We start from the raw sequence: 57,671 nt of genomic DNA, 5'->3' as shown, positions 1-57,671 counted from the left end.
ACTTGAACAGACGAACCAGGATGAAGGTCAGGGCCAGGTAGATAAGGCCGGCAGTGATGAACGCCTCGAACGGCAGGTAGAACCGCGAACTGACTGTTCGCGCGGCCCCGGTGATATCCACCAGCGTGACGATCGACGCCAGGCTGGTGGTTTGCAGCATCATCAGCACTTCGTTGCTGTACTGCGGCAGCGCCCGGCGCAAGGCCGACGGCAGCAGAATGCGGCGGTACAACGTCACGCGTGACATGCCCATGGCTTTGGCCGCTTCGATCTCGCCGTGAGCCGTGGCCTTTAAACTGCCGGCCAGCAACTCCGCGCTGTAGGCACTGGTGTTGATCGCGAAGGCCAGGCACGCGCAAAAGGTGGCACTGGACAGGTAGGGCCAGAGCGCGCTTTGGCGTACCGATTCGAACTGCGCCAGGCCGTAATAGATCAGGAACAACTGCACCAGCATGGGCGTGCCGCGGATCACGTAGGTGTAAAGCCAGGCCGGAAAGTTGATCAGCGGCGATCGAGACACGCGCATCAACGCCAGCGGAACGGCCAGGACCAGGCCAAAGGCCAGGGAAATCAGCAGCACTTTCAGCGTCACCAGGATGCCGTTGAAATACAGCGGCAGGTTTTCCCAGATCAGGTTGTAGTCGAGCATCATTGGTTGCTCCCCCTCACAGTTCGGCGGCTTTGATGCCGACCGAGTAGTGTTTTTCCAGATAGCGCAGCACCAGCAATGACAGGCTGGTCAGCATCAGATAGAGCGCCGCCACCGCGAGGAAAAAGGTAAACGGCTGGTGGGTGGCGTCCGCAGCGTTCTTGGCTTTGAACATCATGTCCTGCAAGCCGATGACCGAGATCAGCGCGGTGGATTTGGTCAGCACCAGCCAGTTGTTGGTGAAGCCGGGAAGGGCGAAACGAATCATCTGCGGCACCAGAATTCGCCAGAACACCTGCGCGCCCCTCATGCCATAAGCGGCACCAGCCTCGGCCTGGCCTTTTGGGATCGCCATAAAGGCGCCGCGAAAGGTTTCCGACAGGTAGGCACCAAAAATGAAACCCATGGTGCAGACACCGGCGATAAAGGGATTGATATCGATATAGCGGGTGTAACCGAGCGCAAGAGCGACGCGGTTCACCAGATCCTGGCCGCCGTAGAAAATCAGCAGGATCAACACCAGGTCGGGAATGCCCCGAATCAAGGTGGTATAACTTTCGCCCAGCATCGCCAGCCATTTCAGTGGCGACAAACGAAAGGCCGCTCCCAGCAGACCCAATGCTATCGCCATGGCCATGGAAGTCAGGGCCAGGTTAACGGTCAGCCAGGCGCCATCGAGAATGCTCGATCCGTAGCCGTGAAGCATGATGAAGTTCCTCAAGCGAGCGCGGTGAGGCGCGCAAACAAGCCCAAAGCGACGCCTGCCCGGGGGCCGGCGCCAGAGTGGCGGGTGAAGGCTTATTCGCCGTAGATATCGAACGCGAAGTACTTGCTCATCACTTGCTGGTACTTGCCATTTTCGCGGATGGCGTCAATGGCGGCACTCAGGCGGGCAACGTTGGCACTGTCACCTTTACGCACCGCGATCCCGGCGCCCCGACCGAAGTATTTCGGGTCGTTGATGTCCGGCCCTACCAGGGCGAAATCCTTGCCCGCCGCGGTTTTGATAAAGCTTTCGTTGGTGTTGACGATGTCGGCCAGCGTCGCGTCCAGACGGCCCGACGCCAGGTCCAGGAACGCCTCATTCTGCGAGGAATAGCGCACCACCTCTATCCCGCGTTCCGCCAGTTGTTCGGTGGCGAAACGGTCGTAAGTCGAGGCGCGTTGCACGCCGACTTTTTTGCCTTTGAGATCAATCAGCGGGTCGTTGATCACGTTGCCGGCCTTCATCGCGAACTTGCCCGGCGTGTGGTAGTACTTTTTGCTGAAGTCGACCGACTTCATCCGGTCTTCGGTAATCGACATCGACGACAGCACGGCGTCGATCTTGCGCACTTTGAGTGACGGGATCATGCCGTCGAACTCCTGGATGACCCACTCGCATTTGATCTTCATTTCTTCGCACAGGGCATTGCCGATGTCGTAGTCGAAACCGCTGACGTTGCCCTCCGGTGTCTTGAAGGAGAAGGGAGGGTAAGCGGCTTCGATACCGATACGCAGGCTGTCTTCGTCGGCATGCGCCAGGAAGCTTGTTGCGCACAGTGCCATGGCGCCTAGAAGTGCTCTTTTGTTCATTTTGTTGACTCCTTGAAGGGGCGTTTGGGTGGTTCGGGTAGAAGCCGTCCGATCTGGCGATGTCGCAGTCCCTGAAATGTGTGCAGCTATAATTGACACGTTTTATTTCATATTGCAACTGTGTGAAAATAAACATATCAGTGCGGGGCGCACAAATTCTCGGCGTGCATGACTCCGAAACCGCTGTGTAGTGAGGGCCGTCAGTCACCCGTCGGAGGAGGGGGAGCGGGGGTGATCTACACTCTTGATGGCTGAGAAAAATGCCAGGAGGTTTTCATGAACAGGTTGTCTTGCATTGGCCTGTGTCTCGCGCTGTCGGTTGTCGCTACTCAGAGTCGGGCCGAAACGGTTGTGCCGATGAAAGGGCAGAACTCCCAACAGACACAGCTGGACATCAATGAGTGCCATAACGTGGCCGCCAGTCAGAGTTCATCGACGCAGCCAACATCCGGTGGCCGCCTGAAAGGCGCGGCGGTCGGTGCCGCTGCAGGAGCCGCTGGAGCTCAGGTTCGCGGGCGCCAGCACGACGAGTTTTATGACCGCGTCGATGACGATGTAAAGCAGGATTATCGGCAGAATCGCGCCAAAGAGACGGCGGCGGCGGGCGCGGTGGTCGGTGGCTCGCGTCAACGCCAGGAGCGCCGGGCGCAGCAGAAAACCGCCGCTTCGACCAGCTCGACGGCCTATACCAGTTGCCTGCAAGGAAAGGGGTATCAGGTCAATCCCTGAGCGTGTTTTGGCGGCCGCTGATCCAGCAGATACACCATCAGGCAGGCATACAGCGTCACCAGAATGAACAGTCCCATGCGCACGGCGAACGCGGTGTAGACGTCCTTGCCTGCGATGCTGTCCTGCACCGACTGGCCCAGCAGAATGATCATCGTGATCAGGCTGTTGAGCCAGAACCCAGGGCTCAAGCGGGTAGGGCTCAACGCGTAGAGCTTGCGCGCAATGATCAAACCGAACAGCAGCATCCACAGAAAAAACATCCAGAGGTGCACAAACAGGCTGAGTGCACTCCAGAACAGCACCGCCAGCACACCGGCGAGCAGGGTCGAACCGACCAGTTCGCGACCGGCGTTGCGGGCTGTGGTGGAACTCTGCTGACCCAGGCCGACCGCCTTCAGGATGATCGGCAGATAGCTTGCCGGATCGATCAATGCCAGTAAAAACGCCGGCAGCACAATCAGGGTTGCACGCAGCGCCACGCGACTGACTTCTTCGGCCGGCATCGACGGCGCTCCTGGCGGCGACGGTGCGTTGGCAGGCTCAGGAAACAGCCAATGACTCAGCCCGACCACCATCACGGCCAGCAGTAATCCTTTGACCAGCGCCCCGATAACCGTCGCCGCGAGGTCGAACTCGGCGACGCCGGCCGAGGAAATCATGGTCAGGCCGATCACCAGGAAAGTGACGATCAAATTGTTGCCGCCGCGCAGCCCAAAACGAAACACCATAAACAGGCACACGCCGATCAACAGTACGCCGCTGACCGGGTAATAACGCAGGATCGGAATCAGCAACAGGCCGACACCAGTGGTCAACATTGCGATCAGCGCGAGCGCCAGTCCAGCCTTAAACGGCAGCGCACGATTGACGCTGGCGAGCAACAACAACGCCAGCACCGGCGCGATGAACGGAATCGGCAATCCCAAACCGAAACTGGCCGCCAGACACATCGCGGTGCCGCTGGCCAGGCGCAATGCGCGCTGCTCCCGGGGCGTGCGCTCAGTAGGCATACGACAGCCAGCTCATCAGGCCCACAAACAAACGGCCGAGTGGATTCAACGGATTGCCCTCGGTGGGGAACGCCATGACTTCAGCCTGACCGCCGGTACGAATGGCTTGACTGTCTTGCAGTTTGGCCATCGAGTCTTTGGAAAATTCGATGATGACTGGAAAGCGTTGGGCCGGGCGCAGCCAGTCACGGCTGTTCTGCACAGTGGGCAACGTACCGGGTGGCGGCGTCTGACCGACACTGACGCCGTAACCGACACTGCGCACGCGCCCCTTGAACACCTCGCCCGGCAGCGCATCCAGAACGATTGCCACCGGCGTATCGACCCTGACCCGACCGAGGTTGTTTTCGGTCATGTCCGCGCTGATCCAGACATCGTGGATCGCGATCAGCGTCATCACCGGACTGCCTACAGCTGCAAACTGCCCGGCGTCAGTGCGCAGGTCGGTGATCAAACCGGCCGAACGCGCACGAATCTGCGTATTGGCCAGATCCAGTTCGGCTTTCGACAACGCGGTGGCGGCGCTGCGCAGCAAGGCGTTATCTTCCTCGCTGCCACCTTCTTGCTCACGCGCGCGCTGGACTTCGGCACGGGCAGCGGCGACCTGGCTGACCGCTTGTTCGCGGTTCGCGCGCGACACTTCCAGCAGGCGCACGGAAATGGTCCCGGGGTCGTCGCGGTACAAACCTTCAAGGCGCTGATTGTCCTGGCGAGCCTTGAGTTCGTTGGCTTGCGCGGCGCGCAAATTGGCCTGGGCCGAGGCAATGCCGGCGGTACTGGCGCCAATCTGGCGACGCGTCGACTCAAGGTCTGCGCGCGCACGGTCGACGGCGATCTGATAAGGCTGAGGATCGACCTCGAACAGCACGTCTCCCGCCTTCACGTCCTGATTGTTGCGCACGTTGACGCGAATGACCCGACCGGCCACTTCAGCGGCCACCGGAATGACAAAGGCACCGACCCGAGCCTGTTGCGTATAAGGCGTGTATCGGTCGGCCAACAGATACCAGGCCAGGCTCAGGAGGATCAACAGCAGCACCCACTTGAGCCCTTTTTTCGCCGGGTCGGCAGGCGGTTCCGGCGCCTTGGAGGAGGGCGCCTCAGGGGAGGGTTGCGCGACATCACTCATGGTCCATTACCTTTTTGGGCGGCTGCGGGCTCATCCAGTAAATCGCCCCAGTCCGTGCGTGTTTTCATGTCCTGGCGGGTGGCCGGATCAACGATCGGCTGGTCGCTGTACCAACCGCCGCCCAGCGCCTTATACAGCGCGATCACATTGCTGACGGCATTGCTGCGACTGACCAGGTAATTGTCCTGTTGCTCCAGCAATGCGCGTTGCGCGTCCAGCACCCGCTGAAAGTCGGAATAGCCTTCGCGATACTGGGCGCTCGCCAGCACCAACGAACGTTTGGCGGCGACTTCAGCCTCACGCAGGATGCTTTCGCGCTCCAGGGATTTGATCAGCCCATAGGCGGCGTCATCTGCCTCGCGAGCCGCCTGGCGAACCTTGTCGCGGTAAGCCTCGATCAACTGCTGCAACCGCGCATCCTGCACGCGCACGTTGTTGCTGATCTGGCCATGGTCGAACAGGTTCCAGCGCAGGCTGGGGCCACCGATCAGGTCCAGACTTCTCGAGGTGCCATTGAGCGTGTCGGCCGACCAGACGATGCTGCCCAACAAGGTCAGCGACGGGTAGAAATCGCTTTCGGCCACACCGATCAAGGCAGACTGGGCCGCGACATTCAGTTCTGCGGCGCGCACATCGGGGCGTCGCAGCAGCAGATTGGCCGGGACGTCCTGCAGCACGGCGCGGTCGACCAGCGGGATCAGTCCTTCATTGTCGATCAGTTGCGGTAGCGCACCGGGCGGCTGGCCAATCAACACCGCCAACGCATTGCGCGTGCGCAGCAACTGATCCTCGAAGCTGGGGATGGTGCTCAGGGTGCCCAGGTATTGGGTTCTGGCTTGCTGCAAGTCGAGTTCGGCTTGTTGGCCGCTGTTGAACAGCTTTTCGGTGATCTCGAAATTACGCTTTTGCTGTTTGGCGTTTTCCCTTGCAACCCGCAAGCGTGCCTCGGTGGTGCGCAACGAAAAGTACGTATCCGCCAGCTGCGCGCGCAGCAGCACGAGCACGTCTTCATAGTTGGCCTGGGCGGCGAAGTAACTGGCATCGGCCGACTCGATCGCTCGGCTGAAACGCCCCCAGAAGTCCAGCTCCCAGCCAATGTCGAACCCGGCACTGTGCTGCCAGAAATGACTGTCCTGAGGATTGTTCCCGCCGGATTGTCGGCGGTTGAAGTACAGACTGTCGGCGCTGGCTTGCTGCAGTTGCGGATAGCGTCCGCTCTGGGCAATCCCCAATTGCGCACGAGCTTCCATGACTCGCAGACCGGCGATTTTCAGATCCGAATTGTTCGTATCCGCTTCGGCAATCAGACGATCGAGGACGGGATCGCCGAAGACTTGCCACCATTGACGCAAATCCGGGTTCAGGCTGCGTTGACTGGATTGCTCAAGGGCAGGGGAGCTCCAGTGCTCGATCCACGTGGGCTTCGGCGACTGAAAATCCGGCCCCAGACGTACGCAGCCACTCAAGCCGAGCACACCCAGCAGCAACAGTTGTCCCGATCGCGTCAGATGCATGCATGTTTTCCAGCCAAGGAAGTTCACAGGAGCATAGACGTCCAAATGATCAACTGACTGCTAAGCTGTCCAAACATCTGACCCTTTTAACAGGTACGACAGCCATGAATGCACCCCATAACGCTGGATGGCGATTCAAACTGGGCATCGCGATCATTTGTCTGATGCTCGGCTCCTGGCTGTTGGTGCCGATCATGGCGGCAACCGACATGCCGGGTTCCAAGATCGCCGCGCTGACCGGCGTCCTGTTTATCAGTAACAAAGTACTGTTGATTATCGTCATTGCTGTCATGGGCAAGGCGGGGTTTCAGCAGCTTAAAAGCACTGTATTTGGCTACGTGTCTAAACTGGCACCGGCAACCGACACCGAAGTTGGGCCGTGGCGTCATCGGATTGGTGTCGTGATGTTTTGTCTGCCGCTGATTTCGGCATTTCTAGAGCCCTACGTAGACAGCATCTGGCCTGGACTCAGGCCAAACATCTGGCAGCTCCAGGCGTTGGGCGACTTGATGTTGATCGGCAGCTTTTTCGTACTGGGGGGAAATTTCTGGGAAAAAGTGCGTGCATTGTTCATTCGAACCGCGCGAGTGGTGAACACCGGTGCAGTGTGATTATTGATTAACTTAACTAAAGGGCTATTTAGTATAGCTATTTGCCATCATGGCATTCGGAGCAGCCATTGCAGCTAAACAGTGAAGCACTCGTGACCGCGCTTAACCTTGAACCGCATGTCGAAGGTGGCTACTACCGAAGAACCTATCAGGCTGATCAACAGCCTTTGGTTGAGACGATTGGTGGTCCACGTTACACGATGAGCTCGATCTATTACCTGTTGACCACAGATTCGCCCGTCGGCCAGTTTCACCTGAACCGATCCGACATCATGCATTACTACCACCTGGGCGACGCCATTGAGTACAGCCTGATTTTCCCGGACGGCACATTAAAAACTGTCGTGATGGGCAGCGACGTTTTGGCCGGAGAATGTTTGCAGCTGCACGTACCAGGCGGCATCTGGAAAGCTTCGCGGTTGATGAAGGGATCGACGGGATTCGGTTTGATCAGTGAAGCGGTAACACCAGAGTTTCATTTTGCAGACATGGAAATGGGCGACAGGAAAAAGCTCAGTGAAGAATTTCCAGAGCATGGAGGGTTGATTGAGCAACTGACGAGAGATTGAGGATCGAGGGGGAATCAGTGCTTCAAAATCTGCGTGCAACCGGGCTGATCTCGAAACACATTGTTACGTGTAATGTATATTATGTTAAATGATGTGTCTGAGTGGAACTTCTTCCGACGGCCTCTCAGCGAACTTCACCTACGGGCATCGAAGGACTCTATAGATCTCAGAAACTACCTGCATCGTTGCGTCTTCGATCGTTCCTTCATTACGGCATAAAACCCAGCCGTGATCTGCAATCGCTCGCTCGAACGCATTGGTACAAGCGACATGTTCTTCCAGCTTATGGATCACAGTACTGCTCAGTCCACGCCGTCGTGCCGCTGCTCTCGCCCATGAAATATCAGGCGCGGTGACAACCCCGACATGCAGGTCTGGCACTCGCACGTTTCGATCAATGTTCAACTGTAGAATTTCTGCAAACGGGACTGTCCGGCGAAACGCGGCATCTGACGGGTACCAGCGATCGATCAGGATGATGCTGTCTGGTGGCTGTTTAGCCAGCACGTGCCGGGAAATCCAGGTACGGCTATCAGCAAAGCGCTCACAAACCGCCAACTCCAAATCCCTGCTGGAATTTCTGACGAGTTTGTTAACGAGGGTCATTGTTTCACCCCTGAAGGGATCGCTTTTTTTCTCGCAAAGTCGGATCACCTTCTTGTTGTCTGCCCTCAGTACTTTCGTAACGGCCTCCAACAGTGTGGTTTTGCCGGTTCCCTTGGGCCCATCTAGAGAAACAAATAGCGAACGATTCATTCTTCACATAACGATTGATATACGGTTTTTTGGCCCGGTTCGTTCGCTGGAACCGCTTGGCGCGACTACGCAAATCGAGTGGAGGGTCCTTATGAACAGACATTAGATGAACACTCTAACCCGTTTTCTGGCTAACGCCTCCCCAAAAGCAACGCCACCCCGTCAGCTACACTCATTCGATACATTTGCGCACAGAGACTTCGACCATGGTCACCAAAACCGCAATCGTATTCGCTGGCGGCGGCAGTTTGGGTGCGGTGCAGGTGGGAATGTTGCGGGCCTTGGTCGAGGCCAATGTTCGATTCGACATGGTCGTCGGCGCGTCGGTAGGCGCTATCAACGGTGCCTACTTTGCCGCAAGGCCCGATTCCGAGGGCGTCGAGGCGCTCGCCGGATTTTGGCGTGGGCTGAGTAAAACTGACATCTTTCCCCTCTCCTGGATCGACACCTGCAAAGGACTGATCAAACGGCGTGGCTTTTTATTGCAGCCGTCGGCGTTACACCGATTGCTGGGGCAGGCACTTCCCATTCATCGCATCGAAGAAGCGACGCTGCCTCTGCACATCGTCACCACCGATCTGCTCAGTGGTGCCGAGACGGTTCTGTCCAGTGGCAACCTTGAGCAGGCGTTGCTGGCCAGCGCGGCCATCCCGCTGGTGTTTCCCTGCGTGCAAATTGCCGATCAGTTTCTGGTTGATGGCGGTGTGGCAAGCAATACACCTATTTCGACGGCCGTAGCCTTGGGAGCCACCAACGTCGTGGTCATCCCCACCGGCGTGAGTTGCGCCCTGACACAACCGCCCCGGGGCCTGGTCGCCTTGGCCCTGCACACCGTCAACCTGATGAGCATGCGTCAACTGGTGAGCGACATCGAACACTTTCGCGCTGTCACCAGCTTGCACATCGTCCCGCCGTTGTGTCCTGTGGATGTCTCGGTGTTCAACTTTGACCAGACCGAGTCTTTGCTGCAGCGTGCCTATGTGCAGACTCTTCGGTGGCTGGAACGTGGGGGGCTCGAGCGCACCAAGGTACCGGGTGCCCTGACCCTCCATTCACATGCCCATGAGCATTGAGTGATGTGAATGACCTGTCGCCCTGTCTAACCGCCCTGCTCCCTCGGCATCAAATTTTGAACTGTCCGAGCAAGCTTTGCAGACGATTACCGATCATATACAGCTCATCGACGGTCTTGACCCCGCTCTTGGTCTGGTTGGCAACGGAATCAATGGCCCGCGCGATCTGATGTACCCCGCGGTTGATTTCTTCAGCCACCGAGGTCTGTTCCTCCGCTGCGCTCGCGATTTGTGCGTTCATCGCGTTGATGGTCGCGATCAGTTCGACAGTGTTGCCCAGGAACTCACCCGCCTGATCGGCCTGAGCGTTAGCGCCTTGAGCCGCTTTGGTGGATTGATGCATCGCACTGACCACACCATCAGTCGTGCCCTTGAGACGCTCAACCATCGCCTGGATTTCCTGGGTGCTGCGCTGAGTACGACTGGCCAACGCGCGCACTTCATCGGCAACCACCGCAAACCCTCGCCCGGCAGCGCCGGCACGAGCGGCTTCGATAGCCGCATTGAGTGCCAGGAGATTGGTCTGCTCGGCAATCGAGCGGATCACATCCAGCACGGTGACGATAGAAGTCACATCGTTTTGAAGGCTCTTCATGGAGAGACCACTCTCATCAAGCTCCACGGTGAGTGCCTGAATTCGAGTCATGCTGCCATTGACGATTTGCCTCGCGTGCCGGGACTGCTTGTCAGTTTCGACGGCTGCGTCGGCAGCGTTTTGTGCGCTGGCCGATACTTCTTGCGCCGCCGATGACATCTCATTTATCGCCGCGGCCACCTGGTCGGTTTCCTGGCGCTGCTTATCCATGGCACGGTCAATATGCCTGCTCTGCTCGGCCACATGGCTTACAGATCCATTCAACTGCTCGCTCATGGCGACGATCTGGCTGACGAGGCTGTGAATCTGATCGATAAACGCATTGAACGAACCGGCAAGTTGCCCAAGCTCATCTCGACTGACCACCGGCAGACGCCGCGTCAGATCGCCCTCGCCCGCAGCGATTTCATCAAGGTGGGCCCGGATCAGGGTCAAGGGACGCAAACTGCGCTTGACCAGCAGTAAAGCCAACACGCCGATAATGCCAACCAGCACACAAGCAATGATGGCGATGCTGAACATCAAACTGTGCACCCGCGCATCAACATCAGCCCGCACCTTGGCGACCTGAACGTCGATACTGTCCAGATTGATCGCCGTGACCACGACCATGTCCCACTTGGGCAAATAAAAGCTATACGCCAGCTTCGCCACCACCTTATCGGTGTTGACCAGCCCACCTGAATAGGTGACGAAGTGAGTCTCATTTTTTGCCGCAGCGACCATTTCGCGGTTCAAGTATTTCCCGTTGACGTCTTTGCGATCACTCATGTTAGTGCCGACGCCTTCGCTGCTGTCACCGCGAAACAGGCGTACAACCTGGCTGTCATAACCGATGAAATAGCCGTCATCGCCATACTTCATTTTCGACAAGCGGCTGATCGCCAAGGCTCGGCTGGACGGATCCCCGGCAGCAGCCCGATCATAAAGTTCGGCTATGGAAGTGCGAGCAATGCTCGCGTAATCCTTGAGCCGAGTGCGGCTCTCCTCAAGCAGTCGCTCGCGGGTTTGAGCGACTTCTTGCTCGGCCTGGGACTGCAAAGTGCCGCGGGTGCTCAACCCTGAAACCAGGGCAAACAGCATTACCGGAAACAAGGTCAGCAACAGTATTTTGGTTTTAAACGACATCGTTGAAATCCTTCACCCAATCCTGTGAGGCCGTGGCTTAAAAGGCGGCCTGCGAACATCGCGAGGCCGCGATCAGGGAATCACCAGAGCGCGATGTCGTAGGTAAAGTAGATCCGGTTGCTGTCTCGGCCACGGGAATAATCAGAGCGATAAACATAGTTACGTAACCGCACACCCAAGCCTTTGAAGGTGCCTTGTTGCACGACATAAGCCAGTTCGGCGTCACGTTCCCACTCTTTTACCGTGGTGTTGGACTTACCGTCGTTGCCGCTCAGATAGCGAGTAGAGAACGTCAGGCCCGGCACGCCGAGGGCGGCAAAGTTATAGCCGTAATTAAGCATCCAGGTTTTTTCATCCTCCTCGATGAACTTGCCTATCCCGGCGTTGCTGAACGAGTACACCGTTGCGCCACTGATAAAGGGCAATCCAGCGTCACCACTGAGGGTCTGATAGCCGCCGCCGAATGTATGGCCGGAAATGGCGTAGGACAGTTGCCCGCTCAGCATGTTGTTGTCGATCTTGCCACCGTAGGCCGAGCCGGTATCGACACTGTTGAAGTAGCGCAAGTCACTGGTCAGCACGCCGCCGCCCAAGGGTAGATCGTGCTGGATACCTGCAAAATTCTGACGGTAAAAGTTTTCCAGCTCACCGTAGAAGTAACTCAAACGAACGCTCTTCCCCAGCTTGTATTCGGCCCCGGCATAGCTGAAGTCCCCTGATTTATCTCCGCCGTAACCGTCGGGCACAATCGGCATGCTGTCGGTGGAATCGCGCAGTTTGAATCGATCCAGGTAGCCCCCGGTGAGGGTGAGGTTTTCGATGTCGACGCTACTGATCTGCGTGCCTTGGTACGTTTGCGGCAACAGACGCGCATCGTTGTAGATCAGCACCGGAGTCTTGGGTAACAAGGTGCCGTATTTGACCGTGGTCTTGGCCAGTTGGGCCTTGGCAGTCATTCCCAGGCTTGCAAATTCGTCAGCCGCGCGACCGTCATCATGGACGGGCAGCAAGCCCGTGCCGCTGCGGCCACGGCCGGAGTCGAGCTTGACCCCGACCAGGCCAAGGGCATCAACACCAAACCCGAGGGTGCCAGGGGTAAATCCCGACTGGTAATCCAACAGAAATCCCTGGGCCCATTCGGTTCGTTCGCTCTTCGCCGTCCTTGCCGACTTGGCACTCAAGCCATGCTCGTCGCGGAAGTTTTCATTGAAATAGACGTTGCGTAATTGCAGCTTGAGCTTGCTGTCATCGATAAATCCTTCTGCGCTGGCACTGGCCAGCGGCAACAAACCAAGAAGTGAAAACAGCGCCCGTTGGGTATGCAAAGTGGTCATGGAAAACTACTCATTGTTGTTATTTGGGGTGCAGAACAGCGCGCGCCTCGCTGGCGAGGCGCCTTGGGAGAAAACAGGTGGCTTGGGTGAATCAGGTGAAGAGACTGATCGCCCCGGTCAGCAGTGCTAACGCAGTGATTACCAGTGAAGTGAGCACCGCCCATTTAACGGTGGCTTTCTGGAAGTCGCCGATATCGCGATCGACCATCCCCACCAGCAACAGGGTTGAGGCGACCAGCGGGCTCATCAGGTGTACTGGCTGCCCGAGAATCGACGCACGGGCGATTTCCACCGGGTCAATGCCATACGCCGCAGCGGCATTCGCCAGAATGGGCACCACGCCGAAGTAATAAGCATCGTTGGACAGGACGAATGTCAGCGGCATGCTGGTAATCGCCACCACCAGCGGGAACAGATGCCCCCAGGACGGCGGAATCCAGTCAACCAGGGTTTGCGCCAGGGAGTCGACCATCTTGGTGCCGGAGAAAATCCCGGCAAAGATGCCGGCAGCAAACACCAACAGTACGACGGTCATGGCGTTGCCCGAATGGGCGAGGATGCGTTCCTTCTGAATATCCAGTTGCGGGTAGTTGATCATCAGCGCCAATACGAAGCCGATCAGGAACAGGATCGCGGAATGCATGATCCCCATCACCAGTGCGACCATCACCGCGATCACCAACAGCAGATTGACGTAGGCCAGTTTCGGTCGCTTGTGTGGCGTGTCTTCAAGAATCGCCTTGATGTAGCAATCTCCCCCGCCGCTTTCCAACTGGATATTGCCGATCCGTTTGCGCTCGGCACGGCCCAGCAGAAACGCGGTGAACACCACCCACATGGCGCCGCCAATCATGGTCGGCAGCAACGGCACGAAGTATTCACCGGCATCCAGGCCCAGCGCCGCGATCGCTCGGGTCGCCGGCCCTCCCCAAGGCGTCATGCCACTCATGATGCTCAGAGAAAGCATGGCAATGGTCGCCAGAATCATCGGGTTCATCCCGATACGTTTGTACAGGGGAAGCATTGCCGCACAGGTGATCATGTAGGTGGTGGTGCCATCACCGTCCAGGGCCACCAGCAGCGACAGCAACGCTGTGCCGACAGCGATTTTCATCGGGTCGCCGTTGACGCGTTTGAGGATCTTGCGAATCAGCGGATCAAACAGACCGGCGTCGATCATCAAGCCGAAAAACAAGATCGCAAACAGCAGGAGCGCGGCCGAAGGCGCGACCATTTTCAAGCCGTCGAGCATCATCTTGCCGGTGGTACCACCGAAACCGCCAATGACGGCAAACACAATCGGTACCACCGTCAGCGCGACAATCGGCGATAACCGTTTGGTCATTATCAGGACGGTGAAGACCACCACCATGGCCAATCCATGCAATGCGAGCATAGGTCAGTTCTCTTGTTCTTATGAGTAGCGTGGCCGACGCACAGGCGCGCGACCCCGTCCCCGCCAGACGGCACGATCAACGGTGCCTGGCGGGAGTTATTCATTGAGGTATTTAAGGGGGCTGGATTCAGCCGCGAACGGTCAAGCGTGTTCGGTGACCTTCAAGCCATCCCAGTCGGGGTTCTGGACTTGGGCTGCAGCTGGCGAAGGTTTGCCGTCCAGAGTCCGCATCAGTGTTTCGCGATCACAGGCGTTCTCCGAGATGGACATCACCACGGTAGCCACGGCGTTGCTTGCCAGACTGGTCAAAGCCCGGGCTTCCGACATGAAACGGTCGATACCGATCAGCAAGGCAAGGCCGGCCAAGGGAATGTCATGGATCACTGTCAGCGTAGAAGCCAGCGCGACAAAACCGGCACCGGTGACGCCCGCGGCACCCTTGGAGGACAACAGCATGATTGCCAGCATGGTCACGGTCTGTGTCAGGCTCAGTTCGATATTGCAGGCCTGAGCAATGAACACTGCTGCCAGCGAGAGGTAGATGGCCGTACCGTCGAGGTTGAACGAGTACCCCGTTGGCAACACCAATCCCACCACGCCTTTCTTGCAACCCAGGGCTTGCAGCTTTTCCAGCATCCGCGGCATCACCGGCTCGGTGGAGGAAGTCCCGAGCACCACCAGGAATTCTTCGCGGAAGTAGCGCAGCAACTTCCACAGACTGAAGCCATTCGCCCGGCAGATGCTCCCCAGCACCACAAAGACGAAGAAGGCGCAGGCGACGTACAGCGTCATGATCAGCTTGGCCAACGAGCCCAGCGATGTAATACCGTACTGGCCCACGGTGAACGCCAAAGCGCCAAAGGCACCGATCGGAGCGAAACGCATCAGGTAGGAGAAGATCTTGAACACCATGTGCGAGGCGGATTCCAGTACATCAAGTACCGGCTTGCCACGCTCGCCTATGGCCGACAGCGCGAAACCGCAAAGCACCGCGATGAACAACACCGGCAGTACTTCGCCTTTATTGAAGGCACCGATGAACGTGTCGGGGATGATGTGCATGAAAAACTCGACCACTCCCAGCTTCGCGGCCGAATCGGTGTACTGCGACAAGCCCTTGGTGCTCAACTGGGTGGGGTCGATGTTCATGCCCACACCGGGTTTGAACAGGTAGACCGACACCAGGCCAATAATCAGGCTGATCACGGTCAACGCCAGGAACAGCAGCATGGTCTTGCTCAACAGGCGTCCAAGGGAGCGTTTATCGCTCATACCGGCGATACCGGTGACGATGGTGCAGAACACCACCGGAGCGATCATCATCTTGATCAGTTTGATGAAGGCATCACCCAGCGGCTTCAAGGCGATGGCCTGTTGCGACCAAAAATGTCCGACCAGTACGCCCAACAGCACGGCGCAGAGAATCTGAAAGTAGAGCGATTTTACAACTTTCATGGCATCACCCATTTTTAGAATTGTGCTGATGCAAAAACGGCAATGACTAGGGGACGTTATCCGGCGAGTCGTTGGGAAGCCGCGGCGTAGACAAAACCGGAGAACAGCCTGCGCGATGTACGCACTACCGAAGCACGAATGGTCTCACCCTGAGCGCCGGTGTAGGACAATACGACATCTATTCCACCACTTGGGTGTTCAATGCGTACTTGCTGCAAGCGCGGCTCGCTAACCCCGCCGAGCAATTGCGCAACCACACTGCCTTCAGTGACACAAGCAGTGGCCAGGCCGATGGAGCCGGTGATCGCCAAGGCCCGGTGGCAATTGTGTGGCATGAAGTAGCGCACCTGGATTGTGCCGCCAGCCTTGGCCGGTGAAACCAGTACAGGCTTGGGGATCACTTTGTCGCTGACATCACCCAGGCCCATTGCCAGGCCAGCTTGCAGTCGCAAGGCCTCCAGGCGACGCAGAAATTCTTTGTCCGCATCCAGTTCGGCAGGACTTTCATCACCGCGCTTACCCAACTGGCCGGCTTCGACGATCATCATCGGCATCGCCATGTCGATGCAGGTCACTGCAATACCGTCGATCAGATCCTGCGTTTGCCCAGTCGGGAAAAGCTTGCCCGTCTTGCTGCCCGCCGCGTCCAGGAAGGTCAATTGCACAGGAGCGGCGGTACCCGGCACACCATCGATGGCGGTGTCGCCTTCATAGCTGACCTTGCCACCCGGGGTCTGTACCTCGGCGTTCACAAAAGTCCCCGTGTTGAGGTTGCGAATACGCACACGGGTCAGGTCTTTGGTGCCTTTTACCAACCCCTGCTCGATGGCGAACGGGCCAACGGCGCAAAGCATGTTGCCGCAATTGGGCGCCGTGTCGACTCGACGCTGGGAAACCATGACTTGAACGAACAGGTAGTCGACATCCGCGTCAGGATGCAGCGACGGGCTGACGATCGCCACCTTGCTGGTTTGTGGACTACCGCCACCGATGCCGTCAATTTCCAGCTCATGGCCAGACCCCATAAGGTTGAGCAGCAGCTCATCACGGTCTTCGATCGCAACAGGTAGATCCCAGGCGAGAAATACCGGGCCCTTGGAAGTACCACCGCGCATTAGCACACAGGGAATTCGTTGCATGAATACTGACTCTTGTTGATCAATGGGGGTTATTGATGTCTTGTGAGCAAGAGTCGCAGGCTTTAAAAATTGTTTCCAATGCAAATATCAGCCTGATTATTGCGTTTGACGCATGACGAATCTAGGATGACCGGGCTGAACAACGCACCTCTGCTGAGATAAAAAAAGTGAATTATGAGCTCAATGACATCCGATCTTTCGTGAAGATCGCAGAACTTGGAAGCTTCCACGAGGCTGCCGATGCATTGCATCTCTCTCAACCTGCGTTGAGTCGGAGAATGAAAAAGCTTGAAGAGGGATTGGGAACAGCGCTTCTTGATCGCACGACAAGAAGGGTAAGCCTCACCAGCGTTGGGCGAGACTTCCTGCCCAAGGCACGACGCTTACTGGATGACTTCGACGACTCGATACTAAACATCCGCGAGCTGGCGGAGCGGCAGAGCGGCCGTGTCACCCTCGCCTGCATCCCCACCGCAGCCTTCTACTTCCTCCCTTCGGTCATCCGCCTCTACAACGAACGCTATCCACAAATCCGCATTCGTTTGCTTGATCTCAGTGCGAACGAAGGACTGGAGGCTGTTCTGCGTGGCGAAGCCGACTTTGGCATCAACATGATGAGCGGCCAGCACCCGGACATTGAGTTTGTGCCGTTGGTCAACGAGCCTTTTGTTTTGGCGTGTCGACGCGATCATGAGCTGGCTGGACGCAGTTCGGTCACCTGGTCTGAACTGAGCAATTACCGCCTTATCGGGGTCGGTCGCCTGAGCGGCAACCGCATGTTGTTGGACCACGCCTTGTCGGGCTTGAGCTGGCGTCCACAGTGGTTCTATGAGGTGCAACACCTGTCTACGTCGCTGGGCCTGGTAGAAGCTGGATTAGGCGTTTCGGCAATGCCGAGCCTCGCAATGCCGGCGGTGGATCATCCAACCTTGGTGAGCGTCCCCTTGATAGAGCCTATCGTGAACCGATCGCTGGGACTGGTTTACCGAAGAGGCGCCTCACTCTCTCCGGCAGCGGAAAAATTCGTCTCGATACTGCTGGAACAGTGGGAACAATGACCCTCCCGTCCTGCCAGCTTTAATAAGTGCATAGGGCAACTCGTCCCGCGCGCGTTCACTGAATGCAGGCGTATATTGGTATTGGCGATCCAGGAAGTTGAGGCCGTAGAGGTCGCCAATGGTGTAGCGGACGAGAGTGCTGGCAAAAACCAACGGATAACCCGGAATGCTGGAGGTGCGACATGAGCCAATATCAACGCCTCTTTCTGATTGTCGGTCCAACCATGCGTCACACGCCGGCGATGGAGCGGGCAGTCGCACTTGCCAAAGCCACTGACGCAGTGCTGCATATCGCGGTGTTCATTGAAGACGTCGACATCTTGGGGTTGATGAGCGGGAATGAGCAATTTCGCGAGATCTGTCAGCAAGAGAACCAGAAGTGGCTGCAAGATGAAGCCCAACTGATACGTGGCAATGGCATTGCGGTGACCACCGAAGTTGTATTGGCTCGGGACGTACTTCAAGAAATCCTTCAGCATGTGAAAGACTTGCAACCGGACCTGGTTATCAAGGACGTACACCACGAATCAGCACTCAAACGCGTATTCGTCACGCCTCTGGATTGGCATCTGCTGCGCGATTGCCCGGTTGCTGTTCATCTGGTCAGCGAAGTCAGGTGCCCACTTCCGCGGGTGATTGTGGCGGCAGTGGATTTGTCGCATCCAGAGCACCAGATTAACGACCTCAATGACCGGATCATCGTGGCTGCGCAGCGGATGGCCATGCAGTGCGATGCAGAGCTGCACCTGCTGCACGCCTTCGATCCATCGCTGACACATATCTCTGACGCCGGTGCCGGCGCCGTGACGATGCCGGGCTTCAGCACCGATGTACGTCGGTCACTGAACAAGTCCTTCATTGCGTTGGCTGAAAACTACCGCGTGCCCTCTGAACGACAACACTTCATTGAAGGGCCGCCCACCAAAGTGATGTCCGACTTCGCGGCCCACACCCGGGCCGATGTGATCATCATGGGCGATACGCACCGTAAAGGGCTGCACAAGCTGATTGGCAGTACTACAGAGCACGTGTTGTATAAGGTGCCCTGCAATGTTTTGGCAATTAAGGCGCAAGTAGACCAATAACGGATCGGCTTTTAGAGCACGACGGCAGCGTTGGCGGCCGAACAGGCCGCGACGCTCGGCCCACTGAATGGGTTGTTGTGAATTTCAGTCTATTCTTCCGCCTTCGAGAGCAGTTTTTCGATTAACGGCCTGGTGTCTGTCAATATCTTTATGTTATTGATAAATAACGTATTTTTATAGTTTTCAGGTCCGAATATCGCGCTACAAACATTTGCTTACAAAGCAGCAGCTCGCTAAAGACCGAGTCTGCTACTACAAGTGATAGGTTGAGCTGCCTGAATCGGCCATGAGATGCACAGCCTCGATTATGCGCATCCACCTACCCTCCCTCCCTGCCTTCTTGGCTTATGTTGCTCTTTCCTGCCTGTTTGCGGCCGCATGGTTCACCCACCCTGCCCCTGTGCATTCTTCCTTTGCCCTGATGAACCCGGCGAGGGCTGTGGCTGAGCAAGTAGCCAAACCCATTTATACCAGTCGTTTTGCCTCGTCCGGGCTGGTGGACTTCGTGCATTCCTCGGCGGTAACCGCCTTGCCTGACGGCAGCCTGATGACCGTCTGGTTCGCCGGCACTCGCGAAGGCGCAGCCGATGTGCAGGTGCGCTCTGCCCGCTTCGACGCGCAAACCGGCGAATGGGGTGCGGAACAGGTATTGGCGACTCGGCAGTCGACCCAACTGGGCACTGGTAAATACATTCGAAAACTGGGTAACCCGGTCGTTGCGCTCGCACCGGACAACCGGCTCTGGTTGTTCTACGTGTCCGTGTCCATGGGGGGCTGGGCCGGTAGTGCGGTCAATGTAATGGTCTCTGAAGACTTTGGACGCCAATGGTCAGCGCCGCGCCAGTTGATCACCTCGCCCTTCTTGAATATCAGCACCCTGGTACGGTCGGCCCCGGTGTTTCACGCCGACGGCTCTATCGGTTTACCGGTCTACCACGAATTTCTGGGCAAGTTTTCCGAGTACCTGTACTTGAGCGCAGACGGTGAGGTGATCGATAAATTCCGCATCAGCCATGGCAATAACTCATTGCAACCCACAGTCGTTCCGCTGGATGGACAGCGCGGTATTGCCTTGCTGCGCTATGCCGGCAACACCCACCATCGAGTACTGGCGACCCGCACTGAAGACGCCGGGCAAACCTGGAGCGAGCCTTATCCGCTCGACCCCTCGAATCCCAATTCCTCGTTGGCGGCCATAGCGACGCCCGAGCATGGGTTGCTGGTGGCACTCAATGACTTGCAAGAGGGGCGCTTCAAACTGAGTCTTTATGGCACCGACGCAAAAATGGACGATTGGCGCTCACTGCGGGACCTCGACAAATCGCCTGATCCAGAGGGCGATACGTTTTCTCCCGAGGCCTACAAGGAAATCATCGGCAGAGAGTTTCGCGGATCCAGTGGCGCACTTCGCCAACCGCTGGAAGCGCAGTTCCTGGACAACCTGGACAGCCGGGTCTGCAAGGAACAAGCCTGCAGTTTCGAATATGAATACCCGTACTTCATCCGCAGTCCCGACGGGATGTATCACCTGGTTTATTCCTGGAACAACACCTTCATCAAGCACGTCACCTTCAACGATGCATGGCTGTCGGAGCGTGCCAAATGATCAACCTTTGGCAAGCGCATCTCAGTTTCACAATGATCATTTTTCTGTTGCTGCCTTCTTTCGGCTTAAAGAGGGCCGCGCAGATCGTGCTGCTGGTTGCATTGCTGGCCGCCAGCTTCATACCGCTGGACGGCTTGTCCTTGGCGGCTTACCTGCGCAGCCACATTGATGACCTTGCGATGACGACCTTGGTGTTCATGGCGTGGGGCTGTTTGCGTCGACTGGGTTTCCTGCCGGCTGCGCACCAGGATAAAACCCGCGTGTTGATTATCTTCGCTGTGATGGCGCTGGCGTTATATCCGGCAACGCTGGGGTTGAGTCATCTGGACCCTTACCGGTTTGGCTTCAGCCCGCGCCCGATGCTGATCGTCTTCGCTCTGCTCACGGCAGGTCTGTTTTACCTGCGCAGCTACCTGGCCGTCGTGATGCTGGCCAGCGCGACCCTGGCCTTCATCGCCGGGTTAAAACCTTCGCACAACTATTGGGATTACCTGGTTGATCCGCTGCTGGGGCTGTATTGCTGCGCGGCACTGCTGATGCTTGTGGTGCGCTGGACGTACGGTTGGCTGAACACGCGGCGTGGCTCAGTGAAAGACTCCGGATCCATTTGAGATTCAACGACATTTTTAACAGGGGTACAGGGATGGGTTGGCTGCAATCGAGACGTTTGCATTATTGGCTAGGCGCAACAGCGATTGTGTTTGTGCTGTTTGCATTGCTGCGGGTGGTGTTCTTTTTCGGCTTCTCCGGTTTCGACGCCCGAGCATTGAGCGACGACCCTGCCGTCCTGGAAACCCTGGGCATCGGCTTTCGTTTCGATCTGCGCCTGGCCATCCTGGTGATGTTGCCACTGGCGTTGCTGGCCTGGATTCCTCGTTGGAATCTTGTCAGCAGCCGCCTGCTTCGCCGATTGGCACGCGTGTATCTGTCAGTCGCCCTGGGCGCCCTGCTGCTGATCTATATCGTCGATTTTGGCCATTACGCCTATCTGGGCGTACGGATCAATGCCACCGTGCTGCGCTTCATCGAAGACGCGCAAATATCCCGTGACATGGTTTGGCAAACCTATCCGGTTATCTGGATTTCACTGGGGTGGCTGGCAACAGTCGCCCTGGTGACGTTGGCCCTGGTGCGCCTGGAGCGCGTGACGCTGGACCGCCCCCGTAAAGCCATTCACCCGCTCTCCGTTACATGGGGTAGCGCGTTGATGGTCGTGTTGGTGCTGTTGGGTATTTTGGGCCGTGTCGAGAACATGAACCTGGAAAACCCTGTCCCGTTGCGTTGGAGCGATGCGTTTTTCTCCGGCAATAACCAGGTCGCTGCGCTGGGCTTGAACCCGCTGATTTTCCTCTACGACACGGTCAAGGTCGGCCAGTCGCGCTACGACGAAGCGCAGGTGCGTGAACACTACGCCGTGATTGCCAAGTACCTGGGCGTGGATCAGCCCGATCCGCAAACCCTGAATTTCGTCCGTCACCAGGCGCCACAACCCTACAAGGTATCGAGCACTCGGACGCCGAACGTGATGTTTGTCATGCTCGAGTCGCTGGGTACCAGTGCCGTCGGCGCCTACGGCAACCCGATCAATCCGACACCCAATATCGATCGCCTGGCCACGCAGAGCTGGTTCTTCGAGCACTTCTATGTTCCGGTCACCGGGACCGCAAAAACCGTTTGGGCCAGCATTAGCGGGGTTCCAGACGTCACTCGACAGGAAACCGCGACGCGTAACCCACTGATCACCAAACAGCACACTTTGATCAATGCCTTCACCGGTTACGAGAAGATCTACACCATTGGCGGCAACTCCGGCTGGGCCAACATGAATGCCTTGATCCGGCAAAGTATCGACGGGGTTCGTCTGTTCGAAGAGCGGGACTGGAAATCCCCGGTCGTGGATGTCTGGGGGATTTCAGATCTGGATCTGTTCAAGGAAACCGACAAGATCCTGCAAGCGCTGCCCAAGGACAAACCGTTCTTTGCCTATGTGCAGACGGCCGGTAACCATCGTCCCTTCACGATTCCCAAGAGCAATGACGGATTCGAGGTCAAGCACCCTACCCTCGCTGAAGTTCAGGCTGCGGGATCGCGCAGTGTCGAGCAGTACAACGCCGTGCGCCTGCTGGACTTCAACATCGGACGCTTGATGGAAATTGCCAAAGCAGGCGGTTACTACGACAACACCATTTTCGTGCTGTTTGGCGACCACAACACCCGTATCGCCCAGATCCCTTTCCTGGCACCGGCTTATGAGCAACTGGGTCTGGAAAGTAACGCGGTGCCCATGATCATCCATGCACCGGGTCTGCTCGGCACGCGGACCGTCAAGGAAGCTGTCGGCCTGGTGGACTTGCTGCCAACCGTGGCGGGCATGGCCGGCCTTGAGTTTCGCAACAGCGGCCTGGGGCGTGACATCCAGCAGCCTGCGCCCGAGGGTGAACGCGTAGTGCCATTGGTGTTGCGTGAAGGTACGTTCCCGTTGATTGCGGGCGTCACTCAACACTACATGGTGCAGATGGAGCACGACGGCAGCTCGCCAACGCTGCACGACCTGGCCTCCGCGACGCCGCTGGACAACGTAGCCGGGCAAAACCCTGAAGAGTTCAAGCGCCTGGTGCAACTGACCCGCGGCATGCATGAAACGTCCAGGTTGATGTTGTACCAGAACGTGCGCAAGTAACCGGGATCGGGGTCGGCTACCGCGCCGACCCCGATAGCGAGCCCGCACTATTGTCTAATCGCGATCCTCATCCTGCCCTTCCCTCCATTCCTCGGGATGGACCTTGAGATAGCTGCTGACAGCGACGCCTAAAGTTGGAAAAAACGCAGCTTCGCCAAACCGCTCGAATAGTCCGAAGCGCTTCAACTTGTCTTTGACAGGGTCCTTCATCTCGGCCACGCACAACGTGATACCAGCCTCGTTCAAGGTTTCGTCCAGTTCGGCCAGCATGTCGGCGGAAGTCACGTCCACGCTGGTGACCGGTTCGGCTGCTACCACCAGCCAACGGACCGGTGTGGGTGATGTCGCCACGGCGTCCAGCACTCGGTCATGGAACAGTTCTGCGTTGGCAAAAAACAACGGCGCATCCCAGCGAAACAGCACCAGGCCGGGAATAAGGCGCGCATCCGGATACCGCGTGATGTCGTGATAGCCCTGGACGCCTTTGGCGCGACCCAAAACCGCAGAGTACGGCCGCCAGCCATCCCATAGAAACTCGATCACCGCGACAACGATGGCCAGGCCAATGCCCTCGATGGCGCCGAAGACGGCCACACCGAGCGTACAAACGATCGATAACCAGAATTCCCAGCGCTGAATACGATAAATCCGTCGCAGGTCGGCGACCTCGATCAGGCCGATAGCCGAAGCGATGACCACCGCCGCCAGTGCGCTGGTGGGCAGGTTTTTCAGCAAATCCGGGGCATACACCAGCAATAAGGCAACAGCCAGCGCTCCAACCACGCCGGCAAGTTGGGTTTGGGCCCCCGCCGCCTCGGCCACAGGCGTGCGTGACGAACTGCTGCTGATTGGAAACCCCTGGAACAAACCGCCGGCAAGGTTGGCGACGCCGAGCCCTACCATCTCCTGGTTTGGGTCGACATAGGTCTTGGTCCGCGCCGCATAAACGCGAGAGAGCACACTGGTGTCGGCGAACGAGACAAGCGCAACGGCGCAACCTCCGATCACTACAGGAACGATATCGGCCCGACTGATCCAAGGGATGGCAAACGCCGGCAAGCCTTGGGGCAGCAAACCGAGAACCGCGACATTGTGGGTTGTAAGGTCAAGCACGCCAACGGCGACGGTGGCGCCTGCCACGGCGATCAGAATCCCCGGCACGCGTTTTTTGTCCTTGAGCAACAAGATGACCGCCACGGTGGCTGCACCGATCATGAAGGTGGTCCAGTTGGTTTTTCCATCCATCACCGAGGTGGCAATGGCCCACAGGTTGCGCAGCGGTCCGTCGGATTCAATCGAAAAGCCGAAAAACTTGGGTAGCTGACTGATCAATACCGTCAGCGCGATGCCGTTCATGTAGCCATAGCGGATCGGTTTGGATAGCAGCTCGGTGACGAAACCCAGCCGCGCGACACCCGCCAGGATGCACACCACCCCCGAGACGATCGCCATCATGCCGGCAAGGGCAATCGCGCGATGCGGGTCACCGCCGGACAGCGGCAAGACTACGGCGAGAATGATGGCTGCCAATGAGGAATCCGGCCCCAGCACCAGGATTCGGCTGGGGCCGAACAACGCATAAGCGAGCAATGGAACGATGGTCGCGTAAAGGCCATAAATGCCGGGCACCCCCGACGCCACCGCGTAGGCGATGCCGACGGGCACCAGCATGGTGGTGAGCACGAGTCCGGCCACAATGTCGCGCCGCAACCATGCCATCTTGTAGCGGCTCAACGTCCGCAGCCCCGGCAGCCGACGGCTCAAGCCGGTTTGATCGCCAGTATGCCTGTGCGTAATCCGGCCCGGTTCGGGAACGGGTGGCGGAGCATCTGAATCGCTCATGGGACTTTAGCCCTCAAGGAAAACAAACGGCGTGCGGTAGATTCATTCTGGGTCAAGTCTGCGATCTTGCTCAGTACTGAGTGAAAAATTCAACGATGGACCAGGCAACCTGCACACTCATCGTCGACCGCACCGACGCCAATAGCGTGTCTCCCAGTGTCGCAAATTCATAAATTCTCGCCGATCACACGATGTTTTTTCTCCTGGGTCTCAGCCAATGATGCCAATGTGCCTTTATTGCACCTTACGCTGACCTCTTGATCGCCATCTATTAGCTGACTCAGGAATTACGGACTATGGGAAGCTGGAAAATCAGGACTCACCTGCTTGTGCTTACCAGCACTTTGCTCCTGGGTTTGTTGTGTGTCGGCGGGCTTGGACTCTTGGGAATGCAATCTGCGGTACGCAGTCTGGAGACCGTGTACCTCGATCGGGTCGTGCCGCTGCGGGACTTGAAAAAAATCGCCGACCTGTACGCCGTGGACATCGTCGATGCCACCCACAAGGCACGCAATGGCAACTTCACCAACGCTGAATCGTTGACCCGGATAGAGCAAGCGCAGAGGGAAATCGATCAGACGTGGCGCGCGTACAAATCAACAGAACTGATCCCTGCAGAAACCCGTTTGATCGCGCAAATCGACCCGCTGATGGAAGCGACCCACGGTCCATTGCAAAACTTGCAGGGCCTGCTGCGCCAGAACGACGCCGCCGGTCTCGCGCGTTTCGCGACAGATCAGCTGTATCCACTGATCGATCCCTTGTCAGCCAAGTTTTCCGAGTTGATCGAAGTTCAACTGGTGGAGGCCAAGAACCAGTTCGAGCAAAACCAGAGCGCCTATACCTCCAGTCTTCAGCTCAGCCTGTTGATTCTGGCATTGGCCCTGATCGCGGGCGTGGCCTACACGGTCTTGTTCTCCCGCCTGTTGAGCCGCCAGCTCGGTGCCGAACCGGCAGAACTGGCGGCCATCAGTTCGAACATCGCCCAGGGGAAACTCGCCGCTACACAGTTTGATCAGCAACAGTCGACGGGGGTGCTGCACTCCGTCCAGGCGATGCGCCACAGCCTGAGCGAGATGATCGGCAAGATCAGCCAGGCCTCCGGGCAGATCGAAGGTGCCACACTGCAATTGTCTGCGTCCTCCGAACAAGGATTGAGCAGCGCCGCACTGCAAAGCGAAACAGCCTCCTCCATGGCGGCCACGGTAGAAGAGCTTTCCGTCAGCATCACTCACATCGCCGACAATGCTCGACAGGCTCAGAGCACCGCACAGAAAGCAGGCGAAATCACCAGCGAAGGCATGGAGGTCATGCAGGCCTCCATCCAGGAAATGGGCCAGATTGCCGATCTGGTGACACAAAGCTCATCGGATATCGATCAACTGGCGATTCAGTCCAACGACATCAGCCTGATTGTCGGCGTGATTCGCGGCATCGCCGAACAGACCAATCTCCTGGCCCTCAATGCCGCCATTGAAGCGGCACGCGCGGGCGAACAAGGTCGCGGCTTCGCCGTGGTCGCCGATGAAGTGCGCAGCCTTGCCGCCCGCACGGCCCAATCCACCACGGAAATCGTTGCCTTGGTCAATGCCATACAAAGCGGAATGGTCAAAGCAAAAGACAGCATGGCCGCCGGCTGTGAGCGCGTGACTCATGGTCAGAAACTGGTCGAAAGCGCGGGCCTTTCCATGGGCAGGATCAAGGGTGTACTGGACGAATCCCTTGCGGCCGTCAGTTTCATTTCGGTGTCGCTCCAGGAACAACGCGCCGCCAGTGAACAGGTCGCCTGCAACGTCGAGAAAGTAGCGCAAAGTGTGGAAGAGAACGCCACCGCCCAAAGCGGGATCGTGCGCACGACCCAGGAACTCAAGGCAATGTCCGACGGACTGGGCGTCATGCTGCAGCGGTTCAGCTTCTAAAGGCCTGGCCCCCGTCACACCAGCCAACGGCAGACGGGGGCGCACCCGGTTACCGAAGATAGTCTAGGATTTAAATGGCGAGCTTTCGTCACTCACACCCTGCCGCTGTTTGTCTGGCCCACTCAAAGGGAGACGCCAACGTGAGTACCTTGAAACTTCATCCTGCCCTGGACAATGGTATCCAACCCGCCGACGCGAATTTCACCGGTGGCACCCTGCAATGCCTGTGTGCGACCGACAAAGTCGAGGTCCGGATCGACGCGCAAACCCTGCATAACCACGCGTGCGGCTGCAGCAAATGCTGGAAACCGCAAAACGCGATATTCGCCGTCATTGCCGTGGTCCCTCGGGACAAGGTCAGCGTCACTGCCCACGGCGAAAAACTGGCCATTGTCGACGAAAAAGCCACCATCCAGCGCCATGCCTGCAAGCAGTGCCACGCCCATCTCTTTGGGCGCATCGAGAACAAGGACCATCCGTTTTATGGCCTGGACTTCGTCCACACCGAGCTCTCTCCCCAACGAGGCTGGGCTGCACCAGGCTTCGCGGCGTTCGTGTCCTCCATCATCGAAACCGGCACACCGCCAGCGCAAATGAAAGCCATCCGTGAGCGCCTGCGCTCTATCGGCCTGGAGCCCTATGACTGCCTGTCACCGGATTTGATGGACGCAATGGCGACTCATGTCGCCAAACAGAAAGGCCTGCTGCCTGCCGCCTGATTGATCGGCCGCCGCGGTTTGTTTGCCGGACCGCGGCCCCGGTTGGCAATGTCAGTCCCCGCGCAGAATCAGCGCATGCGCACCGTCCCACTCGGCGAAGATTTTTTGCCCGCAGTGCCCCCCAAGCCGCTTGTACTCGGCATGCAGCTTCTGCACCTGCAACTCAAGCCCGCCGCTGGCTTCGAGGTAAATGTTGACCATCGAACCGATGAACTCTTCACCGACGACGGTGCAGTTCAACCGGTTGCGTCGCACAGGTTGCTCGGTCAGGTCGATATGCTCGGCGCTTATGCAGAACGTCACCCGTTCGGCAGGCGCAACCGTTTTGCCCTCCGGCAGCCGCGCCAGGAATCCGCCGTGCTCCGAATCGAGGCGAACCAGTCCGCCGTTTTCGACACCGACGACCGTGCCGCACAGGATGTTCTTGCCGCCCACGAACTCGGCGACAAAACGGTTGTGAGGCTCAAGGAAAACCTCTTGTGGCGAGCCGATCTGTTCGACCCGGCCCCGACTCATGATCACCACGCGGTCGGCCATGGCAAAGGCTTCGGATTGACTGTGGGTGACGTAGACAAAGGTGATCCCCAGGTCTTTTTGCAGCCCGGTCAGCACGCCTTGCATACGCACGCTCAGATGAGCATCGAGCGCGCTCAGTGGCTCGTCGAGCAGCAGGATCGGCGGTTCGGTGACCAACGAACGCGCCAGCGCCACCCGTTGCCGCTGGCCGCCGGAAAGCAGGCTGATATCGCGGGTGGCGAACTCCTCCAAACCAAGCCGCTCAAGCCACACCAACGCCTTTTTGCGTCGTTCGGCCTTGGCCATCCCTTTCATGCGCAGGCCGAACTCGACGTTCTCAAGCACGTTGAGAAACGGGAACAGAGCGAGGTTTTGCCAGACCAGCGGCGTTTCCCGCTCCCAGGAGTAGAGATCATTGATGCGCTCACCGTTAAGACGGATTTCACCTTCACTGGGTTTATCCAGTCCCGCGAGCATGCGCAGCGTGGTGGTCTTGCCGCAGCCGCTCGACCCCATGATCGCGACAAACTCGCCTTTGTAGATTTCGAGGTTCATACGCTCGACAGCCTGGTAGCTGCCGAAATGCTTGACCACGTTGTCGAATACCACCAGCGGTTGAGTCATGGCTGAATCCTTCGTGTCCGGATGATTGTCAGGGGTGGTATCAGGCATTCGCGGGTTTACGCCGCCGCATCAGCAGCAGTTGCGCGAGGATTACCAGGGTCATGGTCGTGATAAAGACGATCGTGCCGATTGCGTTGATGGTCGGGCTCACCTGGCCTTGCAAGGTGTTGAGGATGCGCACAGGGACGGTCTCGTTGAGCCCCGAGACGAACCAGGCGACCGCAAACTCATCGAAGGAAACGGCCATGGTCACGAACAGCGCGGCGACAATGCTCGGCGCCGTGAAGGGCAGGATCACGTAACGCATGGCTTTCCACTGATGGGCGCCCAGGTTCCAGGCCGCAGCCTCGATGTTGGGGTCCATCTGCGCCAGGCGCATCCGAATGACCGCCATGGCAAACGGTGCGCACATCACGATATGGCTGATCATCACCGCGTAAATCTCGCCGGAGAGCCCGACCCGCGACAGAAAAGCCAACATCGCCAGCCCGAGGATCACCACCGGGATGGTCGGCGGCAACAGCGCGAGCGCCATGTAGATCGACTTGCCGAAAAACTGGTAGCGAAAGTCGGTGTAAGCCGCGGTAAACCCGAGCAGGGTTGAGACCAGCGACACGACCACGCCTACCGTGAGGCTGTTGCGGAAGGCCTGCCAAACCGCCGGGTCGGCCGCAATCGTCTCGTACCAGTGCAGGCTGAAGCCGCCCAGTGGCAAGGAAGGAAAGCGGTCGATGTTGAACGAGAACACAAAGCTGCCGGCAATGGGCATGAAGATGAAGAGGAACACCAACACGACAAAGCTGCGCAGCAGGAAATTGATCAGCCGATGCTCGTTCATGGGCGTCTCCGGTAAGCAAAGCGAACCGCGCCAAACGCCGTGATCAGCAACGTGACAATCATCATCGTTGCAATCACCGCAGCGCGTGGCCATTGCTGGCCGGACTTGGTGGTGTCAGTGATGAGCGTGCTCAAGGTTGGCGGCTGGCCACCGCCCAGATACAGCGGGCTGACAAAGTCGCCGAACGTCAGGATGAAGCAGAACAGCGCGGCGACGATGATGCCGATCCGCGCCGACGGCACCACCACCAGAAGCATCGTGCGCCATCGTCCACAGCCAAGGTTGTGTGCGGCCTCGATCAACGAGCGATCGATGTACATCAGGCTGAACAGTTGCAGCAACACCACCAATGGCAGGCACAACGTGAAGTAGCCGACGTAGGTGCCGAACGTCGTGTTCAGCATCGCAAACGGTTCCATCCCGACCAGGCCCAGCGCGGCATTGAAGATGCCGTTATCGCTGAGGAACACTTGCCAGGAATAGGTGCGCACCAGGTAGCTGGTGAAAAACGGCGTCACCAGCAACAACACCAACAACTGCTTGGCCGACTCGCGGAACTTGAAGGCGATGGTGTAAGCACAGGGAAAGGCCACCAGACTGACCAGTACCGTGGCGCCAGCCGCCATTGCGAGGGTATGGACGTAGGCATCCCAGAAAAAGCCGCGGCTGAGCATGTAGCTCCAGTTTTGCCACTCGAACGTCGGCACCATCCGGAAGTTGCGTACCAGCCAAAAACTGATGGCCACCAGAAACGCCAGCGGCAATACGAAAAAAACCAATTGCCAGATCAGGATCGGCATCGAGAAACAGAGGCCGAACCAGGGCAGGCGCCCTCTCCTCCTGATGCCGCGCTGCGCTCCGGCCCTGGCGTTTTCAGCGAGCACCGACGGCGAAGTATTCAATTTGTCAGAAATCATAGCGACCCTCTCCGCGCGTCTCGTCAGGCACCTTTGTATTGCGACCAGAAGTCGTTCCACTCATCCAGGCTCTGCCGGACAGGGAGTTCGCGGTACTTGATGCGACCATCGCGGATGTCATCCATGACGTTGCGCTGACCGAGCACCATGCCCTGGCGCTTCGCTTCGGCGGGATCGGTCCGGTTCAGCAGTTCCCAACCCTTCTTGCTCGGGATGAGCGCCGGATACGCGGCCATCTTCGCCGACTTGACCTGGCCTTGCGGCGAGGTGATGTATTGGATGAACTTCTTCGCCAGTTCCGGGCTGTGTGCTTTCCTGGCGATGCAGTAAGACTCCGTCCACTGCAACCCGCCCTCCTTCGGCAGCACGGTTTTCACTGGGGCGCCGGCGCGTTGCAAGACACCGGTGATCCAGTCGCCGATGCCGCACATGGCATGGACCTGGCCGTTCTTCAGCGAAGAAAAGGTTCCGCCGTAATCGAAGAAGCCGCCGATCTGCGGGCGCAGGCTCATCAGCTTCTGCTGGACCGATTGCCAGTGCACAGCATCGATGTCGTAGGGGCGCGCATTGCCGTTCATCAAACTGATCTGCCCAAGGTTCGGCAGGTGCCAGTCAAAGTGACCGACCTTGCCCTTGAGGCTCTCGTCCCAGAACACGTCATAGCTGTTCACCTTGGCTTCGGGAACGAGTTGGGTGTTGTAGGCGATGCCGAGGAAGCCGAAGCGGATCAGCACCGAGTAGAGCTTGTCCCCTTGCCAGTGACCGGGGAAATGCTGGAATTCCGGATAGAAGTCATCGAAGGGGTAATCCGCAGGGTCGAGTTGCTCGATGTATTCGGCGGCATTGAGTTGCTGGACATATTCGGCGTCGGACAGGATCAGGTCGAAGGTGCCGGGCGGAGATTGCGAGATCAGCCCCAGCATGTTGTCCCCGCCGGTGTAGTACTTGGCCCGGACCTTGACCCCGTACTGACGCTCGAAATCAGCGACGATGTCCGGCTCGGCGTGTCCGGCCCATGCGAGGATGACCAGTTCTTTTTCCGCAGCGGCAAAGCTTCTCAAGGGCAGCAGTCCGGACAGCGCTGCGGTGCCTGCCAGGATGCTGGTGGTCTTGAGGAATGTACGGCGTGAAAGGTCGATGGATTTTTTCATTATTGTCTCGCCTGGGTGATGGAAAGTGCCCTTGTCTCCTGCCGGCTTTCGCTGCCAACCACACGCATCATTCGCTGGCTGGTTGCATTGCAGCAGTTAGCCATCACCGGTTTTTGTGCGCGCCCGACCTGGACTTTGTCAGATCCGACTTATTGCCCTGCTTACCCAAAAGCGGCACTCACTTACCTGATTCGCCAGTCAGAAACGCCATTTCAGAGGGTGTTTTGTCATTTACGGGTCGGATTTAGACAAGTAGCCCCCCTCCTCATCTGATCGAATTGCCCTATGGACGCCTTTCGGTTCCAGCCCTCCAAAGGGTTAGTCAAACCGTGGGCAAACGCCTCCAGTCACCGGCTTCAAACCAGCAAGCGGTCAATTACTTTCCAAGGGTGTGCAGATGAACAACAGCGTCGTAATTGGAGAACTCACCTGGCCGGAGTACGCAGAGAAGGTCGCTACCGGCTGCCCCGTCTTCCTGCCAGTGGGCGCACTGGAGCAGCATGGCCATCACATGTGCATGGAGGTCGACGTCCTGTTGCCTTCCGCGATCTGCAAGGCGGTGGCGCAAAAGGTCAGCGGCCTGGTGTTGCCTGCCCTGGCCTATGGTTACAAATCCCAGCAGAAATCCGGCGGCGGCAATCACTTTCCAGGGACCACCAGCCTCGACGGCGCCACGCTGACCAGCACCGTGCAGGACATCATCCGCGAGCTTGCGCGCCATGGCGCACGCAAACTGGTGTTGATGAACGGCCACTTTGAAAACTCGATGTTCATTGTCGAGGGCATCGACCTCGCCCTTCGGGAACTTCGCTATGGCGGCATCACGGACTTCAAGGTGGTCGTGCTGTCCTACTGGGACTTCGTCAACGACCCCGCAGTCATCGCAAAGCTGTACCCCGACGGCTTCCTCGGCTGGGATATCGAACATGGCGGCGTTTTCGAAACGTCGCTAATGCTGGCCCTGCACCCGGACAAGGTCGATCTGAGCCGTGCGGTCGACCACCCTCCCGCGAAATTCCCGCCTTACGACGTGTTCCCCATCATCCCGGAGCGCACGCCGGCCTGCGGAACACTGTCTTCGCCTAAAGGCTCCAGTCGCGAAAAAGGCGAGCTGATTCTCGAAGTGTGTATCACCGGTATCAGTGCCGCAGTGCGCGAGGCTTTTGAGCTGGACACATAACAAACACATGGACGTGCCGAAACACGCACTCACGGTTAACGCTTCACCCTCCCCAAATAGAATAAAAAGGGTAAGTCTCATGTCCAGCAACTCAACCTTGGCCCCAGGCCTCAAGCAGCGTCACGTCACCATGTTGTCCATTGCCGGAGCCATTGGCGCCGGCCTGTTCATCGGTTCGGGACACGCCATCGCGTCGGCGGGCCCCGCCGCCATCCTTGCCTACATTTTTTCCGGCACCCTGGTGGTGCTGGTGATGCGCATGCTGGGAGAGATGGCCGTCGCGTCGCCTGATACCGGTTCATTCTCGACCTACGCCGAGCGGGCGATGGGACGCAGCGCCGGCTTCACCATCGGCTGGCTGTATTGGTGGTTCTGGGTACTGGTGATTCCGATTGAGGCCATCGCCGCTGCGGCCATCCTCCATGCCTGGTTCCCCTCGATCCAGACCTGGGAATTCGCGATCGCGGTCACCGGCCTGCTGACATTGACCAACCTGTTCAGTGTCGCCCGGTATGGCGAGTTCGAATTCTGGTTCGCCATGCTCAAAGTCATCGCGGTGTTGGGGTTTATCGCGCTGGGCGCCCTTGCCCTGGCGGGTGGATTGCCGGATACGACGGTGAGCGGGGTTGTTCAACTGAGCCATGAATTCGGTGGCTTCATGCCCAATGGCATGACCGCCGTGATCGGTGCAATGCTCACCACCGTGTTCAGCTTCATGGGCACGGAAATCGTCACCATTGCCGCAGCCGAATCGAAAAACCCCTCGAAACAGATCACCCGTGCGACCAACTCCGTGGTCTGGCGAATGGGGATTTTCTACATCGTCTCGGTGTTCCTCATCATCTCCATCGTGCCCTGGAACGACCCGATGCTCGTGCAGGTCGGCTCTTATCAGCGAGCGCTTGAGTTGATGAACATTCCCCACGCGAAAATGATCGTCGACATCGTCGTACTGATTGCTGTCGCCAGCTGCCTCAACTCGGCCATTTATACGGCGTCACGCATGGTCTTCTCCCTGAGCAAACGCGGGGATGGGCCTCGGGTCCTGCAGAAAACCTCGTCTTCAGGGGTGCCCTATATTGCGGTGCTGGCCAGCACGGCGGTCGGTTTCCTGACCACCGCACTGAATTACTTTGCGCCCAACGAAGTGTTTTCCTTCCTGCTGGCCAGCTCCGGGGCCGTTGCGTTGCTGGTCTACCTGGCCATTGCGGTTTCGCAACTGGTGCTTCGCAAAAAGATGAATGCATCGGGGCAGCCGATCGCTTTCAAAATGTGGTTTTACCCGTGGCTTAGCTACCTGGTGATCTTCTGCATCCTGAGCATCCTGACGGTCATGCTGATCTTGCCGGAACACCGCATGGAAGTGATCGCCACGGGGGCACTGACACTGTCCATCGTCTGCATGGGTGCAATCTTCAACGCCAGGAAGAAAACCGTACAAGCCGTTGACATGGCTCAAACCGAAAACGCCTGAAACCACCGCCCTCTCTGTAGGAGCCGGCTTGCTGGCGATGGCGGTGGATCAGTCGATACATGCATCGCCTGAAAGGACGCTATCGCCAGCAAGCCGGCTCCTACAGGTTAACCCCCTTCCTGATCACCTCTTTCCGGCCGCTCGCCACCACGGAGCTGGCCGGTTTTTTTTGCAGATCACTCATGCCTTGCTTCCATGCTTTAAACGCCTCCTCTCAAACCGATCCATACTCATGGCATCTTGCGTGCATACACCTGTCGTGACGGCCTGTTGAAAGATCACTCGGTGTAAAATCCACAAACCTGTTTTCAGGGTTCACAATCACAAAAACAAGATGACGTTGCCCCTGCCGGCAGCTTGCCGCAGAGCGCGTCACTGATGCAGTTGAGGAGCGGTAACAATGGCGAAACTCCAGGTGGCGAACCCCGCCGCAGGACGCTCGGCGAATGAACAACGACCGGTGAAAACCGTAGGTTTCCTGGTCATCCCCAACTTCACCACCATCGGCTTCGCCTCTGCCGTGGAAACATTGCGCATGGCCAACCTGGCCGCGCGCAAACAGATGTTCCGCACGGTGATCATCGCCGCCAGCCTGGACCCGGTCACGGCCAGCAACGGCATGCGCATCCTGCCCGACCACAGCATCACCGATGCACCAAAGCTGGACATGCTGTTCGTGGTCGGATCAAACCCGATTGTCTCCAATCACAGCAGCCGGCCCCTGCTCAACTGGCTGCGCAAGCTGGCGCATGATCAGGTGCCACTGGGCGGGATTTGCACCGGCAGCCATTTGCTGGCGCGCGCCGATCTGCTCAAGGGCTATCGCTGCACGATTCACTGGGAAGACATCGAAGCACTGAAGGAGCGTTTCCCGGGGATCATCATTTCCAACCAGCTATTCGAGCTGGACCGGGATCGCTACACCTGCTCCGGTGGTGTGGCCTCGATGGACATGACCCTGCAATTGATCGCCCGCGAACCCGGTGGCCGGGACATCGCCGCCCATACGGCCGAGCTGCTCTTGTGTGACCGGATCCGGGGGGCGCAGGAGCAACAGCGTGTGCCCTTGCGGCAGAAGCTCGGCACCTCGCAACCCAAGCTCAGCCAGATGGTGGCGATCATGGAAGCCAATCTTGAGGAGCCGGTGAGTCTTGAGGAACTTGCGCGGTTGAACGAGGTGTCGGTGCGGCAACTGGAGCGCCTGTTTCACAAGCACCTGCAACGCACGCCGAGTCAGTACTACCTGGAATTGCGCCTGGCGCGGGCGCGGCAATTGTTGCTACGCAGTGAATCGCAGGTCCGTGATATCGCCCTCGCCTGCGGCTTTGTTTCGCCTGCGCATTTTTCCAAATGCTATAGCCGGTTTTTTGGTGTGTCGCCGATTGGTGAGCGCAAGCAGGTGGCGGCCTTACATTGATGTCGGCCTGAATGGCCTCTTCGCGAGCAAGCCCGCTCCCACATATTGACCGTATTCAAATGTGGGAGCGGGCTTGCTCGCGAAGACTTACTAAAGAACACCCAAAGACTATCAGTCCTGCAACGCCTTATGCGCAGTTTCCCGACTCGCCAGCATCGCAATCAACGCCACCGCCGCTGCCGCCAACAGGTACCAGGCCGGGGCCATTTTGTTGCCGGTCAGTTGAATCAGCCAGGTCGCGATAAACGGTGCGGTGCCGCCGAACACCGCGTTGGCGATGTTGAAGCTGAAGGCAAAGCCACTGAAACGCACACGGGTGGGGAATATCTCGGCGAGGAAGCACGGCAAGGTGCCGTCATTCATCGCCAGGATCGCGCCGAACGCAATCTGGATCATCAGGATCACGATCAGCGGCTGGTTCTCCAGCATCCCGAACAGCGGAAAGGTCAGCGCCAGGAACAAGACCGAAGCCGTCAGCAACATGGTCTTGCGCCCGAACCGGTCCGACAACTTGCCCATCAGGAAAATCAACCCGATATAGGTCGCCAGCGACACCGTCGAGGCCAGGAACGAATCACTCTCGCTCATGCCCATTTCGGTGGACAGGTAAGTCGGCATGTAGCTGAGCAACAGGTAAAACGCCACCGCATTCAGACAGGTCACGCCGATCCCGATCATCACGCTGCGCCGGTGCACGGTCAGCAGTTCGCGAACCGGAGCGTGGGTTGCGCATTCCTTCGCCTCAAGGCGTTTTTCCATCTCCAGGAACTTGGGCGTGTCCTGCAAGCTCATGCGGATATAGCGCCCCACCAGCCCGAATGGCGCCGCCAGCAAAAAGGGTAAACGCCAGCCCCAGCTGTGCAAGTCCTCGACACTCATCCACGCATGCAGACCGGCGACGAACACCGCGCCGAACAGCAAACCGGCCGCCGTACTTGCCGGGACGATGCTGGTGTACAAACCGCGTTTGCCCTCGGGCGCGTATTCGGCGAGAAAAGCCGATGCCCCGGCGTACTCACCTGAAGCAGAGAAGCCCTGAAACAAGCGAATCAGCAACAACAACGCCGGTGCCCACAGGCCGATATGGTTGTAGGTCGGCAGGATACCGATGCAAAAAGTCGAGACCGACATGATCAGAATCGACCAGGACAACGCACTGCGCCGCCCGTATTTGTCACCAAAGTGGCCCCAGACCAATCCCCCCAGCGGGCGGACGATAAACGACAGCGCGAACACGGCAAACGTTGCCAGCAGCGCGGAAGCCTTGTCGGTTTGCGGAAAAAACGTCAGTGCGATGACAGTTGCCAGGTAGCCGTAGGCGGCATAGTCGAACCACTCGACGAAGTTGCCCATGAAGCTGGCACTGGCTGCACGCCGCAGCGCCTTGCGCTCGGCGGTCTGTTCAAGTTTTTGCGCCAGGGTCGGCGTCAGGCTTGCACTTTGAGTGCTCATTGGGCACCTCCGGTGTCAGAGGTGCAGTTATCAGGATGAAGCGTCGGGACGTAGGACATGACAAAACCCTCTATTGTTTTACTTGGCAGGGTTAAGGCTCTTTAGATGCTGCGCGCTCTCGGGCTCGCATGCGTTGTTTTTTCCGGTTTATCTCAGCCACCGGTAAGATTTTTGCCGCTCATCAACGTAAAACGCCGCACAGGTTCGCTGTGCGGCGCAAAGTCTTACTTCTTGATGATGTTGTGTTCCGGGCCATACGGGAACTTGGTGATGTTTTCACCGCCCTGTTCGTTGACGATCAGGATGTCGTGCTCACGATAGCCGCCGGCACCTGGAAGCCCTTCGGGCAGCATGATCATCGGTTCGATGGACACGACCATCCCTGGCTCCAGAACCGTGTCGATGTCTTCGCGCAGTTCCAGCCCGGCTTCGCGGCCGTAGTAGTGGCTGAGCGTACCAAAGGAGTGGCCATAGCCGAACGTGCGGTATTGCAGCAGATCGTGTTCCAGGAAGATCTCGTTCAATTGCAGTGCGATATCGCAGCAGCGCATGCCCGGCTTGATCAGTTTCAGACCGGCCTCGTGCACTTTGACGTTCACTTCCCACAAGCGCAGATGCTCGTCGGAGCAGTGGTCCAGGAACAACGTACGTTCCAGCGCGGTGTAGTAACCGGCGATCATCGGGAAGCAGTTGAGGCTGAGGATGTCGCCCTTGTTGACCTTGCGCGACGTCACCGGGTTATGCGCACCGTCGGTGTTGATGCCGGACTGGAACCAGGTCCAGGTGTCCATCAGTTCGGCATCCGGGAAGGTGCGGGCAATTTCGCGCACCATGGCCTGGGTGGCGTGCAGCGCGACTTCGTACTCCGGCACCTGATCACGCAAGGCTTCGACGATGGCGGCACCGCCGATGTCCGCAACGCGTGCGCCATGACGAATGATCGCGTGTTCTTCAGCGGACTTGATCATGCGCATGCGCATGCACGGTGCGCCGATATCCACCAGTTCAGCCTGCGGATAGCGGCTGGCCAGCTTGTCGCGATTGAGCAGATTCAGATGGTCGAACTCGATACCGATGCGCCCGGCCTTGGGCAACGCTTGCTGGATGGCGACGAAGTAGTTGTCGCGCTGCCAGTCGGTGTAGACGATGTTTTCAGTGCCGACAGTACGGCGCCATGGCTGACCGCCATCGATGTTGGCGCTGATGGTCACGGCGCTGTCCTGGGTCACAACCAGCGCGTACGGACGTCCGAAGGAGCAATACAGGAAATCGCTGTAATAGTTGATGTTGTGATAGGACGTGAAGACGGCGGCGTCGATATTGTTCTGCGCAAGATAGGCGCGCAATTTGGCCTGGCGGTTGGCATATTCCTGAGTCGAGAACGTCGGGCTGGTTTTTTCGCCGTTCTTGATCTGGATGGTTTTCGGCATTTGCATGTCATTTATCCTTTTCATTGTTTGAGCTACAGATGGCGCCAATCTGGCGGGCCGCTGAAGATCATTCGAACAGATGCAAACCGGGCTTTTTTGCGCGAATCCGACCTGTAGTTGGTCATATCCGCTGTTTTCGAAAGCGCTCCCCATACCCCTGTGCCAGAAACAAAAATGCCCCCGCCAAGCGCAAAAAAGCCGCTTGGCGGAGGCATCGGGGAAAATGACGCGGTCAGTGTGGGAGCGAGCCTGCTCGCGATGAGGCCGCTACTGCCAACATCGATTCCCGCGTGAGCAAGCCCGTCCCCATATGGTCGCGAGGGTGCGCACCGAAGTACTGCCGATAGCAGCGAAAGAAATGTTGCAGCGAGACGAATCCACACGCCGCAGCGACATCCGACAGCGACTGTTCACCGCCCCGCAGCAACTGACGCGCCTGCTGCAGGCGCAAGTCCAGATAATGCCTTGCCGGGGAACAACCCAGGCTGCGTTTGAACAAGCGCTCCAGATGTCGGACGGAAATGCCCATCGCCTCGGCCAGTTCGTCGATGCCCAGTGTTCGGCTCAAGTGCTCGTTCATCAATGCCAGTGTTGCCTGGAGCTTTTCCGGCGCCTCATGCACGGGCAATAGCGGTCGGGCCTGGCGTGCCGCATGTTTCTCCATCCGCAGGATCAGGCCACGGCCATGGGTCCGGGCGAGCAGCTCATGCATCAGCCCCTGAACTGCCTGCGGGCCGACGCAGGTCAGACGCTGGCGATCGACACAAAACGGCGCGACCACGGGCGTCAACTGGCTGAAACCCGCAAACGGCAGTGAAGCCGCAGGCTCCGGCAAGCTGCAACGGAAACCCTTCAGGGCCCCCGTCTGCGCCAGCAACCAGCCGGCCTCGCCCAATGCCCCGAGGCTGATCGGTTGTCTCGCCCAGTGGTTGAGCTGTGCGAGCAGATGCGGATGCTCCGTCTGAAGAGGCTGACTATCGCCGCCACAAAGGATCAACACATCGAATGCTCGTGCCTGATCCAGTCGCGCAGTGGCGGTGACGATGCCGTTGCTGGCATTCAGTGGCTGCCCGTCCAGGCTCAGCATTTGCCAGCGGCAGACATCATGTCCCGCCAGCTGGTTGGCCAGGCGCAATGGCTCCAGCGCATTGGCCAGGGCATACATGTCGAAGGCTTCCATCAACCAGAAACCAATACGCAGCACCGGCGGTGATGGCCGGCTGGATTCGCTTGGTTGCAGCATGTCCCGCTCTCCCGTTGGTCAAGGTTGTCCAGCACACGATGGAGCTGACCGCCAACCTGCCGCAGGAGGTTTCTTTGTGTTTGTCATAGAGGTCGGCGCCGCTTCAAAGGTGTCTGCCATTCACCCGATTGTCGGCGCCAGGGATCATCGAGATGTGTCAGATATCGACCCCTGATTGCCCGCCACTACCGGCGACGCAGGGGGATCTGCCGTTTGCGCTTCAATCCTCTGGGGGTTTCCTGAACACCAGCAGCTTCCCGGTTGCACGTTGCACCACCTTGTCATTCTGATTCAGCGTTTCCATGAACAGCGTCACCACGCCCCGATCCGGTTTTGAAGCCGACGGTTCGATGGCCTGCACCTTGCTGAACAGGCGCAACACGTCATCCGGATAAGTCGGTGTCGGCCAGCTCAGCTCGATGCCCAGGCCAATGATGCCGTCCGCCAGGGGGACGCTGGCCACGAGCATCTTCATGGTCAGGGCCGCAGTGTTCCAGCCGCTGGCCGCCAGACCGCCGAACAGACTCAACTCGGCCTCTTCGGCACTCAAATGGAAAGGTTGCGGGTCGTATTCGCGAGCAAACGCCAACATCGCTTCCTGATGGACGCGAACAGGGTCGCTTTCAAACTCCTGACCCAGACTCAGGTCATCGAGATAGAGTTTTTCCCAGGCATGCAGGGTCATGATTCATTCCTCCGCAGTGCATTACGAATAGCCGATGTCGCTGAGATCAATGGCTACCAGCAAGGCGTGCTCATCCGCCTGGCCGTCGGCCTTGCGTCGATAGGCGCGCCGCTTGCCGGGCAAGCGCAAGCCGTCGGTTTCAACATAGCCATGGACATATTGCGCGGCAGCCAGGCCACCGCTGACATCCACGTTGTAGTCGTGACGACGTAACAGAAAGTCTGCACCGAAGTAGAAATCCTGCACCGCGCAGTGCGTGGCGATTGTCTCGGGGAAGGTCACCCGCAAACGACGCCAGCGCTCCGAGCCCTCGTGCCAGGGCTCGACTTCCTCGGTCACGACACCCGGCCAGGTGAACTGGAAAGGCATGGTCAGGTACGACCAAAGTGCGTAACCGTTGAAGTACGCTCGGTGCAGGGGATCCCAGGGACTGTTTTCCCCATGGTCGCGAAAGGATTCTCTGGGTTTCGATCGCTCGGCAATCACCTTGCCGGCGGTATTTTCGATGGCGATTCGATCCGGGGTGTAGGCGGTGAATTGGTCGGCCCCACCAAAGGGCGTCACTGAGGCCCGCTGCTCATGCAGCCAGACGGTCATCTGCCGTGGCGCGCTGTCCTGGGTCAGCCCTTTCATGGCCCAGAGCGAGCCCCCGGTCACGATAGTGGCGCGTACCTGGTTGAAACTGCTCCAGCGCTCCAGACCACCATGGGCGATCAGTACGCAATTGAGCAGTTCATCACCCGGCGCATTCATAGTGGCGGCCCTCCTCCCTCCGAAGGCTGATCCCGAACCCATTGCCAGAATAATTGATACCCGACCGCCAGCACCACCGGACCGATGAACAACCCGATGATGCCGCTGGTGACCATCCCGCCAAGCGCGCCGATCAGCACCACCGGCATCGGCACATCGACACCGCGCCCCAGCAGCAGCGGTTTGAGCACGTTGTCCACCAGGCCGGCAACGAAGACGAAGATGGCGAACACGATCGTCACAGTGTTGGCGCCTTCGGTGGCGAACACATAGGCAATCACCGGAACCGTGATCAGCGTCGCCGGCAATTGCATGATGCCGAGCAACAGCACCCCAAGGGCCAGCAAACCGGCGCCGGGAATGCCCTTGAAGACAAACCCGAGCCCCACCAGCAGCATCTGGATGAACGCGATCCCGACTACGCCCAGCGCAACCGCACGGATCGTTGCGGTGCACAGCGCGGCAATTTTCGGCCCTTTGGTCGGGTCGCTGACCCGCGAGGCAATCTGCACCGCGCTGCGATTGCCGCTCTCGCCATAGGCCATGAAAATACCGGCGATGATCAAGGCGAAAATGAAGGTCAGGAAACCCATGCCGACGCCGGCCAATTTGCTCAACAGGGACAGGCTGAAGTGCTTGATCTGCGGGAGGTATTTGGCGGTCAGGTCGGGAAGATTGGTTGAGGCCTCGAGCCACAAGTCAAACAGCGGCTGCCCCACCAATGGCCAACTGGCGATGGATTCGGCGGGTGGTGGCAGGTGAAAGTCGCCGCCCTTGACCACTTCCATCACACGGTCGACCGAGTCGGCTATCGAGGTGCCCAGAAAGTAGATCGGTAACACCAGGATGACGATGGCGATCAGGATAATCAGCGTCGCAATGCGCCCGTCATTCTGCCCCAAGGGCCCTTTCAGCCGAGCCTGCAACGGGTAAAGGGTAATCGCCAGGATCAGCGACCACAGCATCAGGTCACGGAACGGGCTGAAGATTTCAAAGCAGAACAGCACCAGAACCGCGATCAGCCCAGCCCGGATAAGGACATCGAGCAGCGTGCGCGTCAGCGTTTTTTCGGAGAACGAAGTGGGCTCCATGGAGGCCTCCTGATCACTGCAACGGTACGGGATCGGTTAGCCCAGCATAGTCGTTCGGCGGAAAACGCGTGGATTCAACGCAACTTCAATGGATCAACCATTCCGGCGGCAATGGCCATGCCGACCAGGTCCGGCAGGGTATTGGCTTGCATGCGTTTCATCACGCGTGAGCGGTAGAGGTCGACGGTTTTTGCGCTCACGCCCAGTTGCTCGGCGATTTCACGGGTGGTGTAACCCTGCACCAGCGGCAACAAGACGTCGCGTTCCCGTGGGGTCAGCGTGAGCAAACGCGCCTGCAACGCTTCATGCCCTTGATTACCCGAACGGTGGGTCGCGCAAGTGCTCAGGGCCTGTTGCACGCTGTCCAGCAGCAGTTGTTCGTTGTAGGGCTTTTCAATGAAGTCGTGAGCGCCGGCCTTGAACGCACGCACCACGATCGGCACATCGGCGTGACCGCTGACGAAGATGATTGGCAGGTTCAGTTCGCGCAATCGCATTTCTTCCTGCACGTTCAAGCCGCCCATGCCGGGCATGCGTACATCCAGCAGCACACAGGCCGCCAGGCTGGCATCGCAGGCATTGAGGAACTCAACACCGCTGGTAAACGGCAACGCCTTGAGGCCGACTGACTCCAGTAACCAGACCGTTGAGTCGAGCATGCCTTGATCGTCATCGACCACATACACCACGTGCTCCGTCACACCCGCCATTGCATTATTCCTGTTGTTGTTTTGTTGGACCGGCAAGCGGCAAGCGACAGCACATCAGCAGCCCGACCGGTTGGCGGCGGGCCTGCAATTCGCCGCCGAAACCTTCGATGATGCTGCGGCTCATGGACAAACCGAGCCCCAGGCCATCGGCCTTGCTGGTATAGAACGGGGTAAAAATCTGCTCCAGTTCGGGCTCGCTCACGCCGGGCCCCTGGTCCTGCACCGTGATGTCCACGGTGGCGGCACTGCCCTGCCCGGCGGTCATCACAATCAGCGAGGGCTGGCCGGGATGTTGTTCGCGGTTGGCATCGATGGCATTGCGCAACAGATTGAGCAGGACTTGTTCCAGCAACACTCGATCGGCATAAACGGGCGGCAGATTATCCGGCAGACGATCCTCGATTGTCACTTGGCAATTACTCGCTTCCCAGGCGCACAAACGCACGGCTTCGCGGGCGACATCGGTGACGTTCAGCGCCTGCATGCGGCGTTGGCCTTTGCGCAGAAACGCGCGCAAACGGCGGATCACTTCCGAGGCGTGCGTGGCGTGATGGGTGATGCGTTCCAGCCCTTGCGCAACCCGGGCAGCCGCCTGGGGGTTGGAATCCACGGTCTGCAAATAGCGCTGGCTGGCGTTGGCGTAATTGACCACCGCGGCCAGTGGCTGATTGATTTCGTGGGCGATGCCCGAGGCCAGTTCACCGAGGGTGACCAGGCGCGCGGTGTGCGCCAGTTCATCCTGATGGCGGCGCTGCTGCACTTCGCGCAGTTCACGTTCGGTCATGTCCCGCGCCACCAGTGAATAGTAGCGCTCGCCACCGGCCGAACGATGCGCCAACAGCACCAGCGACACCGGCACCGACGCGCCACCGCCCGGTGGTTGCAAGCGCGCATCGGTGCTCCAGACGCCGTCGCGTTCGGCGCCGCTCCAGCCGTCACGTTGCAGACGCGTCAGGTCTGCGCTGGCGAACAGTTGTGCCAGGACCGGCATCGGCTGTTGCTCGCCTATGCCGAGGATGCGGCGTGCCGCCGGGTTGAGGTATGTGACTTGCCCCTCGGGGTCGATGAACAGCACCGGATCGGTGTTGACCTCGACGACTTCGGCCAGGCGCCGCTTGTTCTCTTCGGCCTGCACTCTGGCAGTAATGTCCCGGGAGACGCTGACCACCTCGACCACCGTGCCGGTATAGGTTTCACGAATCGCCCGACTGGCGGTTTCGAACCACAGGTAATGGCCGTCCCGATGGCGAATGCGATAGGTCATGGTGTGATAACCGTCCTGCTCCAGCGCATCGCGGGCACGCTGCACCAGGCTGGCCAGGTCCTGGCCATGGAACAGGCCCTGGGCCATTTGCCCGCGCAGTTCTTCCGGCCAGTAGCCGAGCAACGTCCATGATGCGGGGGAGGCATCGAGAAAACAGCCGTCCGGTGTGTGCCGGGAAATCAAGTCGGTGGTGTTCTCGATGATCAGCCGGTACAACCGCCGCGCCTGAGCCGCTTCGCGCTCGGCCAGCACTTGCGCGGTGGCGTCGCGGCAACGGGCGAGCACACGGTTGTCCTGGGGATCGGGAATGAATGTCCAGATCAGAATCTGCGTTTCGAGCTGGGCCTCGACCCCTTCAATGGCGCGCTGCTGGTCCAGGCACGCGCGCACCAGCACCCGATGGTTGACCGGCAGAAAACCGAATACGTCGCTCAGCGGCTTTTCCGCCAGCAACGCCAGCAACGCCGCGTTGAATTCCTGCGGCCGTCCCTGCGCGTCGAGCAACAGGCTCGGTTGCGGATCGTGGCCCAACAGTGGCGAGCCACGCAGCATGCCGTTGACGCTGCTGAGCAAAGTCGTGAGCAAATCCTGCACCCACCCCAGCCAGTCGAAACTGACGCCTTCGCAGACTTCCACCAGCAACAACCCGGCCTGCCCAGGCGTCAACGCCAGATCGAACACTTGGCCATGGCTGATGGCGGCGCGGCGCAGTCGACCGGCCAACCAGCAATCCAGTTGCCGCACTTGCGCCAGGTCGAGGCGCCCGGCTTCCAGCAAACGCTCGAACAGCAACTGATCGCTGGCCAGCGAAGGGTCGCCCTGGCCCGGGGGAAAATGCTGGGCGGCACCTTCATGGCTGTAGATCCGCGCCTGGGGCTGCCAGCTCAGGTAAACCGCGCGACGCACCTCGGGGCAATCCTGCAAGGCCCGACACAACGCATCGGCCCGGGCGGCCAGAGGCACGGCCTCACGCTGCAGGCGCAACCAGCTGTGCAATCGAACGGGAGTCAGGGTCATCACGGGTCCGCTTCGTTGGGGAAGCCAAGGATATACCGGCCTTGGCGATTTAACGGTAGTCATTTAGATCAGAAAGAATCAAATATAGTATATATACCATACGACATAGGTTGTACTTCCATATCGATGGAGGATTGTTATATAAAGCACACCGGACATATAAAGGTGACCTCAGCGGCGACGCTGAAAGGCCACCGATAGAGCTAACAATCAGCCACCGAGTACCGCACATGTCGATCTATGAACAAGGGCTAGTCCCTTCGGCTGTCAATCACATCGCCTTGTCTCCGCTCAGCTTCCTTGAGCGCACGGCCAATGTTTACCCCGACTACCCCGCCGTCATCCACGGCTCGATTCGCCGTACCTGGGCGCAGACCTACACCCGTTGCCGACGCCTGGCCTCGGCGCTGGCTGGTCGCGGCATCGGCAAAGACGACACCGTGGCGGTGATGCTGCCCAATATCCCGGAAATGCTGGAAGTGCATTTTGGCGTGCCGATGATCGGCGCCGTGCTCAACCCGCTCAACGTGCGCCTGGATGCTGAAGCCATTGCGTTCATGCTCCAGCATGGCGAGGCCAAGGTGCTGATCACCGACCGCGAGTTCCATAACGTGATTCACGCCGCTATCGGCATGCTTGATCACCCGCCTCTGGTCATCGACGTCAACGACCCGGAATACGGTGAAGGCCAGGCCGTCAGCGATCTGGACTATGAAGCGTTGCTGGCCGAAGGCGACCCGGCGTTCGCCTGGCAATGGCCAGCCAACGAGTGGCAAGCCATCTCGCTGAACTACACCTCCGGCACCACCGGCAACCCGAAAGGCGTGGTCTATCACCATCGCGGCGCTTATTTGAATGCCTTGGGCAACCAGATGACCTGGGCCATGGGCAACCATCCGGTGTACCTCTGGACCCTGCCGATGTTCCATTGCAACGGCTGGTGCTACCCGTGGACCATCACCGCGCTTGCCGGCGTTCACGTGTTCCTGCGCCGGGTCGATCCGCAGAAAATCCTCACGCTGATTCGCGAACATCAGGTCACGCACCTGTGCGGCGCGCCGATCGTGCTCAACGCGCTGGTCAACATGCCGGAATCCGCGAAGGCGGCCATCGATCACCCGGTCAACGCCATGGTCGCCGGTGCTGCCCCGCCGGCCAAAGTCATTGGCGCCGTGGAGGAAATGGGCATCAAGGTCACCCACGTCTACGGCCTGACGGAAACCTATGGTCCGGTGACCCTCTGCGCCTGGCATGCCGAATGGGACGAACTGCCGCTGGAAGAACGGGCGCAGATCAAATCCCGTCAAGGCGTGCGCTACCCGACGCTCGAAGGTGTGATGGTCGGCGATTCGAAGACGCTGGAACCGACCCCGCGCGATGGCCAGACCATCGGTGAAGTGTTCATGCGCGGCAACACCGTGATGAAGGGCTACCTGAAAAACCCGACGGCCACCGCCGAAGCATTCGAGAGTGGCTGGTTTCACACTGGCGACCTGGCGGTGTGTCACCCAGACGGTTATGTCGAGATCAAAGACCGCCTCAAAGACATCATCATTTCCGGTGGCGAGAACATTTCCACCATCGAACTCGAAGGCGTGCTCTATCGCCATCCGGGGGTGATGGAAGCCGCCGTGGTCGCCCGCCCCGATGAAAAATGGGGCGAAACGCCCTGCGCCTTCATCACCTTGAAGGCTGATCACCAGGACGTTCGCGAGGCCGACATCATCAGTTTCTGCCGCGAGCATCTGGCCGGTTTCAAAGTCCCGCGCACGGTGATTTTCACCCTGCTGCCGAAGACATCCACCGGCAAGATCCAGAAGTACGTGCTGCGCGACAGGGCCAAGGCCCTCTAACCCCTCACCGACGTTTCACCTATCAGGCGGCAGGTGTCTTGCCTGCCGCCTCGGGCTCGTGCAGGCCGAATTCGGCCTGCCCTGCCCCCACACACCGATAACAACAACAATGTGGAGCGCATCATGATCGACATCCATGCAACCGATACCCAACGCTGTGAACGTATTCGGACCAACCCGAAATTCCTGCAACTGGTCAGCAGTCGCTCGCGCCTGGCCTGGTCGTTGAGTGCTGCGGTGCTGGGCACTTATTACCTGTTCATGTTCGTGGTGGCGTTTGCCCCGCAATGGCTGCACGCGCCGCTCGGCGAGCACCGGATGTTGACCCTGGGCATGCCGGTTGGCGCGGCGATCATTGTTTTTTCCTGGTTGCTGACCGGTTGGTACGTCTACAGCGCCAACACGCGCTTCGATGCGCTGGGTGCGGCCATTCTTGAGGAGAGCAAGTGATGCGTAAACTCATCCTCGCCGCAGCCTGCCTGTTGCCGGCCTCCGTTGTATTCGCTGCACCCGCGTTGGGAACCATCGAAAAACAACCGCTGAACCTGCATGCGATCGGCATGTTCTTCGTGTTTGTTCTCGGCACATTGGCCATCACTTGGTGGGCCGCGCGCCAGACCAAATCCACCTCGGACTTCTACACCGCCGGCGGTGGCATCACCGGGTTTCAGAACGGCTTGGCGATTGCCGGCGACTACATGTCCGCCGCTACGTTGCTGGGGCTGTCCAGCCTGGTATTCGCCAAGGGTTACGATGGTTTCATCTACACCATCGGCTTCTTTGTCGGTTGGCCGATCATCACCTTCCTGATGGCCGAGCGGCTGCGCAATCTGGGGCGCTACACCTTTGCAGACATCGTCTCCTACCGACTGGACCAGAACAAAGTGCGGATCTTCGCTGCGTTCGGTTCGTTGACGGTGGTGTGTTGCTACCTGATCGTGCAGATGGTCGGTGCCGGCCAGTTAATCAAATTGCTGTTCGGCCTCGACTACCCGGTAGCGGTGGTGATCGTCGGCGCGTTGATGCTGGTGTATGTGATCTTCGGCGGCATGATCGCAACGACCTGGGTGCAAATCATCAAGGCTGTGTTGCTGCTGGCCGGCGGCACGACTCTCGCGGGCATGGCCATGTCGCAGTTCGGTTTCAGCTACGAAACCCTGGCCACCAAAGCGGTCGAAGCGCATGCCAGCGGCTGGAATATCATGGGCCCCGGCTCAATGCTCGCCGACCCGATCAACACCGCGTCAATGTCTCTCGGCCTGGTATTCGGCATTGCCGGTCTGCCGCACATTCTGATGCGCTTCTTCACCGTACCCAACGCCAGGGAAGCGCGTAAATCGGTGTTCTACGCCACCGGTTTCATCGGTTTCTTCTTCCTCGTGGTCTGCACCCTGGGCTTCGCCGCGATGGTGATCATCGGCACCGATCCGCAGTACTACGTCAACGGTGAAGTAGGCGGCGCCTTGATTGGCGGCGGCAACATGGTCGCGATGCACTTGGCCAAAGCGGTAGGTGGCAACCTGTTCCTCGGGTTCCTCTCGGCCGTGGCGTTCGCCACCATCCTTGCGGTGGTCTCCGGCCTGGCCCTGGCCGGTGCATCGGCGATTTCCCACGACCTCTACGCCACCGTATTCAAGAAAGGCAACGCCACCCAGAAACAGGAAATGCGCGTCACCCGCATGGCCACCGTGGGCCTGGGCATCATCGCGATTCTGCTGGGCATCCTGTTCGAGAAGATGAACGTCGCGTTCCTGGTCGGCCTGACCTTCGGCATCGCCGCCTCGACCAACTTCCCGGTACTGATCATGGCCATGTACTGGAAAGGCCTGACCACCAAAGGCGCGATCATCGGCGGTTTTGCCGGCCTGATCTGCGCGCTGGTGCTAGTGATCCTGTCCCCGGCCGTGTGGGTGACCGTGCTCGGTCATGCTCACGCCCTCTTCCCGTACGACCACCCGGCGCTGTTTTCCATGCCGCTGGCGTTCCTGGTGATTGTTGTCGTGTCCCGACTCGACCGCAGTGTGCGGGCCGACAAGGAACGTGACGCCTACGCCGACCAGTTCGTGCGCGCCCAGACCGGTCTCGGTGCTGCCAGCGCTTCCAGTCATTGATTGAAAGGCACGGTGCCCGGTTGCGGCGCCGTGCACAACCGTCCTGTCGAGGTTCACGTTATGCCCGAATTCAAAGCCCCCCTGCGCGATCTGCGCTTCGTCCTGCATGAGGTGTTTGACGCCCCGGCCCTGTGGGCACGCCTGCCTGCCCTGGCTGACAACATCGATGCTGGCATCGCCGACGCGATCCTTGAGGAAGCGGGAAAAGTCACCGCGCACCTGATCGCACCCTTGAACCGCAGCGGCGACGAAGAAGGCGCACAGTGGCATGAAGGTCAGGTGACCACGCCCATCGGCTTCAAACAGGCTTATGCCACGTACATCGAGGGTGGCTGGGTCGGTCTGTCCGGTAATCCCGAGTTCGGCGGCATGGGCATGCCGAAAATGCTCGCCGTGCAGTTTGAAGAAATGCTCTACGGCTCCAATTCCAGTTTCGCGCTGTATTCGGCATTGAGTTCCGGTGCGTGCCTGGCGCTGGATGCCCACGCCAGCGAGACCTTGAAAGACCTGTACCTGCCGCCGATGTATGAAGGTCGCTGGGCCGGCTCCATGTGCCTGACCGAAGCCCATGCCGGCACCGATCTGGGGATCATCCGCACTCGCGCCGAACCTCGGGCGGATGGCAGTTTCAGCATCACCGGCAGCAAGATATTCATCACCGGCGGCGATCAGGACCTGACCGAAAACATCGTCCATCTGGTGTTGGCAAAACTGCCCGACGCGCCGGCCGGACCAAAAGGCATCTCGCTGTTTGCGGTGCCCAAAGTGCTGGTCAATGCCGACGGTTCCCTTGGCGCGGCCAACGCCGTAAGTTGCGGTTCGATCGAACACAAGATGGGCATCAAGGCCTCGGCCACCTGCGTGATGAATTTCGACGGTGCCAGCGGCTGGCTGGTGGGCGAAGCCAACAAAGGCCTCGCAGCGATGTTCACCATGATGAACTACGAACGCCTGTCCATCGGTATTCAGGGCATTGGCTGCGCCGAAGCGTCCTATCAGAGTGCGGTGGCCTACGCCCGTGAACGCATTCAAAGCCGCGCCCCGACCGGCACCGTGGCCGCGGACAAAGTCGCCGATCCGATCATCGTCCACCCCGATGTGCGCCGCATGCTGCTCAGCATGAAAGCCATGACTGAAGGTGGCCGCGCGTTCGCCAGTTATGTCGGGCAGCAGCTCGATCTGGCGAAGTTCTCCGACGATGCGCAAGAACGCGAGAGCGCCCAGAGCCTGGTCGCGCTGCTGACGCCGATTGCCAAGGCCTTCTTCACCGACACCGGTCTGGAGAGCTGCATCAACGGCCAGCAAGTGTTCGGCGGCCATGGCTACATCCGCGAATGGGGCCAGGAACAATTGGTCCGCGACGTGCGCATCGCGCAGATCTATGAAGGCACCAACGGCATTCAGGCGCTGGACCTGCTCGGGCGCAAAGTGCTGGCCGATAACGGTTTCGCGTTGCGTCAGTTCACCGGCGAGATTCGGCATTTCGCCCACCAGCCTGACGCGCCCTACAGCGCGCAACTGTTCGATGCCGTGCAGCGCCTGGAAGACCTGAGCGACTGGTTGCAGGACCGGACAGCGACCAACCGCAACGAAGTCGGCGCCGCTTCCGTGGAGTATTTGCACCTGTTCGGGTATGTGGCCTACGCCTGGTTGTGGGCGCGCATGGCGCAGGTTGCCCGGCAAAAGCGAAGCGACGACGAAGGCTTTTACGGTGCGAAGATCGCCACCGCCGACTTCTACTTCCATCGCCTGCTGCCGCGCATTTTGAGCCTCGAACAATCGATTCGCGCCGGCAGTGCCTCGTTGTTCGGCCTGAGCGCCGAGCAGTTCTAACGATTGAACCGCACGCGGCGCCACGCTCCTCTCTTTTCGGCGCTCGCGTTTTTTCTTGGTAAGCCCTCGCCCGGTTGGCGAGGGTCGCGCAAGCCGTCATTTCATAATAAAAACAAAGGGGCTTCACATGGATCGCAACACCCGCACTCTCGCTACCCGACTGTTGCTGGCCGGCGGCGTCATCAGCCTCTCGGCCCCCGCCGCTGCTGACTTTATCAAGGACAGCAAGGCCAGCCTTGAGCTACGCAACTTCTACTTCAACCGTGACTATCGTCAGACCAACGCGGCGCAATCGAAACAGGAGGAATGGGCGCAGGGCTTCCTGTTGCGCTACGAATCCGGCTTTACCGAGGGGCTGATCGGGGTCGGTTTCGATACGATCGGCCTGGTAGGCGTCAAACTCGACTCCAGCCCGGATCGCGCCGGCTCCGGCCTGCTCCAGCGCCATCGCGACACGCGCAAAGGCGCGCAGGACGAGTACGGTGAACTGGGCCTGACCGCCAAACTGCGTGCGTCCAAAAGCACATTGAAACTGGGCACATTGCTGCCCAAGCTGCCGACGGTATTGGCCAACGATTCACGGCTGTTGCCGCAAACCTTCAAGGGCGGCCAGCTGACTTCGCTGGAAGTCGAAGGCCTGACCGTGGATGCCGGACGGCTGACGCAGGTCAACCAGCGCGACTCCTCGGACTATGAGGACATGGGCATCACCCGAACCGGCGCCAAGGGCATCACCAGCCGCCATTTGGACAGCGACAGCTTCGATTTCGCCAGCCTGAACTACAAATGGACCAGTAACCTCGCCACTGGTTATAGCTACGGCCACCTCGACAATTTCTACAGCCAGCACCTGGTCAACCTGACCTACGTGTTGCCGGTCACCGTGGGTCAATCGTTGAAGACTGATCTGCGGTTCGCACGCTCCATCGATGATGGCGGCAGTAATGTCGACAACAAGGCAATTGGCGCCATGTTCACCTACAACTTCGGTGGGCATGCGTTCGGCCTGGGCTATCAAGGCATGAGCGGCGACACCGGGTATGCCTACATCAATGGCACCGATGCGTTCCTGGTGAACTTCGTACAGATCGGCGACTTTGCCAGCAAGGACGAAAAATCCTGGCAGGCCCGTTACGACTACAACTTTGCCGCCCTCGGCATTCCCGGCCTGACGTTCATGACCCGCTACATCAACGGTACCGATATAGACCTGGGTAACAACCGCCCTGAAGGCAAGGAATGGGAGCGCGATACCGATATCGGGTATGTCGTGCAGAGCGGGCCGCTGAAAAACGTCGGCGTGAAATGGCGCAATGCGACAGTGCGCTCGACAAATTTTGGCAGTGATCTGGATGAAAACCGTTTGATCGTCAGTTACACGTTGCCGATCTGGTAAGGCGGCATAACGGCCACCATCGTTTCGCCAGCAAGCCGGCTCCTACAGGGGGGGCGTACACCCCGATCCTGTAGGAACTGGCTAGCCTCGCCCCGCAAGAAAGTCAAAACACAGCACATCGGTTCAATATCCCCGCCCGACTCTACGCCACCATGGCCTCCTCACTCACCCCGTAAGGACATCGCCATGGCTATCGCAAAAGCAGTACCCGGCAAAACCCTGCTGACCCCAACCGACCACACGCTGATCATGATCGACCACCAGTCGCAAATGTCCTTTGCCACCAAGTCGATTGACGCCGTGACCCTGCGCAACAATGCCGCGCTGGTGGCCAAGGCTGCACGTGGCTTCAAGGTCTCGACCATCCTCACCACCGTTGCCGAAAAGAGCTTCTCCGGCCCGATCTTCGACGAAATCAAATCGGTGTTCCCGGAACACAATGTCATCGACCGCACCAGCATGAACACCTGGGAAGACGAGCGCATTGCCGTTGAAGTGAATAAGTTCGGCAAACAGAAAATCGTCCTCGCCGGCCTGTGGACCTCCGTGTGCATCGTCGGCCCGGCGCTGTCGGCCATCGACCAGGGTTTTGAGGTGTATGTGATTGCCGACGCCTGTGGCGACGTCACCACCGAAGCCCATGAAATGGCGATGCAGCGCATGATCCAGATCGGCGCGCGGCCGATGACTTCGTTGCAATACCTGCTTGAATTGCAGCGCGACTGGGCTCGCGGTGAAACCTATGACGAAACCGTGAAAACCTCGATTGCCAACGGCGGCGCCTATGGTCTGGGGCTGATCTACGCCAAGAGCATGTTCGGCGCGTCCGAAGCTCACTAAGCAACAGCCGCGACTCCGGGCAAACCGGAGTCGCTTCCCCTCGCGAAGAACTGAGTTTTTTGTAGGAGCAAGCTTGCTCGCGATGGGGCCGTCACAGCCCGCATCGATGCAATTGAACCTCCGCCTTCGCTAGCAGGCTCGCTCACACAGGGGTTGGCGTTTATCATGAGCGCCGAAAACAACCCTGCCTTGTATGAGACTGAGCATGACCTTCGATTTTGATCAGGTGTTCGACCGCCACAACACCGGCAGTACCAAGTGGAGCCGCTACCCGGCCGACGTATTGCCGATGTGGGTTGCCGACATGGATTTTGCCGCGCCACCGGTGATCATCCAGGCCCTGCAAAAACGTCTGGAACACCCGTTGCTCGGCTACAGCGTGGCGCAGGATGACTTGCGCAATGCCATCGTGACCGACCTCTGGGACAAGTACGCCTGGCGCGTCGAGCCGCAAGAGCTGGTTTTCCTGCCGGGCGTGGAATCGGGTTTCAACATGGCCCTGAATGCGCTGGTCCAGCCGCAACAGAATGTCGTGGTGCAAACGCCCAACTACCCACCACTGCGTCATGCACCGGGGCATTGGGGGCTGAACAAGGTTGAACTGAATTTCGAGGCGATGGCTGATGGCACGTACGCCACGCCGCTTCAGGCCTTGCGCCAGTCGCTGGAAGGCGGCGGTGCGCTGCTGCTGAGCAACCCGCACAACCCGTTGGGCAAGGCGTTCCCAAGGGAAGAACTGCAAGCCGTGGCCGATATCTGCGTGGCGCAGGGCGCCTGGATCATTTCCGACGAAATTCATGCCGAACTGTGCTTCGACGGCCGCCAACACATTCCCACCGCATCGTTGAGCCCGGAAATCGCCCAGCGCACCATCACGCTGATGTCGGCGAGCAAGGCCTACAACATCGCAGGCCTGAAGACTTCGTTCATGATCATTCAGGACCGTGCCCTGCGCGAGCGCGTCAACCATGCGCGCTGCGGCATGGTCGACAGCGTCAATCCGCTGGGCATGGAAGCGACACGTGTTGCTTACACCGAAGGTGCGCCGTGGCTGGCCGCGCTCAAGGACTACCTGCAAAGTAACCGCGATTATCTGGTGGAAGCCGTTCGCACGCGCTTGCCCGGCATCAGCATGAATGTGCCTCAGAGCACTTACCTGGCCTGGCTCGACTGCTCGGCGCTGGGGTTGGAGAACCCGCAGCAGTTCTTCCTTGAAAAGGCGAAAGTCGGGCTTAGCCCTGGCCTGGATTTCGGCGATGACAGCCAACAGTTCGTGCGCCTGAACTTCGGCTGCCCGCGCGCGTTGCTGGAGGAAGGCATCGCAAGGATGGAGCGCAGTTTGCGCGACCGCTAACAAGCCCCCCTTGCCGGCGATGACATCCGCAAGGTCACCGCAGGGTACAAGGGCCAATCGCCGGCAAGCCGGCTCCTACGGGCGTGGGAGAATAAGCGCGGGTGTTTGAAGAGCCGGGTGGTTTATTACCGTAATGTCGAGGCGATGATTTCCACCAGGTTGAGTTGCGTGAATGGTTTGGACAGGCGTGGGAGCCTGGTCGCAAAGCCTTCCAGCCGCTCGGCGTAACCGGTGGCGAGGATGATCGGCAGGTCGGGCCTGATGCTTCGGATCGCCTGCGCCAGTTGCGCACCGTTCATTTGCGGCATGGCCATGTCGGTAATGACCAGGTCGATGACCTGTTCGCTGTCGAGCACTGTCAGCGCTTGAGCCCCGGATACCGCACTGATCACCTGATGGCCCAGATCTTCGAGCAACAGGCAGGTACTGGTCAGCACCAGGCTGTCGTCATCCACCACCAGCACGCACAGACGAGGCACCGGCGGTGCGGCTTCCTCCTGGGCAGGCTTGGCGATCGAACCCTGCGTGGCGACGGGAATCCACAGTTCGGCCGTGGTGCCCTTGCCCTTCTGGCTCTTTAGAATGAATCGCCCGCCCAATTGTTCGATGAAGCCATGCACCATCGACAATCCCAGCCCCGTACCTTTGCCGACCCCTTTGGTGGTGAAGAACGGGTCCATCGCCACGGCAAGTGTGGCGTCGTCCATGCCCTCCCCGGTGTCATTGATGCTCAGGCAAACATAACGACCTGTCATTGGCCTGAGCGAGGAATGATCGCCGGCGTCTTCAGACCGGGCGCTGATCAGGAGCTTGCCGCCATGGGGCATGGCGTCGCGGGCATTGGTCGCCAGGTTCAGGACTGCCAGTTCGAGCTGATTTTTGTCAGCCCAAACAGGCTCGATTGTTTCCGTAAAACGGGTTTCGAGGACTACGGAAGGTCCGAGGGAACTGCGCAACAGGCCGGTGATACCCTCCACCAGCGTCGGTATCTCGACGGACTCGGTCTTCAGTTCCTGACGCCTGGCAAAGGCCAGCATGCGCTGGGTCAGCGCCACTCCGCGCAAGGCGCCTTGAGTGGCGTTGTCCAGCAATCGGGTGATCTTCGAATCGTCCCCGATTCGCTTGCGCACGATTTCCAGATTGCCAAGGATCACCGTCAACAAATTATTGAAGTCATGGGCAATCCCCCCGCTCAATTGCCCGATGGCTTGCATTTTTTGCGCCTGGAAAAGCGCTTCACGGGTTTGTTCGAGCGCCTGCTGAGCGCGGGTCGCTTCAGTGATATCCCGGGTGATCTTGGCGAAACCGAGCAACGTCCCGGTATCGCCCCAGATCGGATCGACCACGACATGCGCCAGGAACCGCGTGCCGTCCTTGCGCACTCGCCAGCCTTTGTTCTCGAATCGCCCCTCACGGATGGCAATGTCCAGCGTGCGCTTCGGTTCGCCGGCTGCGCGGTCTTCCGGGGTGTAAAACATCGAAAAATGCTGACCGATCACTTCTTCGGGCAAGTAACCCTTGATGCGCTGGGCACCAGGGTTCCAGTTGGTCAGCCGTCCGTCAGCGTCGAGCATGTAGATGGCGTAGTCCGTGACACTTTGCACCAGCAGCCGGAACTGCTGTTCGCTTTGCTTGAGCACTTCTTCAGCCATTTTGCGGTCGGTCAGGTCCCGGGTGATCTTGGCAAACCCCAGCAACTTGCCCGTCGAATCGAGGATCGGATCGATCACCACATGGCACCAGAAATGCGTACCGTCCTTGCGCACCCGCCAGCCTTCCCCCTCGAATCGCCCTTCGCGAATGGCGGTGTCCAGGGCTCGTTGGGGCATCCCCTTGAGACGGTCCTCCTCGGTGTAGAACCGCGAAAAATGCTGGCCGAGGATTTCCGCTTCTTCATACCCTTTGAAACGTCGAGCGCCGGCATTCCAACTGGTGATGATGCCGTCGGGATCAATCATGTAGATCGCGTAGTCAATCACCGCATCGATCAACAGGCGAAAGCGCCCGTCCTCGATGGTGCTGGCTTTGCCTCGATCTTCGTTCATTGAGCCCTCACGTCGTGATTGTTTTTTGAGGAGTATGCGACAAACCCGGGGTTTGGAAAGCCGAAATGCCCCGCTCGACGCAAAGTCTTATCGGTTTGCGTATCTGACAATGCAGGCATACAAATCGTTGTATACGAAACTCGGAACATGCTGGGTATGACCCGCGATCTTGAGCAGCGCCAGATGGCACTCCTTGATAATTTCGTGGTGACCATTCACCGCAAATACAGGGTTATCAATAATCCGCGAGTAAACGATGTGCTCAAAATGCCTCAGGGTTGTCGTTTTGGTCAGCGTGCCGTCGGCATCCAGGGTGTAAGTGCTCTGAGCCCGTATCGCCCGCTCTTTCAACACGCCGAATCCGCGTTCGTACACGGTGATTTGTGAACCGCTGATCGCTTTTGAAGCGGTCTCGATGGCCAGGATGATCGCTTGTGCATACCCCATGCTGGCAGCCAGTGTTGATCCCGTCAGAAATCTTTCCATTTCCTGGTTTTCGAGGCTGTTGAGTGCTCTCTTGATGCTCGACACGTGAGCGAACTCTTGAGTACAGCCAACGATATGGGTCTCGAACTGATAACCGGCGGCTGTTGCCGTCGGCGGAAAAGCCGCGAAATTGAGGCTGTCGAACGCGCACTCCATGACGATGTTGTATTTGCCGACGAATGCCTGCGTAAAGATCATCGCGCTGACCTCACGTACAAACGCCTCTGTATGCTCATACGCATGCAGAACGCCAAGCTTGATCATCTCGGCGTAGTGAGGGTGTTTTTTCCGGTATTCGGGCAGGTATAGCCGCACGTAGTTTTTGTAGCGGCCCGAAGGCAGAAGACTTTTTTCAAGCAGATACGTTTTGCCCGATCCCTGCAGGCCGGCAACGATCAGCATTTTCGGGGTTGCCTCGGC

48 protein-coding genes (2 of these 48 cut by a window edge) are annotated in these 57,671 nt (G+C 58.8%); 21 read left to right on the top strand and 27 right to left on the bottom strand.

Features of this window, described 5'->3' with window-relative positions; translation table 11 throughout:
* From PMI32_RS22105 to aotJ, 3 genes are all read right to left on the bottom strand, one after another.
* Nucleotides 1-652: the 5' portion of an ABC transporter permease gene (locus tag PMI32_RS22105; RefSeq protein WP_008026413.1), read on the bottom strand. The gene continues 47 nt to the left of window position 1, outside the view; 652 of the gene's 699 nt are visible here — the first part of the coding sequence; its start codon is at nt 650-652; its stop codon lies off the left edge, out of view.
* A gap of 13 nt (nt 653-665) precedes the next feature.
* Nucleotides 666-1,355, bottom strand: coding sequence for an ABC transporter permease (locus PMI32_RS22110; RefSeq protein WP_008026412.1), 690 nt, complete (start codon nt 1,353-1,355; stop codon nt 666-668).
* Between the two features lie 92 nt (nt 1,356-1,447).
* Nucleotides 1,448-2,224 carry an L-arginine-binding protein AotJ gene (gene aotJ, locus PMI32_RS22115; protein ID WP_008026411.1) on the bottom strand — a complete coding sequence of 259 codons (777 nt, stop codon included), beginning with the start codon at nt 2,222-2,224 and terminating at the stop codon, nt 1,448-1,450.
* 276 nt (nt 2,225-2,500) lie between these two features.
* Between aotJ and PMI32_RS22120 the strand changes: the two genes are divergently transcribed.
* The gene (locus PMI32_RS22120) at nt 2,501-2,953 is read left to right on the top strand and encodes a YMGG-like glycine zipper-containing protein (protein WP_008026410.1); all 453 of its coding nucleotides are present in this window, start codon (nt 2,501-2,503) and stop codon (nt 2,951-2,953) included.
* On the opposite strand, the gene PMI32_RS22125 is transcribed toward PMI32_RS22120, so the two are convergent.
* From PMI32_RS22125 to PMI32_RS22135, 3 genes are read right to left on the bottom strand one after another with little or no spacing between them, the layout of a single operon-like run.
* Nucleotides 2,938-3,963 (bottom strand): DUF2955 domain-containing protein, encoded by a 1,026-nt coding sequence (locus PMI32_RS22125; protein ID WP_008026409.1) that lies wholly within the window; start codon nt 3,961-3,963, stop codon nt 2,938-2,940. The genes PMI32_RS22120 and PMI32_RS22125 overlap by 16 nt on opposite strands.
* Entirely contained in the window at nt 3,953-5,092 is a 1,140-nt protein-coding gene (locus tag PMI32_RS22130) for an HlyD family secretion protein (protein WP_008026408.1), read from the bottom strand. Before PMI32_RS22130 ends, PMI32_RS22125 begins: the two co-directional genes overlap by 11 nt.
* Entirely contained in the window at nt 5,089-6,606 is a 1,518-nt protein-coding gene (locus PMI32_RS22135; RefSeq protein ID WP_008026407.1) for an efflux transporter outer membrane subunit, read from the bottom strand. The genes PMI32_RS22130 and PMI32_RS22135 overlap by 4 nt, the downstream gene beginning before the upstream one ends.
* Before the next feature lie 104 nt (nt 6,607-6,710).
* Here PMI32_RS22135 and PMI32_RS22140 point away from each other — a divergent pair, with 104 nt between their 5' ends.
* The gene (locus tag PMI32_RS22140; protein ID WP_008026406.1) at nt 6,711-7,217 is read left to right on the top strand and encodes a transporter suffix domain-containing protein; all 507 of its coding nucleotides are present in this window, start codon (nt 6,711-6,713) and stop codon (nt 7,215-7,217) included.
* 68 nt (nt 7,218-7,285) lie between these two features.
* Nucleotides 7,286-7,786: a cupin domain-containing protein gene (locus tag PMI32_RS22145; protein ID WP_008026405.1), complete on the top strand. Its 501-nt coding sequence runs from the start codon at nt 7,286-7,288 to the stop codon at nt 7,784-7,786.
* A 138-nt stretch (nt 7,787-7,924) separates the two neighbouring features.
* Here the strand turns inward: PMI32_RS22145 and PMI32_RS29585 are convergent, their stop codons facing one another.
* Entirely contained in the window at nt 7,925-8,542 is a 618-nt protein-coding gene (locus tag PMI32_RS29585; protein WP_008026404.1) for a dTMP kinase, read from the bottom strand.
* A gap of 206 nt (nt 8,543-8,748) precedes the next feature.
* Here PMI32_RS29585 and PMI32_RS22150 point away from each other — a divergent pair, with 206 nt between their 5' ends.
* A complete protein-coding gene (locus tag PMI32_RS22150) occupies nt 8,749-9,615 on the top strand; it encodes a patatin-like phospholipase family protein (protein WP_008026403.1) in 867 nt (288 codons plus the stop codon).
* A gap of 49 nt (nt 9,616-9,664) precedes the next feature.
* Here the strand turns inward: PMI32_RS22150 and PMI32_RS22155 are convergent, their stop codons facing one another.
* From PMI32_RS22155 to PMI32_RS22175, 5 genes are all read right to left on the bottom strand, one after another.
* Nucleotides 9,665-11,338: a methyl-accepting chemotaxis protein gene (locus tag PMI32_RS22155; protein ID WP_008026402.1), complete on the bottom strand. Its 1,674-nt coding sequence runs from the start codon at nt 11,336-11,338 to the stop codon at nt 9,665-9,667.
* An 80-nt stretch (nt 11,339-11,418) separates the two neighbouring features.
* The gene (locus PMI32_RS22160) at nt 11,419-12,672 is read right to left on the bottom strand and encodes an OprD family porin (protein ID WP_008026401.1); all 1,254 of its coding nucleotides are present in this window, start codon (nt 12,670-12,672) and stop codon (nt 11,419-11,421) included.
* A gap of 91 nt (nt 12,673-12,763) precedes the next feature.
* Nucleotides 12,764-14,068 carry a CitMHS family transporter gene (locus PMI32_RS22165; protein WP_008026400.1) on the bottom strand — a complete coding sequence of 435 codons (1,305 nt, stop codon included), beginning with the start codon at nt 14,066-14,068 and terminating at the stop codon, nt 12,764-12,766.
* Nucleotides 14,069-14,209: 141 nt separating this feature from the next.
* Nucleotides 14,210-15,535: a dicarboxylate/amino acid:cation symporter gene (locus PMI32_RS22170; protein WP_032828621.1), complete on the bottom strand. Its 1,326-nt coding sequence runs from the start codon at nt 15,533-15,535 to the stop codon at nt 14,210-14,212.
* A gap of 44 nt (nt 15,536-15,579) precedes the next feature.
* On the bottom strand, nt 15,580-16,662 hold the full coding sequence (locus PMI32_RS22175; protein ID WP_008026398.1) for a 4-oxalomesaconate tautomerase: 1,083 nt from the start codon (nt 16,660-16,662) through the stop codon (nt 15,580-15,582).
* Nucleotides 16,663-16,829: 167 nt separating this feature from the next.
* Here PMI32_RS22175 and PMI32_RS22180 point away from each other — a divergent pair, with 167 nt between their 5' ends.
* From PMI32_RS22180 to PMI32_RS22200, 5 genes are all read left to right on the top strand, one after another.
* Nucleotides 16,830-17,720, top strand: a complete 891-nt coding sequence (locus PMI32_RS22180; protein WP_032828620.1) for a LysR family transcriptional regulator — start codon at nt 16,830-16,832, stop codon at nt 17,718-17,720.
* A gap of 182 nt (nt 17,721-17,902) precedes the next feature.
* Nucleotides 17,903-18,805: a universal stress protein gene (locus tag PMI32_RS22185; protein ID WP_008026392.1), complete on the top strand. Its 903-nt coding sequence runs from the start codon at nt 17,903-17,905 to the stop codon at nt 18,803-18,805.
* A 307-nt stretch (nt 18,806-19,112) separates the two neighbouring features.
* Nucleotides 19,113-20,411, top strand: a complete 1,299-nt coding sequence (locus PMI32_RS22190; protein WP_008026390.1) for a sialidase family protein — start codon at nt 19,113-19,115, stop codon at nt 20,409-20,411.
* Nucleotides 20,408-21,022, top strand: a complete 615-nt coding sequence (locus PMI32_RS22195) for a hypothetical protein (RefSeq protein WP_008026388.1) — start codon at nt 20,408-20,410, stop codon at nt 21,020-21,022. Before PMI32_RS22190 ends, PMI32_RS22195 begins: the two co-directional genes overlap by 4 nt.
* A 32-nt stretch (nt 21,023-21,054) precedes the next feature.
* Nucleotides 21,055-23,091 (top strand): LTA synthase family protein, encoded by a 2,037-nt coding sequence (locus tag PMI32_RS22200; protein ID WP_008026387.1) that lies wholly within the window; start codon nt 21,055-21,057, stop codon nt 23,089-23,091.
* A gap of 54 nt (nt 23,092-23,145) precedes the next feature.
* Here PMI32_RS22200 and PMI32_RS22205 read toward each other — a convergent pair whose 3' ends face one another.
* Nucleotides 23,146-24,933: a SulP family inorganic anion transporter gene (locus PMI32_RS22205; RefSeq protein ID WP_008026385.1), complete on the bottom strand. Its 1,788-nt coding sequence runs from the start codon at nt 24,931-24,933 to the stop codon at nt 23,146-23,148.
* A 296-nt stretch (nt 24,934-25,229) separates the two neighbouring features.
* Between PMI32_RS22205 and PMI32_RS22210 the strand changes: the two genes are divergently transcribed.
* Entirely contained in the window at nt 25,230-26,852 is a 1,623-nt protein-coding gene (locus tag PMI32_RS22210) for a methyl-accepting chemotaxis protein (protein WP_008026383.1), read from the top strand.
* A gap of 140 nt (nt 26,853-26,992) precedes the next feature.
* Complete coding sequence (gene gfa, locus PMI32_RS22215) at nt 26,993-27,571, top strand: S-(hydroxymethyl)glutathione synthase (protein ID WP_008026381.1); 579 nt, start codon at nt 26,993-26,995, stop codon at nt 27,569-27,571.
* Between the two features lie 51 nt (nt 27,572-27,622).
* Here the strand turns inward: gfa and PMI32_RS22220 are convergent, their stop codons facing one another.
* Genes PMI32_RS22220 through PMI32_RS22235 form a run of 4 tightly spaced genes read right to left on the bottom strand, consistent with a single transcriptional unit; the run spans nt 27,623 to nt 31,617 of the window.
* The gene (locus tag PMI32_RS22220; protein WP_008026379.1) at nt 27,623-28,711 is read right to left on the bottom strand and encodes an ABC transporter ATP-binding protein; all 1,089 of its coding nucleotides are present in this window, start codon (nt 28,709-28,711) and stop codon (nt 27,623-27,625) included.
* Nucleotides 28,712-28,751: 40 nt separating this feature from the next.
* On the bottom strand, nt 28,752-29,549 hold the full coding sequence (locus tag PMI32_RS22225; RefSeq protein ID WP_008026377.1) for an ABC transporter permease: 798 nt from the start codon (nt 29,547-29,549) through the stop codon (nt 28,752-28,754).
* Complete coding sequence (locus PMI32_RS22230) at nt 29,546-30,466, bottom strand: ABC transporter permease (RefSeq protein WP_008026376.1); 921 nt, start codon at nt 30,464-30,466, stop codon at nt 29,546-29,548. The genes PMI32_RS22225 and PMI32_RS22230 overlap by 4 nt, the downstream gene beginning before the upstream one ends.
* A gap of 23 nt (nt 30,467-30,489) precedes the next feature.
* A complete protein-coding gene (locus PMI32_RS22235) occupies nt 30,490-31,617 on the bottom strand; it encodes an extracellular solute-binding protein (protein WP_008026374.1) in 1,128 nt (375 codons plus the stop codon).
* 397 nt (nt 31,618-32,014) lie between these two features.
* Here PMI32_RS22235 and PMI32_RS22240 point away from each other — a divergent pair, with 397 nt between their 5' ends.
* The 3 genes from PMI32_RS22240 to cahR all read left to right on the top strand — a co-directional run bounded on the left by PMI32_RS22240 (nt 32,015) and on the right by cahR (nt 35,688).
* Nucleotides 32,015-32,797: a creatininase gene (locus PMI32_RS22240; protein WP_008026372.1), complete on the top strand. Its 783-nt coding sequence runs from the start codon at nt 32,015-32,017 to the stop codon at nt 32,795-32,797.
* A 79-nt stretch (nt 32,798-32,876) separates the two neighbouring features.
* Nucleotides 32,877-34,271 carry a GABA permease gene (gene gabP / locus PMI32_RS22245; RefSeq protein ID WP_008026371.1) on the top strand — a complete coding sequence of 465 codons (1,395 nt, stop codon included), beginning with the start codon at nt 32,877-32,879 and terminating at the stop codon, nt 34,269-34,271.
* A gap of 400 nt (nt 34,272-34,671) precedes the next feature.
* Complete coding sequence (gene cahR / locus PMI32_RS22250) at nt 34,672-35,688, top strand: transcriptional regulator CahA (RefSeq protein ID WP_008026370.1); 1,017 nt, start codon at nt 34,672-34,674, stop codon at nt 35,686-35,688.
* 111 nt (nt 35,689-35,799) lie between these two features.
* Here cahR and PMI32_RS22255 read toward each other — a convergent pair whose 3' ends face one another.
* The 8 genes from PMI32_RS22255 to PMI32_RS22290 all read right to left on the bottom strand — a co-directional run bounded on the left by PMI32_RS22255 (nt 35,800) and on the right by PMI32_RS22290 (nt 45,333).
* Entirely contained in the window at nt 35,800-37,140 is a 1,341-nt protein-coding gene (locus tag PMI32_RS22255; protein WP_008026368.1) for an MFS transporter, read from the bottom strand.
* 224 nt (nt 37,141-37,364) lie between these two features.
* The gene (gene creA, locus PMI32_RS22260; protein ID WP_008026365.1) at nt 37,365-38,576 is read right to left on the bottom strand and encodes a creatinase; all 1,212 of its coding nucleotides are present in this window, start codon (nt 38,574-38,576) and stop codon (nt 37,365-37,367) included.
* Nucleotides 38,577-38,802: 226 nt separating this feature from the next.
* On the bottom strand, nt 38,803-39,813 hold the full coding sequence (locus PMI32_RS22265; RefSeq protein ID WP_008026363.1) for a GlxA family transcriptional regulator: 1,011 nt from the start codon (nt 39,811-39,813) through the stop codon (nt 38,803-38,805).
* A 220-nt stretch (nt 39,814-40,033) separates the two neighbouring features.
* A complete protein-coding gene (locus PMI32_RS22270; RefSeq protein WP_008026361.1) occupies nt 40,034-40,498 on the bottom strand; it encodes a MaoC family dehydratase in 465 nt (154 codons plus the stop codon).
* Between the two features lie 21 nt (nt 40,499-40,519).
* Entirely contained in the window at nt 40,520-41,251 is a 732-nt protein-coding gene (locus tag PMI32_RS22275; RefSeq protein ID WP_008026360.1) for a hypothetical protein, read from the bottom strand.
* Complete coding sequence (locus tag PMI32_RS22280; protein WP_008026358.1) at nt 41,248-42,342, bottom strand: AI-2E family transporter; 1,095 nt, start codon at nt 42,340-42,342, stop codon at nt 41,248-41,250. The genes PMI32_RS22275 and PMI32_RS22280 overlap by 4 nt, the downstream gene beginning before the upstream one ends.
* A 74-nt stretch (nt 42,343-42,416) precedes the next feature.
* The gene (locus PMI32_RS22285) at nt 42,417-43,052 is read right to left on the bottom strand and encodes a response regulator transcription factor (protein ID WP_008026356.1); all 636 of its coding nucleotides are present in this window, start codon (nt 43,050-43,052) and stop codon (nt 42,417-42,419) included.
* A 4-nt stretch (nt 43,053-43,056) separates the two neighbouring features.
* The gene (locus PMI32_RS22290; protein ID WP_008026354.1) at nt 43,057-45,333 is read right to left on the bottom strand and encodes a PAS domain-containing sensor histidine kinase; all 2,277 of its coding nucleotides are present in this window, start codon (nt 45,331-45,333) and stop codon (nt 43,057-43,059) included.
* Nucleotides 45,334-45,563: 230 nt separating this feature from the next.
* Between PMI32_RS22290 and PMI32_RS22295 the strand changes: the two genes are divergently transcribed.
* From PMI32_RS22295 to PMI32_RS22325, 7 genes are all read left to right on the top strand, one after another.
* Nucleotides 45,564-47,186 (top strand): acyl-CoA synthetase, encoded by a 1,623-nt coding sequence (locus PMI32_RS22295; protein WP_008026352.1) that lies wholly within the window; start codon nt 45,564-45,566, stop codon nt 47,184-47,186.
* Between the two features lie 123 nt (nt 47,187-47,309).
* A complete protein-coding gene (locus PMI32_RS22300; protein ID WP_008026350.1) occupies nt 47,310-47,636 on the top strand; it encodes a DUF485 domain-containing protein in 327 nt (108 codons plus the stop codon).
* Nucleotides 47,636-49,297, top strand: coding sequence for a cation acetate symporter (locus tag PMI32_RS22305; protein WP_008026348.1), 1,662 nt, complete (start codon nt 47,636-47,638; stop codon nt 49,295-49,297). The genes PMI32_RS22300 and PMI32_RS22305 overlap by 1 nt, the downstream gene beginning before the upstream one ends.
* Nucleotides 49,298-49,357: 60 nt before the next feature.
* Nucleotides 49,358-51,130: an acyl-CoA dehydrogenase C-terminal domain-containing protein gene (locus tag PMI32_RS22310; RefSeq protein ID WP_008026346.1), complete on the top strand. Its 1,773-nt coding sequence runs from the start codon at nt 49,358-49,360 to the stop codon at nt 51,128-51,130.
* 127 nt (nt 51,131-51,257) lie between these two features.
* Nucleotides 51,258-52,526 (top strand): OprD family porin, encoded by a 1,269-nt coding sequence (locus tag PMI32_RS22315; RefSeq protein WP_008026343.1) that lies wholly within the window; start codon nt 51,258-51,260, stop codon nt 52,524-52,526.
* 186 nt (nt 52,527-52,712) lie between these two features.
* Nucleotides 52,713-53,366: a hydrolase gene (locus PMI32_RS22320; protein WP_008026341.1), complete on the top strand. Its 654-nt coding sequence runs from the start codon at nt 52,713-52,715 to the stop codon at nt 53,364-53,366.
* 205 nt (nt 53,367-53,571) lie between these two features.
* Complete coding sequence (locus PMI32_RS22325) at nt 53,572-54,720, top strand: MalY/PatB family protein (protein WP_008026338.1); 1,149 nt, start codon at nt 53,572-53,574, stop codon at nt 54,718-54,720.
* 125 nt (nt 54,721-54,845) lie between these two features.
* Here the strand turns inward: PMI32_RS22325 and PMI32_RS22330 are convergent, their stop codons facing one another.
* Both PMI32_RS22330 and PMI32_RS22335 read right to left on the bottom strand, forming a co-directional pair.
* The gene (locus PMI32_RS22330) at nt 54,846-56,765 is read right to left on the bottom strand and encodes a hybrid sensor histidine kinase/response regulator (RefSeq protein WP_008026336.1); all 1,920 of its coding nucleotides are present in this window, start codon (nt 56,763-56,765) and stop codon (nt 54,846-54,848) included.
* Between the two features lie 87 nt (nt 56,766-56,852).
* On the bottom strand, nt 56,853-57,671 hold the 3' portion of the coding sequence (locus tag PMI32_RS22335) for a zeta toxin family protein (protein ID WP_008026333.1). It continues 90 nt past the right edge of the window; the window shows 819 of its 909 coding nt (coding positions 91-909); its start codon lies beyond the right edge, outside the window; it ends in the stop codon at nt 56,853-56,855.

This window comes from Pseudomonas sp. GM60, from assembly GCF_000282415.1.
Lineage (GTDB): Bacteria > Pseudomonadota > Gammaproteobacteria > Pseudomonadales > Pseudomonadaceae > Aquipseudomonas > Aquipseudomonas migulae.
Note: the sequence above shows the minus strand (reverse complement) of the source record. Positions and strands in the feature narration are given on the sequence as shown.

Coding starts and splice junctions, on each gene's coding strand:
- PMI32_RS22110 (WP_008026412.1), bottom strand. CDS start 1,355: ATGCTTCACGGCTACGGATCGAGCATTCTCGATGGCGCCTGGCTGACC.
- aotJ (WP_008026411.1), bottom strand. CDS start 2,224: ATGAACAAAAGAGCACTTCTAGGCGCCATGGCACTGTGCGCAACAAGC.
- PMI32_RS22120 (WP_008026410.1), top strand. CDS start 2,501: ATGAACAGGTTGTCTTGCATTGGCCTGTGTCTCGCGCTGTCGGTTGTC.
- PMI32_RS22125 (WP_008026409.1), bottom strand. CDS start 3,963: ATGCCTACTGAGCGCACGCCCCGGGAGCAGCGCGCATTGCGCCTGGCC.
- PMI32_RS22130 (WP_008026408.1), bottom strand. CDS start 5,092: ATGAGTGATGTCGCGCAACCCTCCCCTGAGGCGCCCTCCTCCAAGGCG.
- PMI32_RS22135 (WP_008026407.1), bottom strand. CDS start 6,606: ATGCATCTGACGCGATCGGGACAACTGTTGCTGCTGGGTGTGCTCGGC.
- PMI32_RS22140 (WP_008026406.1), top strand. CDS start 6,711: ATGAATGCACCCCATAACGCTGGATGGCGATTCAAACTGGGCATCGCG.
- PMI32_RS29585 (WP_008026404.1), bottom strand. CDS start 8,542: ATGAATCGTTCGCTATTTGTTTCTCTAGATGGGCCCAAGGGAACCGGC.
- PMI32_RS22150 (WP_008026403.1), top strand. CDS start 8,749: ATGGTCACCAAAACCGCAATCGTATTCGCTGGCGGCGGCAGTTTGGGT.
- PMI32_RS22155 (WP_008026402.1), bottom strand. CDS start 11,338: ATGTCGTTTAAAACCAAAATACTGTTGCTGACCTTGTTTCCGGTAATG.
- PMI32_RS22160 (WP_008026401.1), bottom strand. CDS start 12,672: ATGACCACTTTGCATACCCAACGGGCGCTGTTTTCACTTCTTGGTTTG.
- PMI32_RS22165 (WP_008026400.1), bottom strand. CDS start 14,068: ATGCTCGCATTGCATGGATTGGCCATGGTGGTGGTCTTCACCGTCCTG.
- PMI32_RS22170 (WP_032828621.1), bottom strand. CDS start 15,535: ATGGGTGATGCCATGAAAGTTGTAAAATCGCTCTACTTTCAGATTCTC.
- PMI32_RS22175 (WP_008026398.1), bottom strand. CDS start 16,662: ATGCAACGAATTCCCTGTGTGCTAATGCGCGGTGGTACTTCCAAGGGC.
- PMI32_RS22185 (WP_008026392.1), top strand. CDS start 17,903: ATGAGCCAATATCAACGCCTCTTTCTGATTGTCGGTCCAACCATGCGT.
- PMI32_RS22190 (WP_008026390.1), top strand. CDS start 19,113: ATGCGCATCCACCTACCCTCCCTCCCTGCCTTCTTGGCTTATGTTGCT.
- PMI32_RS22195 (WP_008026388.1), top strand. CDS start 20,408: ATGATCAACCTTTGGCAAGCGCATCTCAGTTTCACAATGATCATTTTT.
- PMI32_RS22200 (WP_008026387.1), top strand. CDS start 21,055: ATGGGTTGGCTGCAATCGAGACGTTTGCATTATTGGCTAGGCGCAACA.
- PMI32_RS22205 (WP_008026385.1), bottom strand. CDS start 24,933: ATGAGCGATTCAGATGCTCCGCCACCCGTTCCCGAACCGGGCCGGATT.
- PMI32_RS22210 (WP_008026383.1), top strand. CDS start 25,230: ATGGGAAGCTGGAAAATCAGGACTCACCTGCTTGTGCTTACCAGCACT.
- PMI32_RS22220 (WP_008026379.1), bottom strand. CDS start 28,711: ATGACTCAACCGCTGGTGGTATTCGACAACGTGGTCAAGCATTTCGGC.
- PMI32_RS22225 (WP_008026377.1), bottom strand. CDS start 29,549: ATGAACGAGCATCGGCTGATCAATTTCCTGCTGCGCAGCTTTGTCGTG.
- PMI32_RS22230 (WP_008026376.1), bottom strand. CDS start 30,466: ATGATTTCTGACAAATTGAATACTTCGCCGTCGGTGCTCGCTGAAAAC.
- PMI32_RS22235 (WP_008026374.1), bottom strand. CDS start 31,617: ATGAAAAAATCCATCGACCTTTCACGCCGTACATTCCTCAAGACCACC.
- PMI32_RS22240 (WP_008026372.1), top strand. CDS start 32,015: ATGAACAACAGCGTCGTAATTGGAGAACTCACCTGGCCGGAGTACGCA.
- gabP (WP_008026371.1), top strand. CDS start 32,877: ATGTCCAGCAACTCAACCTTGGCCCCAGGCCTCAAGCAGCGTCACGTC.
- cahR (WP_008026370.1), top strand. CDS start 34,672: ATGGCGAAACTCCAGGTGGCGAACCCCGCCGCAGGACGCTCGGCGAAT.
- PMI32_RS22255 (WP_008026368.1), bottom strand. CDS start 37,140: ATGAGCACTCAAAGTGCAAGCCTGACGCCGACCCTGGCGCAAAAACTT.
- creA (WP_008026365.1), bottom strand. CDS start 38,576: ATGCAAATGCCGAAAACCATCCAGATCAAGAACGGCGAAAAAACCAGC.
- PMI32_RS22265 (WP_008026363.1), bottom strand. CDS start 39,813: ATGCTGCAACCAAGCGAATCCAGCCGGCCATCACCGCCGGTGCTGCGT.
- PMI32_RS22270 (WP_008026361.1), bottom strand. CDS start 40,498: ATGACCCTGCATGCCTGGGAAAAACTCTATCTCGATGACCTGAGTCTG.
- PMI32_RS22275 (WP_008026360.1), bottom strand. CDS start 41,251: ATGAATGCGCCGGGTGATGAACTGCTCAATTGCGTACTGATCGCCCAT.
- PMI32_RS22280 (WP_008026358.1), bottom strand. CDS start 42,342: ATGGAGCCCACTTCGTTCTCCGAAAAAACGCTGACGCGCACGCTGCTC.
- PMI32_RS22285 (WP_008026356.1), bottom strand. CDS start 43,052: ATGGCGGGTGTGACGGAGCACGTGGTGTATGTGGTCGATGACGATCAA.
- PMI32_RS22290 (WP_008026354.1), bottom strand. CDS start 45,333: ATGACCCTGACTCCCGTTCGATTGCACAGCTGGTTGCGCCTGCAGCGT.
- PMI32_RS22295 (WP_008026352.1), top strand. CDS start 45,564: ATGTCGATCTATGAACAAGGGCTAGTCCCTTCGGCTGTCAATCACATC.
- PMI32_RS22300 (WP_008026350.1), top strand. CDS start 47,310: ATGATCGACATCCATGCAACCGATACCCAACGCTGTGAACGTATTCGG.
- PMI32_RS22305 (WP_008026348.1), top strand. CDS start 47,636: ATGCGTAAACTCATCCTCGCCGCAGCCTGCCTGTTGCCGGCCTCCGTT.
- PMI32_RS22310 (WP_008026346.1), top strand. CDS start 49,358: ATGCCCGAATTCAAAGCCCCCCTGCGCGATCTGCGCTTCGTCCTGCAT.
- PMI32_RS22315 (WP_008026343.1), top strand. CDS start 51,258: ATGGATCGCAACACCCGCACTCTCGCTACCCGACTGTTGCTGGCCGGC.
- PMI32_RS22320 (WP_008026341.1), top strand. CDS start 52,713: ATGGCTATCGCAAAAGCAGTACCCGGCAAAACCCTGCTGACCCCAACC.
- PMI32_RS22325 (WP_008026338.1), top strand. CDS start 53,572: ATGACCTTCGATTTTGATCAGGTGTTCGACCGCCACAACACCGGCAGT.
- PMI32_RS22330 (WP_008026336.1), bottom strand. CDS start 56,765: ATGAACGAAGATCGAGGCAAAGCCAGCACCATCGAGGACGGGCGCTTT.